54 protein-coding genes and 2 pseudogenes (1 of these 56 cut by a window edge) are annotated in these 56557 nt (G+C 67.0%); 28 read left to right on the top strand and 28 right to left on the bottom strand.

Annotated elements, in window-relative coordinates; all coding sequences use genetic code 11:
• On the top strand, positions 1-480 hold the final stretch of the coding sequence (locus AC5Y4H_RS22515; protein WP_499985282.1) for an HNH endonuclease signature motif containing protein. Its footprint begins 888 nt before the window's first position; 480 of the gene's 1368 nt are visible here — the last part of the coding sequence; the start codon falls outside the window, past its left edge; the stop codon is at positions 478-480.
• 46 nt (positions 481-526) lie between these two features.
• Here the strand turns inward: AC5Y4H_RS22515 and AC5Y4H_RS22510 are convergent, their stop codons facing one another.
• The gene (locus AC5Y4H_RS22510) at positions 527-1438 is read right to left on the bottom strand and encodes an SDR family NAD(P)-dependent oxidoreductase (RefSeq protein ID WP_499985269.1); all 912 of its coding nucleotides are present in this window, start codon (positions 1436-1438) and stop codon (positions 527-529) included.
• Entirely contained in the window at positions 1435-2037 is a 603-nt protein-coding gene (locus tag AC5Y4H_RS22505) for a TetR/AcrR family transcriptional regulator (protein ID WP_499985266.1), read from the bottom strand. Before AC5Y4H_RS22505 ends, AC5Y4H_RS22510 begins: the two co-directional genes overlap by 4 nt.
• Before the next feature lie 46 nt (positions 2038-2083).
• Here AC5Y4H_RS22505 and AC5Y4H_RS22500 point away from each other — a divergent pair, with 46 nt between their 5' ends.
• The 3 genes from AC5Y4H_RS22500 to AC5Y4H_RS22490 all read left to right on the top strand — a co-directional run bounded on the left by AC5Y4H_RS22500 (position 2084) and on the right by AC5Y4H_RS22490 (position 5777).
• Complete coding sequence (locus AC5Y4H_RS22500; protein WP_499985262.1) at positions 2084-3220, top strand: phosphotransferase family protein; 1137 nt, start codon at positions 2084-2086, stop codon at positions 3218-3220.
• Positions 3220-4335, top strand: a complete 1116-nt coding sequence (locus AC5Y4H_RS22495; RefSeq protein WP_499985259.1) for an Rv3169 family protein — start codon at positions 3220-3222, stop codon at positions 4333-4335. The genes AC5Y4H_RS22500 and AC5Y4H_RS22495 overlap by 1 nt, the downstream gene beginning before the upstream one ends.
• 95 nt (positions 4336-4430) lie before the next feature.
• Positions 4431-5777 (top strand): flavin monoamine oxidase family protein, encoded by a 1347-nt coding sequence (locus AC5Y4H_RS22490; protein ID WP_499985256.1) that lies wholly within the window; start codon positions 4431-4433, stop codon positions 5775-5777.
• Here the strand turns inward: AC5Y4H_RS22490 and AC5Y4H_RS22485 are convergent.
• From AC5Y4H_RS22485 to AC5Y4H_RS22465, 5 genes and pseudogenes are all read right to left on the bottom strand, one after another.
• Complete coding sequence (locus AC5Y4H_RS22485) at positions 5772-6737, bottom strand: alpha/beta fold hydrolase (RefSeq protein WP_499985252.1); 966 nt, start codon at positions 6735-6737, stop codon at positions 5772-5774. The two genes, AC5Y4H_RS22490 and AC5Y4H_RS22485, sit on opposite strands and share 6 nt — an antisense overlap.
• A 138-nt stretch (positions 6738-6875) precedes the next feature.
• Positions 6876-7964, bottom strand: a complete 1089-nt coding sequence (locus AC5Y4H_RS22480; RefSeq protein WP_499985251.1) for an AraC family transcriptional regulator — start codon at positions 7962-7964, stop codon at positions 6876-6878.
• A 34-nt stretch (positions 7965-7998) separates the two neighbouring features.
• The gene (locus AC5Y4H_RS22475) at positions 7999-9168 is read right to left on the bottom strand and encodes a glycosyltransferase (protein ID WP_499985249.1); all 1170 of its coding nucleotides are present in this window, start codon (positions 9166-9168) and stop codon (positions 7999-8001) included.
• Positions 9169-9496: 328 nt separating this feature from the next.
• On the bottom strand, positions 9497-10255 hold the full coding sequence (locus AC5Y4H_RS22470; RefSeq protein WP_499985248.1) for an STAS domain-containing protein: 759 nt from the start codon (positions 10253-10255) through the stop codon (positions 9497-9499).
• 52 nt (positions 10256-10307) lie between these two features.
• A pseudogene (locus AC5Y4H_RS22465) lies at positions 10308-10700 on the bottom strand (chemotaxis protein CheB); the annotation flags it as partial.
• Positions 10701-10814: 114 nt separating this feature from the next.
• Here AC5Y4H_RS22465 and AC5Y4H_RS22460 point away from each other — a divergent pair.
• The gene (locus AC5Y4H_RS22460) at positions 10815-12914 is read left to right on the top strand and encodes a catalase (protein WP_499985246.1); all 2100 of its coding nucleotides are present in this window, start codon (positions 10815-10817) and stop codon (positions 12912-12914) included.
• A gap of 74 nt (positions 12915-12988) precedes the next feature.
• Positions 12989-13246: a DUF7218 family protein gene (locus AC5Y4H_RS22455; protein ID WP_499985244.1), complete on the top strand. Its 258-nt coding sequence runs from the start codon at positions 12989-12991 to the stop codon at positions 13244-13246.
• Here AC5Y4H_RS22455 and AC5Y4H_RS22450 read toward each other — a convergent pair.
• Positions 13243-13818: a nucleotidyltransferase family protein gene (locus AC5Y4H_RS22450; protein ID WP_499985242.1), complete on the bottom strand. Its 576-nt coding sequence runs from the start codon at positions 13816-13818 to the stop codon at positions 13243-13245. The two genes, AC5Y4H_RS22455 and AC5Y4H_RS22450, sit on opposite strands and share 4 nt — an antisense overlap.
• Positions 13819-13910: 92 nt before the next feature.
• Here AC5Y4H_RS22450 and AC5Y4H_RS22445 point away from each other — a divergent pair, with 92 nt between their 5' ends.
• The 6 genes from AC5Y4H_RS22445 to AC5Y4H_RS22420 are packed head-to-tail and all read left to right on the top strand — an operon-like array spanning position 13911 to position 18017.
• Entirely contained in the window at positions 13911-14636 is a 726-nt protein-coding gene (locus tag AC5Y4H_RS22445; RefSeq protein ID WP_499985239.1) for a glycosyltransferase family 2 protein, read from the top strand.
• Positions 14633-15586 (top strand): acyl-CoA dehydrogenase family protein, encoded by a 954-nt coding sequence (locus tag AC5Y4H_RS22440; protein ID WP_499985236.1) that lies wholly within the window; start codon positions 14633-14635, stop codon positions 15584-15586. The genes AC5Y4H_RS22445 and AC5Y4H_RS22440 overlap by 4 nt, the downstream gene beginning before the upstream one ends.
• Entirely contained in the window at positions 15583-16356 is a 774-nt protein-coding gene (locus AC5Y4H_RS22435; protein ID WP_499985235.1) for a PIG-L deacetylase family protein, read from the top strand. The genes AC5Y4H_RS22440 and AC5Y4H_RS22435 overlap by 4 nt, the downstream gene beginning before the upstream one ends.
• A complete protein-coding gene (locus AC5Y4H_RS22430; protein WP_499985233.1) occupies positions 16353-16979 on the top strand; it encodes an SAM-dependent methyltransferase in 627 nt (208 codons plus the stop codon). The genes AC5Y4H_RS22435 and AC5Y4H_RS22430 overlap by 4 nt, the downstream gene beginning before the upstream one ends.
• A 57-nt stretch (positions 16980-17036) precedes the next feature.
• The gene (locus tag AC5Y4H_RS22425; protein WP_499985231.1) at positions 17037-17801 is read left to right on the top strand and encodes an endonuclease/exonuclease/phosphatase family protein; all 765 of its coding nucleotides are present in this window, start codon (positions 17037-17039) and stop codon (positions 17799-17801) included.
• Between the two features lie 15 nt (positions 17802-17816).
• Positions 17817-18017: a hypothetical protein gene (locus tag AC5Y4H_RS22420; protein ID WP_499985230.1), complete on the top strand. Its 201-nt coding sequence runs from the start codon at positions 17817-17819 to the stop codon at positions 18015-18017.
• 98 nt (positions 18018-18115) lie between these two features.
• Here AC5Y4H_RS22420 and mbp1 read toward each other — a convergent pair whose 3' ends face one another.
• A complete protein-coding gene (gene mbp1, locus AC5Y4H_RS22415; RefSeq protein ID WP_499985229.1) occupies positions 18116-18352 on the bottom strand; it encodes a microaggregate-binding protein 1 in 237 nt (78 codons plus the stop codon).
• Between the two features lie 233 nt (positions 18353-18585).
• Here mbp1 and AC5Y4H_RS22410 point away from each other — a divergent pair, with 233 nt between their 5' ends.
• The 4 genes from AC5Y4H_RS22410 (at position 18586) to AC5Y4H_RS22395 (ending at position 23282) form a co-directional block, all read left to right on the top strand.
• Positions 18586-19410, top strand: a complete 825-nt coding sequence (locus tag AC5Y4H_RS22410) for an SDR family oxidoreductase (RefSeq protein ID WP_499985227.1) — start codon at positions 18586-18588, stop codon at positions 19408-19410.
• 228 nt (positions 19411-19638) lie between these two features.
• Positions 19639-20037, top strand: coding sequence for a heme-binding protein (locus tag AC5Y4H_RS22405; RefSeq protein WP_499985225.1), 399 nt, complete (start codon positions 19639-19641; stop codon positions 20035-20037).
• A 129-nt stretch (positions 20038-20166) separates the two neighbouring features.
• On the top strand, positions 20167-21222 hold the full coding sequence (locus AC5Y4H_RS22400) for a DNA topoisomerase IB (protein ID WP_499985223.1): 1056 nt from the start codon (positions 20167-20169) through the stop codon (positions 21220-21222).
• 266 nt (positions 21223-21488) lie between these two features.
• Positions 21489-23282 (top strand): thiamine pyrophosphate-requiring protein, encoded by a 1794-nt coding sequence (locus tag AC5Y4H_RS22395; RefSeq protein ID WP_499985220.1) that lies wholly within the window; start codon positions 21489-21491, stop codon positions 23280-23282.
• A gap of 15 nt (positions 23283-23297) precedes the next feature.
• Here the strand turns inward: AC5Y4H_RS22395 and AC5Y4H_RS22390 are convergent, their stop codons facing one another.
• Positions 23298-23966, bottom strand: a complete 669-nt coding sequence (locus AC5Y4H_RS22390; protein WP_499985218.1) for a UdgX family uracil-DNA binding protein — start codon at positions 23964-23966, stop codon at positions 23298-23300.
• Between the two features lie 69 nt (positions 23967-24035).
• Positions 24036-24596 (bottom strand): hemerythrin domain-containing protein, encoded by a 561-nt coding sequence (locus AC5Y4H_RS22385; protein ID WP_499985215.1) that lies wholly within the window; start codon positions 24594-24596, stop codon positions 24036-24038.
• 147 nt (positions 24597-24743) lie between these two features.
• On the opposite strand from AC5Y4H_RS22385, the gene AC5Y4H_RS22380 reads away from it, so the two are divergent.
• The 3 genes from AC5Y4H_RS22380 to AC5Y4H_RS22370 all read left to right on the top strand — a co-directional run bounded on the left by AC5Y4H_RS22380 (position 24744) and on the right by AC5Y4H_RS22370 (position 27911).
• Entirely contained in the window at positions 24744-25817 is a 1074-nt protein-coding gene (locus tag AC5Y4H_RS22380) for a hypothetical protein (protein WP_499985211.1), read from the top strand.
• Positions 25818-25884: 67 nt separating this feature from the next.
• Positions 25885-26898 carry a sensor domain-containing protein gene (locus AC5Y4H_RS22375; protein ID WP_499985208.1) on the top strand — a complete coding sequence of 338 codons (1014 nt, stop codon included), beginning with the start codon at positions 25885-25887 and terminating at the stop codon, positions 26896-26898.
• A 41-nt stretch (positions 26899-26939) separates the two neighbouring features.
• Positions 26940-27911 carry an aldo/keto reductase gene (locus AC5Y4H_RS22370; protein WP_499985206.1) on the top strand — a complete coding sequence of 324 codons (972 nt, stop codon included), beginning with the start codon at positions 26940-26942 and terminating at the stop codon, positions 27909-27911.
• On the opposite strand, the gene AC5Y4H_RS22365 is transcribed toward AC5Y4H_RS22370, so the two are convergent.
• From AC5Y4H_RS22365 to AC5Y4H_RS22355, 3 genes are all read right to left on the bottom strand, one after another.
• Positions 27908-28675 (bottom strand): SDR family oxidoreductase, encoded by a 768-nt coding sequence (locus AC5Y4H_RS22365; protein WP_499985280.1) that lies wholly within the window; start codon positions 28673-28675, stop codon positions 27908-27910. The genes AC5Y4H_RS22370 and AC5Y4H_RS22365 overlap by 4 nt on opposite strands.
• A gap of 104 nt (positions 28676-28779) precedes the next feature.
• Entirely contained in the window at positions 28780-30930 is a 2151-nt protein-coding gene (glgX, locus tag AC5Y4H_RS22360) for a glycogen debranching protein GlgX (RefSeq protein ID WP_499985204.1), read from the bottom strand.
• A 92-nt stretch (positions 30931-31022) separates the two neighbouring features.
• Positions 31023-32204 (bottom strand): zinc-dependent alcohol dehydrogenase, encoded by a 1182-nt coding sequence (locus AC5Y4H_RS22355; RefSeq protein ID WP_499985203.1) that lies wholly within the window; start codon positions 32202-32204, stop codon positions 31023-31025.
• A gap of 75 nt (positions 32205-32279) precedes the next feature.
• Between AC5Y4H_RS22355 and AC5Y4H_RS22350 the strand changes: the two genes are divergently transcribed.
• Positions 32280-33434: an NAD(P)/FAD-dependent oxidoreductase gene (locus tag AC5Y4H_RS22350; RefSeq protein ID WP_499985200.1), complete on the top strand. Its 1155-nt coding sequence runs from the start codon at positions 32280-32282 to the stop codon at positions 33432-33434.
• Positions 33435-33465: 31 nt separating this feature from the next.
• Here AC5Y4H_RS22350 and AC5Y4H_RS22345 read toward each other — a convergent pair whose 3' ends face one another.
• Positions 33466-34173, bottom strand: a complete 708-nt coding sequence (locus tag AC5Y4H_RS22345; RefSeq protein WP_499985197.1) for a GAF and ANTAR domain-containing protein — start codon at positions 34171-34173, stop codon at positions 33466-33468.
• A gap of 276 nt (positions 34174-34449) precedes the next feature.
• On the opposite strand from AC5Y4H_RS22345, the gene AC5Y4H_RS22340 reads away from it, so the two are divergent.
• On the top strand, positions 34450-35748 hold the full coding sequence (locus tag AC5Y4H_RS22340) for an NAD(P)/FAD-dependent oxidoreductase (RefSeq protein WP_499985196.1): 1299 nt from the start codon (positions 34450-34452) through the stop codon (positions 35746-35748).
• Positions 35749-35766: 18 nt separating this feature from the next.
• Here AC5Y4H_RS22340 and AC5Y4H_RS22335 read toward each other — a convergent pair whose 3' ends face one another.
• A complete protein-coding gene (locus tag AC5Y4H_RS22335; protein ID WP_499985194.1) occupies positions 35767-36303 on the bottom strand; it encodes a DUF1360 domain-containing protein in 537 nt (178 codons plus the stop codon).
• Between the two features lie 63 nt (positions 36304-36366).
• Positions 36367-36732 (bottom strand): MerR family transcriptional regulator, encoded by a 366-nt coding sequence (locus AC5Y4H_RS22330; RefSeq protein WP_499985190.1) that lies wholly within the window; start codon positions 36730-36732, stop codon positions 36367-36369.
• A gap of 142 nt (positions 36733-36874) precedes the next feature.
• On the opposite strand from AC5Y4H_RS22330, the gene AC5Y4H_RS22325 reads away from it, so the two are divergent.
• The 3 genes from AC5Y4H_RS22325 to AC5Y4H_RS22315 all read left to right on the top strand — a co-directional run bounded on the left by AC5Y4H_RS22325 (position 36875) and on the right by AC5Y4H_RS22315 (position 38759).
• A complete protein-coding gene (locus tag AC5Y4H_RS22325; protein ID WP_499985188.1) occupies positions 36875-37324 on the top strand; it encodes an Hsp20/alpha crystallin family protein in 450 nt (149 codons plus the stop codon).
• Between the two features lie 108 nt (positions 37325-37432).
• Complete coding sequence (locus AC5Y4H_RS22320; protein WP_499985186.1) at positions 37433-38116, top strand: PAS and ANTAR domain-containing protein; 684 nt, start codon at positions 37433-37435, stop codon at positions 38114-38116.
• A gap of 226 nt (positions 38117-38342) precedes the next feature.
• The gene (locus AC5Y4H_RS22315) at positions 38343-38759 is read left to right on the top strand and encodes a pyridoxamine 5'-phosphate oxidase family protein (protein WP_499985184.1); all 417 of its coding nucleotides are present in this window, start codon (positions 38343-38345) and stop codon (positions 38757-38759) included.
• Positions 38760-38768: 9 nt separating this feature from the next.
• Here the strand turns inward: AC5Y4H_RS22315 and AC5Y4H_RS22310 are convergent, their stop codons facing one another.
• Positions 38769-39743, bottom strand: coding sequence for an Acg family FMN-binding oxidoreductase (locus AC5Y4H_RS22310; protein WP_499985182.1), 975 nt, complete (start codon positions 39741-39743; stop codon positions 38769-38771).
• A gap of 135 nt (positions 39744-39878) precedes the next feature.
• Here AC5Y4H_RS22310 and macS point away from each other — a divergent pair, with 135 nt between their 5' ends.
• Positions 39879-41039, top strand: coding sequence for a MacS family sensor histidine kinase (macS, locus tag AC5Y4H_RS22305; protein ID WP_499985180.1), 1161 nt, complete (start codon positions 39879-39881; stop codon positions 41037-41039).
• Entirely contained in the window at positions 41029-41694 is a 666-nt protein-coding gene (locus tag AC5Y4H_RS22300) for a response regulator (RefSeq protein WP_499985177.1), read from the top strand. Before macS ends, AC5Y4H_RS22300 begins: the two co-directional genes overlap by 11 nt.
• 50 nt (positions 41695-41744) lie before the next feature.
• Here the strand turns inward: AC5Y4H_RS22300 and AC5Y4H_RS22295 are convergent, their stop codons facing one another.
• The 9 genes and pseudogenes from AC5Y4H_RS22295 to AC5Y4H_RS22255 all read right to left on the bottom strand — a co-directional run bounded on the left by AC5Y4H_RS22295 (position 41745) and on the right by AC5Y4H_RS22255 (position 53721).
• Positions 41745-43073, bottom strand: a complete 1329-nt coding sequence (locus AC5Y4H_RS22295) for an acyltransferase family protein (RefSeq protein ID WP_499985175.1) — start codon at positions 43071-43073, stop codon at positions 41745-41747.
• Positions 43074-43196: 123 nt separating this feature from the next.
• On the bottom strand, positions 43197-43487 hold the full coding sequence (locus tag AC5Y4H_RS22290) for a YiaA/YiaB family inner membrane protein (RefSeq protein WP_499985172.1): 291 nt from the start codon (positions 43485-43487) through the stop codon (positions 43197-43199).
• Positions 43488-43531: 44 nt separating this feature from the next.
• Positions 43532-44815, bottom strand: a pseudogene (locus tag AC5Y4H_RS22285) (hypothetical protein).
• Between the two features lie 3 nt (positions 44816-44818).
• Positions 44819-46015 carry a cation:proton antiporter gene (locus tag AC5Y4H_RS22280; RefSeq protein WP_499985170.1) on the bottom strand — a complete coding sequence of 399 codons (1197 nt, stop codon included), beginning with the start codon at positions 46013-46015 and terminating at the stop codon, positions 44819-44821.
• 32 nt (positions 46016-46047) lie between these two features.
• Positions 46048-47130: a PDR/VanB family oxidoreductase gene (locus AC5Y4H_RS22275; protein WP_499985278.1), complete on the bottom strand. Its 1083-nt coding sequence runs from the start codon at positions 47128-47130 to the stop codon at positions 46048-46050.
• Positions 47131-47137: 7 nt separating this feature from the next.
• Positions 47138-48061 (bottom strand): alpha/beta fold hydrolase, encoded by a 924-nt coding sequence (locus AC5Y4H_RS22270; RefSeq protein WP_499985167.1) that lies wholly within the window; start codon positions 48059-48061, stop codon positions 47138-47140.
• 2 nt (positions 48062-48063) lie between these two features.
• Positions 48064-48972, bottom strand: coding sequence for a metal-dependent hydrolase (locus AC5Y4H_RS22265; RefSeq protein WP_499985166.1), 909 nt, complete (start codon positions 48970-48972; stop codon positions 48064-48066).
• Between the two features lie 47 nt (positions 48973-49019).
• On the bottom strand, positions 49020-52280 hold the full coding sequence (locus AC5Y4H_RS22260; RefSeq protein ID WP_499985164.1) for a thioester reductase domain-containing protein: 3261 nt from the start codon (positions 52278-52280) through the stop codon (positions 49020-49022).
• A gap of 448 nt (positions 52281-52728) precedes the next feature.
• Complete coding sequence (locus tag AC5Y4H_RS22255) at positions 52729-53721, bottom strand: diacylglycerol/lipid kinase family protein (protein WP_499985161.1); 993 nt, start codon at positions 53719-53721, stop codon at positions 52729-52731.
• A 182-nt stretch (positions 53722-53903) separates the two neighbouring features.
• Here AC5Y4H_RS22255 and AC5Y4H_RS22250 point away from each other — a divergent pair, with 182 nt between their 5' ends.
• Both AC5Y4H_RS22250 and AC5Y4H_RS22245 read left to right on the top strand, forming a co-directional pair.
• Positions 53904-54797, top strand: coding sequence for an oxidoreductase (locus AC5Y4H_RS22250; protein ID WP_499985157.1), 894 nt, complete (start codon positions 53904-53906; stop codon positions 54795-54797).
• A 114-nt stretch (positions 54798-54911) separates the two neighbouring features.
• The gene (locus AC5Y4H_RS22245) at positions 54912-55829 is read left to right on the top strand and encodes a DMT family transporter (RefSeq protein WP_499985154.1); all 918 of its coding nucleotides are present in this window, start codon (positions 54912-54914) and stop codon (positions 55827-55829) included.
• Positions 55830-55892: 63 nt separating this feature from the next.
• Here AC5Y4H_RS22245 and AC5Y4H_RS22240 read toward each other — a convergent pair.
• On the bottom strand, positions 55893-56557 hold a 665-nt coding region (locus AC5Y4H_RS22240), incomplete at its 5' end, for an MCE family protein (protein ID WP_499985151.1).

Raw genomic sequence — 56557 nt, 5'->3', positions numbered from 1 at the left:
GCGCGCGACTCGTCAATCCAGATGCCCGCGCCGGCGCAGACCGGCGGCGGTTCACGACTGCCGATGCCGGATCTGATTCGGATGGCCGCCAACGCAATTCACTACCTCGCCGTGTTCGACGAGCACACCGGCCGGCCTTTGTACCTGGGCCGGCAGAAACGCATCGCCACCGCGGATCAACGACTCATCTGCTACGCCCGGGACCGCGGTTGCACCCACCCTAATTGCCTGGAGCCCGGCTATCACTGCGAGGTGCACCATGCGTGCGAATGGGCAGACGACGGCCCGACCGACGCGGACAACCTGTTCTTCGCCTGCGGTTCGGATCACGGCGCGGTGGGCAGGGGCGAATGGCGCACCGTCGTCACCGGCAACGGGCGACTCGGCTGGACCGATGGCACAGGACCGCCCGTCGTCAACCACGCTCATCATCCCGACGAGCTCCTGCGCGGCGATCCTGACCCGCCCGGAGGTGAATGATGTTGAGGTGTCGGGTCATCAACGCGGTGATTGCGACCGCGCCCGCCTAGTCCACCGCGAAGGGACGAAAGCTGCCGTCGAGAACTTGGAGGTGACCGATGGTGCGCCCGGTGACCTTGGCGGGATCGACCAGAGCCAATTCGACCGCGGCGCGAGCGAATTCGTCCTCCGACGCGGTCTCATCGAAGTTGCGGGCATAGTACGAGAGCCCTGGCGTGAGAATCGCTTTGGACGGCGAAAGCGCATTGACCGCGATGTTGTGGTCGGAGAGATCGAAGGCCGCGCACTGGGTGAGGTGCTCGAGCGCGGCCTTGGACCCGCCGTAGCCGGGCAGCACCCCGCCGCTGCGGTCGGCGTACGGACCATCGCCGGGCAATCGCGACGCGACCGAGGTGATGTTGATGATCGACCCGCCACCCGCCTCGATCATGTCGGGGCACACCATCTGCATCAGCTCGTAAGCCGCGAAAACCGCGATCTCGAAATGCCTGCGGTACGCGTGCAGCGGAGTGCTGACGAACCCCGGCCATCCCGGCTTGGCCGCTCCCGGTTTGGCCGCTCCCGGTTTGGCCGCTCCCGGTTTGGCGGCGCTCGATCTGGCGGCTCTGTGACGCGGCTGCTCACCGGGCGCCGGTGGCCGGCCAGGCGCGGTGAAGGCCGCGTTGTTGATCAGAATCCCTATGGGGCCCAACGCCTCTCGTGCGGATTCCACCAGCCCGGCAATTTGATCGCGGTCGGTCAAATCGGCGCGGGCCGCAACGGCACGCCCACCGGCCGCCTCGATGTCGGCGACCGTCTCGCCGATGGTCCCCGGCAACCGGTCATCCCATACCTCTTCGGTGCGCCCGGCAACCGCCACCGCGGCACCGTCGGCCGCCAGGGCGAGCGCGATCGCCCTACCCAGGCCGCGGCTACCGCCGGTGACGATCGCGGCGCGGCCGGCCAGCCGCCCCCTCATCGCCGCACCCCGTGCACCACGATGGCCGTGGTTTGCTCCACCCACGCTTCGTCGAGTTCTTCTTCCGGACGCAGCAGCATCCGCAGCATCGTCGCTCCCCCGATCAACTCGATCAGTCGGTCCGGATCCACATCGGGATGGGCTTCGCCCCGGTCAACCGCCTCGCGCAGCCGCACCCGCACCGCGGTGAAGAGGTCCACGAATCGCGCCATCACCCGCGCATTGAGCGCGGGGTCGGCGGTCATGTCGGCGACCAGACCGGGCAGCGCGGCGCGCACCACAGGGGTGGTGAACACGTCCCGCGTGGCCTCGATCATCATCCGCATGTCGGCCGCGATATCCCCGGCCGGCGACTCGAGCGCGGTCGGGGCGGTAGGGAAGGCCGCCTCGTGTACCAGTTCGGCCTTGCTCGACCACCGGCGGTATAGCGCCGATTTCGTGGTGCCGGCGCGCTCGGCGACCGCGGCCAGACTGATGTTGGAATAGCCCGTTTGGACAAGCAATTCTGCCGTCGCCGATAGGATCGCCGAGTCGATACGCGGATCCCGCGGGCGGCCGGCGCCGGAGGCCTTGTCAAGGCCGGACGGGTCTGCTTTCATAACGCTACCTACCGTATCGTAATTGCCTCAACGAAGGAGGCACCTTATGGCAACAGAACCGGCGCTCGACAACATCGACCGGCTCCAGCGCTCCAGCCGCGACGTCACAACGTTGCCGACGGTGATGTCACGCTGGCTTTCCAACGTACTGCCGGACGGCGCGAATCCCGAGGTGATCGTGGAGAGCGGCGTGGACTCGACGGGCATGTCGTCCGAGACGATCATCCTGACGACCCGCTGGCAGCAAGACGGGCAATCGACCGAACAGAAGCTGGTGGCGCGGGTCGCGCCCACGGCCGAGGACGTGCAGGTCTTCCCCACCTATCGGCTCGACCACCAATTCGACGTCATCCGGAAAGTCGGCGAGCTCACCGACGTGCCGGTGCCCCGGGTGCGCTGGCTGGAACCCACCGGAGAAATCCTCGGCACACCGTTCTTCGTGATGGATTATGTCGAGGGCGAGGTGCCGCCCGACGTCATGCCGTATACCTTCGGCGGCAACTGGTTCGCCGATGCGCCGGCCGAGCGGCAGCGCGAACTGCAGGACGCCACCGTCGGGGTACTGGCCACGTTGCACTCGATTCCGAACGCGCAGAGCACGTTTGGCTTCCTCACCGAGGGGCAATCCGGGGACACCGCGATGCGCAAGCATTTCAACTGGGTTCGGTCCTGGTATGACTTCGCGGTACCCGACATCGGGCGATCGCCGCTGCTGGAGCGGACCTTCGACTGGCTGGAAGCCAATTGGCCGGCCGAGGCGGCCGCCGCCGAGCCCGTGCTGCTGTGGGGTGACGCGCGAGTGGGCAACGTGTTGTACAACGACTTCCGGCCGGTGGCGGTGCTGGACTGGGAGATGGTGACGTTGGGACCCCGTGAGCTGGACGTGGCGTGGATGATATTCGCGCACATGGTCTTTCAAGAGCTCGCCGGCCTGGCAACGCTGCCGGGGTTGCCGGGCGTGATGCGCGAGGAGGACGTGCGCGCCAGTTACGCGCGGCTGGCGGGCGTCGAAGTCGGGGATCTGCACTGGTTTTACGTGTACTCGGGCGTGATGTGGGCCTGTGTGTTCATGCGCACCGGCGCTCGGCGGGTGCACTTCGGCGAGACCGAGAAGCCCGACGATGTCGAATCGCTGTTCTACCACGCCGGATTGATGCGACGCTTAATCGGAGAGGACCAGTAATGCTCGGACCGCTCGACGAGTTCCCGGTACATCAGATTCCCCAGCCGATCGCGTGGCCGGGTTCCTCGGACCGCAACTTCTACGATCGCTCCTACTTCAACGGCCACGACCGCACCGGAAACATCTTTGTGATCAGCGGCATCGGCTACTACCCCAACCTCGGGGTCAAGGATGCGTTCCTACTCATCAGGCGCGGCGACACCCAGACCGCGGTGCACGTTTCGGACGCCATCGATCAGGACCGGCTCAATCAGCGCGTCAACGGTTACCGCGTCGAGGTGATCGAGCCGCTGCACCACCTTCGGATCATCCTCGACGAAACAGAGGGCATCGCAGCCGATCTCACTTGGAAGGGGCTGTTCGACGTCGTTCAGGAACAGCCGCACATTCTGCGATCGGGAAGCCGGGTCACGCTGGACGCACAACGTTTTGCGCAGCTGGGCAGCTGGAGTGGTCGCATCTTCATCGACGGCGAGGAGATCACCGTCGATCCCAAGACCTGGCTGGGCAGCCGCGACCGGTCCTGGGGCATCCGCCCGATCGGGGAAGCCGAGCCCGCCGGCCGGCCCGCGGATCCGCCCTTCGAGGGCATGTGGTGGCTGTACGTACCCATGGCTTTCGACGATTTCGCCATCGTGCTGATCATTCAGGAGGAGCCCAACGGCTTCCGCTCCCTCAACGACTGCACCCGGATCTGGCGCGACGGCCGCGTCGAGCAGCTGGGCTGGCCGCGGGTCAAGATCCACTATCGCTCCGGCACCCGCATCCCGACCGGCGCGACCATCGACGCCACCACCCCCGACGGCACCCCGGTGCACTTCGACGTCGAGTCCAAGCTGCCGGTGCCCATCCACGTCGGCGGCGGCTACGGGGGCGACTCCGACTGGACACACGGGATGTGGAAGGGCGAGAAGTTCGCCGAGCGCCTCACCTACGACATGACCGATCCGGCCATCATCGGCCGAGCGGGCTTCGGCGTGATCGACCATGTCGGCCGCGCGGTCTGCCGCGACGGCGACGGCGAGCCGGTCGAGGGCTGGGGCCTCTACGAGCACGGCGCGTTGGGCCGGCACGACCCGTCCGGATTCGCCGATTGGCTGACGGTCGCGCCGTAGCACTGCGGCGGCTGCCCCGGCACGCGTCACGGAGCCGCTCCGTCAGCTTGCACAACTTGTCGTAAAAACCGTAGAAATGCGGTTCACTAGACCGCGTGCCGGAACCCCCGCGGATTGTCGACGTTGTCGTGGTCGGTGCGGGCTTTGCCGGACTCGCCGCGGCGCGCGAGCTTTCCCAACAGGGCCACGACGTTGTGGTCTTCGAGGGCCGCGACCGAGTCGGTGGACGGTCGCTGACCGGCAGCGTCGCCGGATTGCCGGCCGATCTGGGCGGCACTTTCGTCGGGCCGACCCAGGACGCCGTCTTGGCGATGGCGGCCGAACTCGACGTCCCGACCACCCCGACGCACCACGACGGCAAGAATCTTATCCATTGGCGCGGTTGGACGCACGCGTATCACGGCACCATTCCAAAGCTTTCGCTGACCGGACTGCTCGACATCGGCCGGTTGCGGTGGCAGTTCGACAGGATCGCCCGCAGCATCCCGCTGGCGGCACCGTGGGATGCCCGCCGTGCCCGCGAACTCGACGGCCTGTCGCTCGGCGGCTGGTTGCGCTCGGTGCGCGCGACCGCTTCGTCGCGCGACCTTTTGGCGATCGTGGCGCGGGTGACGTGGGGATGCGAACCCGACGACGTGTCGATGCTGCACGCGGCCCGGTACGCGCACGCGGCCGGCGGTCTGGACCGGCTGCTCGATGTCCAAGACGGTGCCCAACAGGACCGATTCCCGGGTGGCACGCAACAGATCGCCGAGGCCGCGGCCGCCGAACTGGGCACCCGGGTGGTGCTGGGCGCCCCGGTCCGCCGAATCGAGCGCCACGGCGCGGGGGTCACCGTCACGACCGATCTCGGGGAGACCGAAGCCGGATTCGTCATCGTCGCGATCCCACCCGCCCACCGCACCTCGCTCGAGTTCACTCCCCCGTTGCCCGCCGAGTACGACCAACTCGCCCGGCATTGGCCGCAGGGCCGGCTCAGCAAGGCGTACGCGGCCTATTCCACGCCGTTCTGGCGCACCAACGGATTCTCCGGCCAGGCGCTGTCCGACGAGGGTCCCGTCTTCATCACTTTCGACGTCAGTCCGCACCCGGACGGTCCCGGCGTCTTGATGGGTTTCGTCGATGCCCGCGCGTTCGACTCGCTACCCAGCGATCAGCGACGCCGCGACGCTTTACGCTGCTTTGCAACGCTTTTCGGCGATGACGCCCTCAAACCCCTCGACTACGTCGATCATCGTTGGGGGGTCGAGGAATTCGCGCCCGGCGGCCCCACCGCCGCGGTGCCGCCGGGGTCCTGGACGCGGTTCGGGCCGTGGTTGCGCGAACCGGTCGGGCCGATTCACTGGGCCGGCACCGAGACGGCCGACGAGTGGACCGGGTTCCTCGACGGTGCGATCCGCTCCGGGCAGCGGGCCGCCGCCGAGATCACCGCCCTGCTATGAGCTGATGCGGCGAGTGGCCGCGTTGCGGACCGCCATCTCGGCGAGTCCACGCAACTGGCGATTCACCTCGCGCGGGTGTTCCAGCATCGAGCAGTGACCGCCGGGCAGCTCAACCAGCTCGATCAGGTTGGGCGCGGTACCTGCGATCTTGCGGGACTGGCTGATCGGGGTCAATCGGTCGCGTTCGCTGCCGATGACCAACGTCGGAACGGTCAGCCCGTCCAGATTGAGATACCGAGACCCCAGTGACGTCACCAGCGCCCTCGCACAGCCGGCCCGTCCCGCCGGTGCTGTCTTCTCGAAGAGTTCGCAGACCAGCCTGGCGATAGTCGGGTCGGCGTCTCGTCCGGTGGCCAGCATCGCCACCGCATACCGGCTCGGGATGCGGGCGGCGCGCGGGAGCGGGAACCCGCCGAACGCGTTGATCAGGGCGCGCCCCGCGAGAACCCGGGCCGGCGACAACCCGTAGGGCGCCGGCAGCAGTTGCACCTTCCGGATCAGATCACCGGTGGTGGTGTTGATCAGCGCGACGGCGTCGGCACGACGGGGAACCTTGTGGCGGTAGCGCTCAGACCACGCGGCGATGGTGATGCCACCCATCGAGTGACCCGCCACCACGGCCCGTTCGTGCGGCGCCAGCGTCGCATCCAGCACCGAATCCAAGTCGCAGGCAAGGTGTTTGAGGCTGTAATCCTTGCGTCGCGGCACACCACTTCGTCCGTGGCCGCGATGATCGAAGGCGATCACCCGGTAGTCGCCGGCCAGATCGGCGATCTGATATGCCCATGCCCGGATCGCGCAGGTGATGCCGTGGACCAAGACAATCGGATAGCCGTCGGGCGGCCCGAACACCTCGGCGTGCAGCCGGGTGCCGTCGGCCGCCCTAACCGTCACGGTCTCACTCGGCGGCAGCCGGTCGGGGAACGGGTCAGCTGGGCGAGCCAATCGTCGAGCACTCATTACCGCTCCCCCCTCGATCGCGGCCCCAATGCCGCAGCTAAGGATGGGACGATCTTAGGCCTAAGTTCGGTCCGCTTTTGGCAAATCCGGCAAACGATTCTTATGAAATGCTTAGACGCGGCCCGCCCGCCTCGCGAGTCAGGACGTTGCGGTCTGCTGCCTCAGCGTGGTGTGCGGGCTCTGACCGTAGGTCTGCCGGTAGAGCACCGCAAAGCGTCCGGTGTGCGCGAATCCCCACCGCAGGGCGATCTCGGTGACCGTCGAGGTAGCACTCGTCGCCGCAATCAGCTCTTGATGGGCGTGGCTGAGCCGGACACGACGCATATATTCGGTCGGCGTCGTATCGAGCTGTCGGCGGAACAGATACTGGACCGCCCTGGGCGTCAGATGGACCGCGGCGGCGACATCGTTGATGCCGATGTCCTCGGCGGTGTGGCGGTGGATGAAAGACACCGCCTCCTTGAGGGTTACGGGCAGCGCGAGATCACTGGCCGGGTCTTGCTCGGTGAGGTTGGACGGATAGCACTCGAGCAGCGCACCGACCAGCAGGCCGGCCATGCCCGCGGCGACCAGCGGCTGGTTCGCGGTGTCGGCGGAGGCCAGGGTGCCGACAACATAATCCAGCGCTCGATGCCACGCCCGCACGGCGGCACGGGAACGCGGCCGCCAATTCGCGAACTGAGTCTGCTGCCCCAAAGACACCTGCCAATCCGCGGCGACTTTGTTCAGCACGTCGGCCTCGACGGTCACCACGTCGAAACGCGCCCCGTTGCAGTGCAATACGCACGGCATGCCGTGGGCGACGAGAATCGGGAAGTCCGCGTTGGCAACGGGACCGCCCGCGACGCTCAAGGATCCCGCACGCGGCTGGATCACCACAAACGTGTCGCCCGACGGAACCTCGAGCGTCACACGCCCCTGGATCATCACCTCGTCGACCGTCACCGAGCCGGCATCACTGCGCCGGTGTGATACCGAAGCGATGCCCGCCGACCCGGGCATTCGCCAGCCCGGCTGATATGCGCCGGCGAAGAATCGCCGCGCCGCATGCGCATCCGCGGTGCGAAACTGCTTGTACTGCACGACGACCGGACGGAATCCATGCTCGGCATCGGGCGACAGATGGGCCGGGCAATAGTCGGGCCGGGTTCCATCCGGCGATTCGTCGGCGGGAGACATGACCAGCTTGGGTGCATCGTTTTCGATGCCGCTCGTGGTGGTGGTCATGGCAGGCCTTCAGAAAGGGGCAGGATCGCCCGCATCAGCGTGCCGCCGTACCTGTGGGTACCCGTCGTTGCGACCCGACGCTTTCGTAGATATTCAGCGCGTCGAGCGCGATGCGCTCCCATGCGAAGCGCGACGTAGCACGGCTGCGGCCCGCCGCACCCATGCTTTCAGATTGAAAGCTGTGGTCGAGAAGCCTTCTCATCGCCACGGCCGAGGCGATGGGGTTCTCCGGCGGCACGACGAGACCGGTGATGTCGTCGAGTACGACGTCGGCGAGTACTCCCACGGCGGCCACGACCACGACCACCCCACTGGCCATGGCCTGCAACACGGTGGTGGCGCGCGGCGGCTGCCGGGGAGTGCACACCACGACCTCGGCGGACCGAATCAACTTCGGCAGTTCGCCGTCAGCAACCGCGCCGACAAAGCGGACGCGAGCGGCCACGCCCAGCTCCGCGGCAAGGTGTTGCAGCCGAGCTCGTGCGTCAGTCTGGTCGCCATCCGTGGGGTCATTCTCCGCGATCACGAGCTCCGCGGCGGGCAACTTGGCCATGGCGCGGATTGCGATGTCGATACCGTTGCACCACAAGGGATTCGGTGTCACCAACAGAACGCGCCGCAGGCCATTACGCGAGACTTTTGGACCCGCCGGCGTGTAGCGCAACGCGTCCACGCCGCACGTCAGGTTCGACACTGCGGTCCGGAGCCGACGTAGCCGGGCCAGTGCCTCAACGTCTTCACTGCTCTCGCCGGTCACCCAGGCCGCGCTGCGCGCCAGGAGCGGCTCGATGCGCGCTCGTTCGCTGTTGTGTTTCGCGTCGGCTTGTCCGCGCGACGTCGCCGCGAGACCCAGAAACGTCTGCACTACGGGAATACGCCGGCGGCGAGCGGCCAACTGAGCGGCCAGGCCGCCCTGCCAACCGTAGGCGTGCACCACGTCGGGTTGCTCCCGTGACCAGGCCCGCTCGAGTTTGGCGGCCCAGTCCCCCACATAGGGCAGCACGTCGACGGTCGGTGCTGCCTTGCGCGGGCCGACGGGGACCGACAGGCAGCGGTAGTGCCCCTCCGCAGCCGCCTGCATCGAGCGTCGAGTGGCTCGTCGGAGATATACCGTCGTGTCGTGCCCCTGGACCGCTAAGGCGGCGCACAGCCGCTCGGGGTCCTCCCCGACGACGTCATCGCCGCTGACAATTGCAATCTTCACTGCAAGTCCCTCCGCGCGCCATCGTCCATTCACCAACAGTAGGTGTGAAATACCCTGGCCGATACCCGCGAAAACGGCGCGAGGGGCATCTTCGCAGGCTGGCCGGCTTTCGCCAGCCGACCTCGATGAGCAGCTGAAAAGCATCGAAGCGGCATCGTCCGACGCAGGACTCCGGCGGCAGGTCGAGATGGTGGAGGCTTAACAGGTGACGACTGTCGCGCGTGGCCGCGGCGTTGAGCTGGTGGTCCTGTTGGCGTCCGGGTGGTTTGGAACCCCTGTCGACGATATTGCGAGGTTTGCCAGTCGACTTCCCTGGCTACTCACGGCGTCAGAGCTGGTTTTCTCGCCCGACCGATCCCCACACCGTTTTGCCAGACGTGGTGGGGGTGGCGCCCCACACGCGGCACAGCGCGGACACGATGGCCAACCCCGAGACCATGTCGGCGCCGCGGTCGGCGTCCTCGTGCCGGCCCGGCAAATGCGAATTGCCGTCCTCGACAGCGACGGTGACGCTGTTCTGATAGCTCTCGACGATCAGCGCAGGAGCGCTCTCGGTGTGATCGAGGACGTTCTCGACGAAGACGGTTGCCACAGTCGCCGCGACCGCGATCGCCTCGGGGACGTCCCATCGGGTGAGCCAGTCCGCGATCACACTGCGAGCGGTATCAAGGCTGCTGATGTTTCGCGCCAGCTCGGTGCGTGCCCGCCGCCGCACCGTGAGGGACGGGAAGCTCGACGCATTCAGCGCAAGCTGGACGGTGGAATGCACTGGCACATAACGGGTGACGCCGACCGCTTTGATGTCCCGCTGCACCCGAGGCTCGGCGCATACGAGCAGGACCGGCACGTCGGGCCAGACGCTGACGTGCCAACGCGCGCTGGTGAATACGGTCCAGGCCGAGGCTGACGGCACATGCAAACCGTTGACATCAACGATGACGGCCTGGGGCTCGTCGATGGCCGCCTTGATGACGGTGTCGCGGACGATTCGGTAGGTCGAGCTGTCGAGCACGCCCTTCGCCACCAGAATCTGAACACCGTGCTGCGATTCCCGGTAAGCCCGGACGACCGGATCGACCTCAGTCACCGGGCTCACCGCCATGTGGAGCGGTAGTCGATAACCGCTCACTGAGCACGGCCACGCCGATCGCGCGGGTCCCAAATGTGAGAGCCACCGACCGAAACAGCGCGTTGATCGCCGGCCGATGCCCGTTCTCGGTGGGCCCCTGTGACAGCAGGATGTGATGGTCGGCCACCAGCAGATGGCGGTCCGGAATGCCGACGTAGATGTGTCCCGGTTCGAGGGGCGCGTCGTCCTCTGCGGCCGAAGCGGGCAGGGGGCCGCTGCGATCGACGATGCGCGCCAGGATGCTGGGCGCTCCGGCGAGCACGTGCAGCACCATCAGATAGGCGTAGGGCACGTCCGGCGACAGCCCCGCGGCGAGATTCGACAACGCCTCGACTCCGCCTGCCGACGCGCCGATCGCTACCACACCTTGAAGGGCGCCGACTTCAGCCGTCTCGATCACCACTTTCGACTACCCGTATCGATGGTAGGCAACCCTGCTCCCGGTGGATAGGGCGCAATTCGCGCCGTTTGTACGAGATGGGCCGTGGTACCCCCCACGATTGAGAGGAGACGAGCCATGGGAACCGATCAGAATCCGAAACAACGTGACCTCGACCCGGCGCGGTTCCGTCGCGACACCGGTTACCTGACCACCCAACAGGGCGTCCGCGTCGACCACACCGACGACTCGCTGACGGTCGGCGAGCGGGGGCCGACACTGCTGGAGGACTTCCACGCCCGGGAGAAGATCACCCACTTCGACCACGAGCGCATTCCGGAGCGCGTGGTGCACGCACGCGGTGCCGGCGCCTATGGCTATTTCGAGCCCTACGACGACTGGCTGGCCGATTACACCGCAGCGAAATTCCTGACCGCCCCTGGTGTTCAAACCCCGGTGTTCGTCCGGTTCTCCACCGTGGCCGGCTCGCGCGGATCGGCCGATACCGTCCGCGACGTCCGGGGCTTTGCCACCAAGTTCTATACCGAACAGGGCAATTACGACCTGGTGGGTAACAACTTTCCGGTGTTCTTCATCCAGGACGGCATAAAGTTCCCCGACTTTGTGCATGCGGTGAAACCCGAGCCGCACAACGAGATTCCGCAGGCGCAGTCGGCGCACGACACGCTGTGGGACTTCGTGTCGCTGCAGCCCGAGACCCTGCACACCATAATGTGGCTGATGTCGGACCGGGCGTTGCCGCGCAGCTACCGCATGATGCAGGGCTTCGGCGTGCACACCTTCCGGCTGGTAAACGCCAGCGGCGAAGGCACTTTCGTGAAGTTCCACTGGAAGCCGCGGCTGGGCGTGCACTCGCTGATCTGGGACGAATGCCAGAAGATCGCGGGCAAGGACCCCGACTACAACCGCCGGGATCTGTGGGAGGCCATCGAGTCGGGCCAGTACCCTGAGTGGGAGCTGGGCGTGCAGCTGGTCGCCGAGGCCGACGAGTTCAAGTTCGATTTCGATCTGCTCGACGCGACCAAAATCATTCCGGAAGAACAGGTCCCGGTTCGTCCGGTGGGCAAAATGGTACTGAACCGCAACCCGGACAACTTCTTCGCCGAGACCGAGCAGGTGGCATTCCACACGGCGAACGTGGTGCCCGGCATCGACTTCACAAACGATCCGCTGCTGCAGTTCCGCAACTTCTCCTATCTGGACACGCAGCTGATCCGCCTGGGCGGCCCCAATTTCGCTCAGCTGCCGATCAACCGGCCGGTGGCCGAGGTGCGAACCAACCAACACGACGGTTACGGACAGCACACGATTCCACAGGGGCGCTCGAGTTACTACAAGAACAGCATCGGTGGCGGGTGCCCGGCGCTGGCCGACGAAAACGTGTTCCGCCACTACACCGAGCGACTCGACGGGCAGGCAATGCGCAAGCGCGCCAAGTCGTTTGAGAATCATTACAGTCAGGCCCGAATGTTCTGGCAGAGCATGTCGACCGTCGAAGCCGAACACATCGTCGCCGCGTTCGCTTTCGAACTGGGTAAGGTCGAGGTCCCCGAGATCCGTTCGGCCGTAGTAGAACAACTCGCCCGGGTGGACGGCGGACTGGCCGCGCAGGTGGCGGCGAAGCTGGGGCTGCCCGAACCACCCGAGGAGCCGGTCGACGAGGTGACTGCATCGCCGGCGCTGTCCCAGATCAGTGTCAGCGACACCATCGCCTCGCGTAAGATCGCGGTCCTGGCCGCCGATGGTGTCGACGTGGTGGGGACGCAACGTTTCATCGAGCAGATGAGCGAACGCGGCGCCATGGTCGAGGTGTTGGCACCGGTCGCCGGCGGCACGTTGGAGGGGGGATCCGGTGGCGAGCTTCCGGTCGACCGGTCGTTCACGACGATGGCGTCGGTGCTGTATGACGCCGTCGTGGTGGCCTGCGGGCCGCGGTCCGTGTCGACCCTGTCGAACGACGGCTATGCCGTGCACTTCGTGACCGAGGCTTATAAGCATCTGAAGCCTGTCGGCGCCTACGGGGCGGGCGTTGACCTGCTGCGCAGCGCCGGCATCACGAATCGCCTCGCCGAGGACACCGACGTTCTCAACGATCAATCCGTCATCACCACCAAAGCCGCTGCCGACGAGTTGCCCGACCGCTTCGTCGAGGAATTCACCGCTGCTCTGGCCCGGCACCGTTGCTGGGAGCGGCGCACGGACCCGATTCCCGCCTAAAACGTGGTTTTTTCCGCAGCCGGGGCGGGCACTCGGACAAATAGGGCGTCACGTCATGGATAGGAGGATCGCTGATGCCGCGTTCGTCGATCAAGAATGAAAAGCTGTATCAGGATTTGCGTAAGAAGGGCGACTCCAAAGAAAAGGCCGCGCGGATTTCGAACGCGGCCGCCGGACAGGGCAAGTCCAAGGTAGCCCGCAAGGGCGGCAAGTCCGGGTCTTACCAGGACTGGACAGTTACGGAACTCAGGAAGCGCGCCAAAGAGCTTGGTATGTCCGGCTATTCGAGCCTAACCAAAGACAAACTGGTCGCCAAACTGCGTAAGCATTAGCCGGTCAGGCCGAGGCGATCGGCCAGCACCAAGAACGCGACCGCGTAGTCGTTGTCCGCGGTCAGCGTTCGGATCGCCTCCCAGTCCAGCCGTTCGCGCACCGCGCGCACGGCCGGCAGTAATTTGGCGAAGTCGCAGTGGTGCTCGTGCAGCGCTCGTAACTGCTGGACAAGCACCAAAGTGGGTGGCAACACCGGCATGCTGATGGCGAGCACTTCGTGCTGTTCGGCGCGGTCCAGCGTGCCCGCATCGACCGGCACTCCATTGATCCGGTGCAGGACGTCGACCAGCACACCGGCAACGCGGGCCTTGAACAGCCAATCCTCCGGTGGCCGTTCGATGGCGAACCCCGCGCCGGCCAGCGTGGCCACTGCGGCTTCCACATCGGACTCCGCTACCACCAGGTCCACGTCGTGACTGGGTTCCGGTGCACCGTAAGCCCATAACGCGTAGCTGCCGGCCAAGGCGAAACGTGGCCCGTTCTCCTTGAGAGCCGAGGCCGCGCCGCGCAGCGCGTCCCGCAATGGCGTGGCGCCCGCGGGTGCGTCGGGGTGGGCTCCGGTCGCTGCCATGGTGCTTAGTTCATACCCGGCTCATCGCGGGAGCAACCTGGCACGGCGGGCCAAGTCGTTTAACTTGTGGCCAATTGGGAAATCTCGGGGTTATGTCAGCCGCCGTGCCACGCGCCTATGACGCTGCTGCTGTTGTGATCCCCGCTCACAACGAGCGGGAAAAGTTGCCGGCGTGCCTGCGCACGGTGCTGACCGCCGCCCTGTGCGCGCCGATTCCTGTCACGATCGTGGTCGTATTGGACGGCTGTGACGACGGCAGCGATGAGCTGGCCGGTCAGTATGGTCCCGATGTGCATTTCATCAGCGTCGACGTGCGCAACGTCGGCACGGCCCGCGCCGTCGGCTTCGGTTACGCCCGGTCGCTCTTGCGAGACGGCGCCAGGAGCTGGTTTGCCACCACCGACGCCGACAGCCGGGTGGACCCCGGCTGGCTCGTCCGCCAGCTGGGTGTCGGTGCGGACATGGTGTTGGGCGTCGTGCGGGTAACCGATTGGCGGCAGCACAATGCCGACGTCGTCGAACGCTACATGCGCTGCTACCAAGCAGATCCCGCGTATGGAGACGACGATCATGAACACATTCACGGAGCCAACATGGGCTTCAGCGCCAAGGCGTATTGGCGCGTAGGCGGCTTCCGCACCTTGCCGACGGGCGAGGATGTCGACCTGGTGGAGCGGTTCGAGGCCGCCGGCTACCGCATTCATCGAGACACCGAATTGTCGGTGATCACCTCGGCGCGAACCCAGGCTCGGGCGCCTTTGGGATTCGCCCATCACCTCAGGCAAATGGGGAGAACGGCGGCGGGTGATTGCGTGTGACGGCGGGTTTGGTTGAGCACTGGCTGGAATCCGGTCGACTCGAGTTACCCCTGCCCGCCTCGGGCCGAACGGCCGAACGCTGGCACCGACTGGCACAGCTGGCAGAAGACAACATTGTTGCGGCCAGGATCGCCGAAGCCCACGTCGATGCCGTCGCGATACTTCACGAGCTGGGCGGTAAGCCCCCGGAACCGGGACAGCTGTGGGGTGTGTGGGCGGCCGAGGCCCCAGATGCCGCACTGACCGCGACCAACACCGACGGCGCGTTCACCCTGAACGGCACCAAGGTGTGGTGCTCAGGCGCTGGATTCTGCACTCACGCGCTGGTGACCGCGCGGCTCGAGGACCAATCGCGCGGCCTGTTCGCGGTGACCGCGACCGACCCGACCGTCAAGGCCCTGCCAAGCACCTGGTGGAACGCCGGGATGGCCGGCAGCGACACCAGGCCGGTCCAGTTCACCAACGCCCAGGCCGTCGCGGTGGGTGATCCGGGAGACTATCTGTCCAGGCCCGGGTTCTGGCATGGCGCCATCGGCGTGGCCGCCTGCTGGCTCGGCGGTGCCCGCAGGGTCGCCGATCCGCTATACCGTTGCGCCGCAAGTCAATCGGCCGATGCGTACTCGTTGGCGCATCTGGGTGCGGTTGACGCCGCGCTGGCGGCCGGTGACGCGATCCTGGCCGTTGCCGCGAGCCAGGTCGACGACGACCCGTTTGACAGGTCGGGTAGGGCACAATTGCTGGCCCGTCGCGTCCGCACGGTGGTGGAACACGCGGTCGACGAAGCCATCACCCGCACCGGACGCGCTCTGGGCCCCGGCCCGCTGTGCCAGGATGGCCGGCACGCGCAGCGGGTCGCCGATCTCAGCATCTACATCCGGCAGAGCCACGCCGAGCGCGATCTGGCCGAGCTCGGTCGGCTGGCCGGCCAGCAGACGGCGAGGTTCCCATGAAAACCCTGCCGGCAGGCAACTGCGCACGGTTTGCGGCCAAGCCGCTGACGCACGGCGGGACTCCGGCTCCGTTGTGGCTGGCCGCGTTTGAGGAGCAGCCCCTGCCAACCCTGGATCTGAGGGAGTGCTCACAGCTAGTCGTGGTGGCGCCGCACCCCGACGACGAAACCTTGGGCTTGGGTGCGACGATCGCACAACTGGCCGCGACGGGGATTCCCGTCCAGGTGGTCGCGGTCAGCGATGGCGGAGCCGCGCACCCCGGTGCGTCCGCTTCGGATCGCCTTCGCATGGAGACCACTCGTCGATACGAATTGCGGAGGGCTGCTGGGCTTTTGGGCACCCCTCCCCCGATATCGCTGGGCTTGCCGGACGGAGAGCTGGCCGATCACGAGGACAGGCTCACCGAGACGCTGACGGAAATCCTCGAGGCTGCCGGTGCTGGGACCTGGTGCGCGGCGACGTGGCGCGGCGACGGCCATCCGGACCACGAGGCGGTGGGGAGGGCGGCCTCGGCCGCATGTGTGGGCACCGGTGCCACGCTGTTGGAGTATCCAGTGTGGATGTGGCACTGGGCATTTCCCGCCGATCCAGCGGTGCCATGGGATCAGGCTTACGCGGTACCTGCTCTCGGGCCGGCCACCGAACGCAAGCGCCGAGCCGCGCACTTCTATCGAAGTCAGTTCGAGCCCAATGGAAGCCAATCGCCGCCCATCTTGCCGGGTTTTGTGCTTCAGCGACTGCTCGCGGTGGGCGAGGTCGTATTTCGGTGACCGCGCGGGTTCCGGACGGCTACTTCGACGAGATGTATGTCGGCATGGAGGATCCTTGGCAGCTGTCGACGCGGTGGTACGAACAACGCAAGTATGCGATCACCCTGGGGCTGTTGCCGCAACGCCGCTACGGGCACGGATTCGAGCCGGGCTGCTCGATCGGAACGCTCACCGCGCGGCTGGCACAGCGCTGTGACCACCTGACCGCGGTGGATGTTGCCGAGGCCGCGTTGCGCAGCGCGGATGCCCGACTGCGTGAAGCCGGCTGCCGCGAGCGGGTGACGCTGATCCGCTCGTCGCTGGACGCCGCCTGGCCGGCCGGGCCGTTCGACCTGCTGGTGCTCAGCGAAGTCGCCTACTACTTGGAGGCCGAGACCCTGGCGCAGGTGTTGCGCCGAGAGTGTCCGCGACTGCAGCCGGGCGCGAATATCGTTGCCGCGCATTGGCGTCATCCGGTGGATGACTACCCGCTCACCGGCGACGCGGCCCATGAGGTCATCGCGCGGACGCCGGGGCTTACTCCGATGGGCCGCTACTGCGACAGTGACGTCATCGTGGAGGTGTTCGACACCGGCGACGGCCGGTCGGTGGCCGCTCGCGAGGGTGTGCCCGGCGCGCACTGATCCGCGGCGGGGATACCCGGTGACTGCACGAGGGAAAAAGTGGGTAGGTGGAAGCCTATGCGTGTTGCGACGTTCAACATCCTGCATGGGCGCACCGTCGGCGACGGCGTGGTCGTCCAGCGGCTCCGCGACTGCGTGCAACGCCTTGATCCGGACGTACTGAGCCTGCAAGAGGTTGACTGCGAGCAGCCGCGCTCGGAGCGCGCCGACCTGACCGCCGCGGCGGCCGAAGCCATGGGCGCGGTGGAACACCGGTTCGTAGCGGCGATTTCCGGCACGCCGGGGGCGACCTGGATGGCCGCCACCGGCCGCGAGCAACCGGGCACGGCCGCGTACGGAATCGCACTGCTGTCCCGATACCCCGTCGCCAGTTGGCAGGTGGTGCGACTGCCGCGCATCCCGATGCGATTTCCGATGTACCTCCCGGGACCCAACCGGGTCATGGTCGTCAACGAGGAGCCGCGTGCGGCGGTCATCGCGCAATTGCGGACCCCGCTGGGCGGGCTCACGGTGGCCAACACCCACCTCTCCTTTGTTCCCGGCTGGAATCGGCGCCAGCTGCGCCGACTGATTCATGACCTGCGCGGCTTCCCCGGACCGCGGCTGTTGACCGGAGACTTGAACATGACCCCGAACACGGTGCGCCGCTGGTCGGGCATGCGGGCGTTGGCCGCCGCCCAGACGTTTCCCGCTGTCACGCCCAACCGCCAGCTCGACCACATCTTGACCGACGACCACCAGTTGCGCGGGGGCGCCGTGGAATCAGACCTGATGACCATTTCCGACCACCGCCCGCTGGTGGTGGATTTGCAACGGGTCTAAAGGGTTTCAGCCGTCGTGGTGGCGCGATTGCACCGCGACCAGAACCCGCGCGATGTCGTCGGGGAACGGCATCTCGTCGGTGACCCCGACGATTTCCACGCCGACGTCGGCGCTGTCGAGAGCGCGGCGTCGGCGGGTGAGAAGCCTCGTGACGAGGCCGACGAGTTCGTCATCCGTACACGCCGCACGGCGGCTTCAGCGCGGATTACCCGCTAGGGGGGTTTGGAATCATCGATCGGCACTCGACGTCGCGGGCATACCCTACGCGCGAACGGGGCCCGGCCCGAATCGGACCGAGCCCCGTTGCGGGTGGCCTACTGGTTCTTCTTCTGCCGCTCTTCGGCAGCATCGGCGCCGGCCCGCGCCGACTCAGCTTCGGCTTCCTTCTTGCCCGCATCGCGTTGGGCGTCGGCTTTGTCCTGCTGGGCTTGGCCCTCGCGCTGCAGGTCGTCGCGACCGAGCACGGCCCCGCCGACCTCTTTGGCCTTCCCCTTCACGCCCTCGACGGTGCCCTTAACCGCTTCCTCCGGCCCGCTCTTGTCGTCCCCCATGGGTTCGACCTCCCTCTCGGTGTTTACTGAGCTTGCGCTCGCATGACAGCTAGGGCGTTCCCAGGGCACGCGCCGCCAAACGCCGCGGTCTTCCATCACCGCTGGATAGCTCGGAATGATGTGGGCGTCATCACGTCGCCATCACGTAGCCGGGGCCGCGGCCGAACCTCACCTATCCGCTAGCCGAATCGACTGTTTGACTGACGCTTCGCCGGATAGAAGCAGGCCGAGGGGTGAGAGCACTGACTACTATCGCCGTGATTGGAGCGACCGGCACCGCCGGCTCCCGCATTGTCGCCCGGCTGAGGTCGCGCGACGTCACCGTGGTAGAGATCTCGCGCGAGCATGGCGTCGATCTCTTCGACGGGCCAAGCCTTTCGCGGGCGCTCAGGGGGGTAGACGTCGCCATCGACGTGTCCAACCCGGTGCCTGCCGACGGGACGTCGAACATCGGCCAAACCCTTGCGGCGGCCTCCCGCAACATCGTGGGAGCGTGTGCCACGCAAGAAGTTCAGCGCCTGGTGGTGTCGACGATCGCCGGAATCGAGGACCCGGTGTTCGACGGCTTCCCCTATTACGAAGCCAAGCGGAAGGCCAAGGACATCCTGCTCGACGGCCCGGTACCGACGACGATCGTCAAGTCGACGCAGTGGTACGAATTCGCCACCAACCACGACGCGGTGACCTCTAACAGCAACGAGGTGATCGTCGAGGACTGGCTGATTCAACCTATCGCCGCCGACACCGTCGCCGACGTGATGGTCGAGGCGGCCCTGGGCCAGATACACGCACCGCGGACCATCACCGGCCCGGACGCCATCCGGCTACCCGATCTGACATCCAAACTGCTTGCCCAGCAGGGCGATAGCCGACGGGTGCGAACTGTAGAGCCCGCGGTCGCCGCGCTGGGCGCCGGAGCGCTGCTGGCATCCGGTCAGGCAGTCGTCGTAGGCCCCGACGTCGACACCTGGCTGCAAACCCTGGCTGCCCCGAGTACCAACGGCCACCACTCGACGGACGGCGACGGCTCGAAGCCTCACTCTGATGCCCGCTCCTAGTAACAATTCCGTCACGATGTCGCTGACAATTCCCTAAGATTCGGGCCGTTCTCTTAAAAACTCCTCGATCGTTTGATCGTTCGCTTAGCAAACGCCCCTGGAAAGCGGGTAGCTGCCGCCGACGTTCGTCGTCAGCGAACACTGCCACTGCTGGCCTCCGCTACTTTGGATTTCGAGGATCGGGAGCCTCTCTTCAGAGTCAATTCGTTTCGAAGGACATCAAAGATCATGAAAATCAGCAGTATTGTCGCGCGCCGGAAAGTGGCCGGGATCAGTGCCGGCTGTCTACTCGGGGGAATGGCGATGGGCATCGTCGGTGCGCCATCCGCGGCCGCAGCACCCGACTGCAGCCCGGCCGGCGTGAACAACACCGTCTCCTCGGTGGAGGGCTCCGCCCAGCAGTACCTGGCGGCCCATCCTGGTGCCAACCAGGTGGTGACGGCCGCCTACGGGCAGCCCCGGCCAGAGGCTGAATCGAGCCTGCGCGGCTACTTCACCGGCCACCCGCAGGAGTACCACGACCTGCGCGGCATCCTGGCACCGATCGGCGACACCGAACGGCAGTGCAACGTTTCCGCCCTGCCGCCGAACCTGGAGTCGGCTTACCAGGAGTTCATGGCCGGCTGATTGGAGCCCGAGACGACCCGCCACAGCGCTGTGGCGGGTCGTTGCCACGTCGGGGGCGCCCTTCCGCGGTGTGAACAACTTCTCCGGCGGGTAATTGTGCAGTCAGCTACCAGAACTGGAGGGCCGACAATGCGGCTGCGCCGGAGCGTATTGAGCAAGCCGGGTATCGCGCGCAAGCGACGCGGTAAGGGCTTCGCCTATTACCGGCCCGATGGCAAGCCGCTGTCCGACCCGGAAACGTTGCAGCGCATCAAGGATCTGGTTATTCCACCTGCCTGGAAGAACGTATGGATCGCGCCGTACAGCAACGGTCACATTCAGGCAGTGGGCATCGACGCCGCCGGCCGGCGGCAGTATCTGTACCACTCCGCCTGGCAGCAGGAACGCGCCGAGGAGAAGTTCGACCGCGTGCTGGAACTGTCCACGCGGCTGCCGGTGTGGCGCGCCGAGATCGCCAAAGACCTGACGCGCACGGGCTTGACCCGCAAGCGGGTGTTGGCGCTCGCGCTGCGGCTGCTCGATCGGGGGTACTTTCGCGCCGGGGGCGAGCAATACGCCGAGGAAAACGAGTCCTACGGCCTGTCCACGCTGTTGTGTGAGCATGTGGTGGTCCGGCGTGACGCGGTCGAGTTCGATTTTCCGGCCAAGAGCGGGGTCCGGCGCACCGTCGAAATCGAGGACCCCGAAGTGGTTCGGGCGGTGCGTGCGCTGATGCGCCGCCCCGACCGCACCGAGCGATTGCTGGTGTGCCGCACCTCGTCCGGCTGGCTCGATGTTCGTGCCGCCGATCTCAACGACCGGTTCAAGGAGCTGGTCGGCGACGAATACACCGTCAAGGACCTGCGGACGTGGCATGGGACGGTGCTCGCGGCCGCGGCCTTCGCCGACGCCGACCCGGCTGTCTCACGCCGGGTGGCCAAAAGCGTCGAATCCGCGGTGATGAAGGAGGTGGCCGAGGAGCTGGGCAACACCCCTGCCGTCGCGCGCGGTTCCTACGTCGACCCCCGCGTGGTCACCGGTTACGAGCAGGGGCTGACGATCGCCGCGGCGGTGCGCCGCGCCGGGCGCGTCCGCAAACCCGACGCGGCTCAGGAGACCCTGGACAAGGCCACCCGCATGCTGATCCGGCGAGTAGCCAAGGGCGGCAACGCTTCCAGGCTGTCCGACCTGCCGGAAACGGCCTAATTCAATGCACAATCGCCAGCTGAAAGCTGGCTGAGAGTCACCTGACCCGCCGCGTTTCAGCGAATAACACCGACGAATCCGGGTAATCGGGCTCGTGTGGGAAGTGCCCAGGCCGCCCTCGCGGCGGCAGCCTGCATGGGTCACGTCCGTCAGCGGCGGCCGCTATCGGCTGGTCCGCGGCGGGACGGTGTCCAGCGGGTGGTTCAAACAATAGCCACACACGCCCATCCGCCAGCACATAGAACCGTCTGCCGAGGAGGGAAAGCATGTCCAAAAAAGAGGTTTCCGACTATTTGCTAGAGCGCTTGCGGGCGTGGGGCGTTGAACACGTATTCGGGTACCCCGGCGACGGCATCAATGGCCTGCTCGCGGCGTGGGGCCGCGCGGACAACAAGCCCAAGTTCATCCAGTCCCGCCACGAGGAAATGAGCGCCTTCGAAGCGGTGGGCTACGCGAAATTCACCGGCCGGGTCGGCGTCTGTGCCGCGACCTCCGGCCCCGGCGCGATCCACCTCCTCAACGGCCTCTACGACGCCAAGCTCGATCACGTTCCGGTGGTGGCCATCGTCGGCCAGACCAACCGCAGCGCGATGGGCGGGAACTATCAGCAGGAGGTCGACCTGCTGACCCTCTTCAAGGACGTCGCCAGCGACTACGTCCAAATGGTCACCGTCCCCGAACAATTGCCCAACGTGCTGGACCGCGCGATCCGGATCGCGATGACACAGCGGGCGCCGACGGCGTTGATCATCCCCAGTGACGTCCAGGAGCTGCCGTACTCGCCGCCCGAACACGCGTTCAAGATGGTGCCCTCCAGCCTCGGCATCGAGTACCCGGACATCGCCCCCGACGACAGCGCCGTCGCGCGCGCCGCCGATGTGCTCAACGCCGGCAAGAAGGTCGCCATGTTGGTCGGCACCGGCGCCCGCGGCGCCCGAGAAGAACTCGCCGAAGTCGCAGACCTGCTCGGTGCCGGCGCGGCGAAGGCGTTGTTGGGCAAGGACGTGCTGTCGGACGAATTGCCTTGGGTCACCGGCTCGATCGGCTTGCTGGGGACGCGACCGAGCTACGAATTGATGCGAGACTGCGACACGCTGCTGACCGTCGGCTCCAGCTTCCCGTATACGCAGTTCCTGCCGGAATTCGGTCAGGCCCGCGCCGTGCAGATCGACGTTGACGGCCGGATGATCGGCATGCGCTACCCCTACGAGGTCAATCTGGTCGCCGACGCGAAGACCGCGCTGCGGGCGCTGATCCCGCACCTGCGCCGCAAGGAGGACCGCTCGTGGCGCGAGGGCATCGAGAAGACCGTGGCCCGCTGGTGGGAGACCATGGACAAGGAAGCCATGGTCACCGCACACCCGGTCAATCCGCTGCGGCTGTTCTCCGAGCTGTCGCCGCAGTTGCCCGACAATGCCATCGTCGCAGCCGATTCCGGTTCGTCGGCCAACTGGTATGCGCGCAACCTGCGCTTCCGCGGCAATATGCGGGGCTCGCTGTCGGGCAACCTCGCCACGATGGGCCCGGGAGTTCCGTACGGCATCGGCGCCAAGTTCGGTCACCCCGACCGGCCCGTCATCGTGTTCAGCGGTGACGGCGCCATGCAGATGAACGGCATGGCCGAACTGATCACAATCAAGCGGTACTGGAACGAGTGGAAAGACCCCCGCCTGATCATTGCGATCCTGCACAACAACGACCTGAACCAGGTCACCTGGGAAATGCGGGCCATGGCCGGCGCACCGAAATTCGCGGAGTCCCAGAACCTTCCCGACATCGACTTCGCAGCGTTCGCGGCAAGCCTCGGCCTGAACGCCATGGCTATCAAGGATCCCGAGGAGTTGTCGGACGCGTGGCGCAACGCGTTGTCCGCGGACCGTCCCACCGTGCTCGACGTCCACACCGACCCCGACATGCCGCCCATCCCGCCGCATGCCACCTGGGAGCAGTTCAAGTCTGCGACCACGGCGGTGCTCTCCGGAGACGAAGACCGTGTGGGCTTCGTCAAGGTCGGCCTGAAGACCAAGGCCCAGGAGTTCTTGCCGCACAAGAAGAGTTGACTCGCAGGGGTCAACTCAGCTGGGCCCGGCGAGGCCTGCGCCCGCGCTGCGCAGGTCGTCGACGAACGACTTGTACACCTCGTCGTGTCGGTCGCTCCGGTCGCGCAACACCGACGAAGGGTGCACCGTCGCGACGACGATCGGCTCGGGTGCGAGGTGCACGTCGACCGACGGTGGCAGCCGCAGTTGTTGGCCGCGCTGAGTGGACACCCGAAAAGCGTTTCCCAGCAACGACTGTGCGGCAGTCGCGCCCAGACACACAATGACGTGGGGCCGCACCGCCTCGATCTCGGCTATCAGCCATGGCCGGCACGCAACCACCTCGGTGCGGCCGGGCTTCTGGTGGATGCGTCGCTTGCCGCCCTTGCGGGTGAATTTGAAGTGTTTGACCGCGTTCGTCTCATAGACCAGAGCCGGGTCGACGCCGGCGTCCTCGAGGGCGCGGGCGAGTAACCGTCCGGCGGGCCCGACGAACGGCTCGCCGGCACGGTCCTCCTGGTCGCCGGGCTGCTCTCCCACCAGCATGATCGGCGCCCCCGGATGCCCATTGCCGAACACCGTCTGGGTCGCGTCTTCGAAAAGTGAGCAGCCGCGGCATGTTTCGGCCGCATCGCGCAACGCATCGAGGTCCCGCTCCTCCGGAAGGTAGCGGGCGGCACCGGGTGCGTTGGACGTTGCGGCCATGGTGCGATGGGAGGCGTGGGTACCCCCGCTCCCCCACCGAGCGGGGGTACCACGCCAGGGGTGGCTGCGTCAGCCCTTGCCGGTGATGGTGTCGCGAGCCCGGTCGAGCATCGCGGCGAAGGGTCCGGCGGCCAGGTTGGCCACCTGGGATTCCACTCCGGCGTGCGGGCGGGTGGGGGCGATCGCCTCGGCGAGCTTGGCGGCACGGCCCATGCGTTCGAGTTCCTCGCCGCTCAATTCCTCACCCAGCTTGGAGAATTCGTCCTGCTCCTCGTGCTCGGCGTGTTCGATCACCGCGTCGCGCAGCTTCGTCAGATCGCGGGTGAACTCCTCGCTGTCGACGTCGAGCTTTTCGAGCTTCTGCAGAACGGTCTTGGCTTCGTGCTCCTCGTGCAGACGCTGACCCACCACGGCGGCGCCGTCGGAGATCTTGCGCTTCGCGCGGGGGTGAACGATCTCTTCCTCCGCAGTTTCGTGCACGGCGAGCAACCGCCGAAGCTCGACGAAGGCCTTCTCGCGGGCCTTTCCGGACGCCGCGAGGGTATCGGCGAACATCGCTTTGATCTGCTCATGCTGACTGACGAGGAAGTCGACCACGTCGGTGGGCGACTTGATGGCGGTCGGTGCCACAGTGTCCCTCCCATCTACTTTGGTTCGACGCGCAGGGCTGCGCGCGCTCCGTGGACGGCTACCCGACGAATCCGAGCGCCAAACGGGGGTGTGGCCGTCGCTGGGCGGGGTATCTCCTGGACAAGCGGCGAAAGGAGCTGACCGTCGATGGGCGCCGGAATGGATTCCCGCACTGGCCAGCGCATCCGGGCTCTGCTGCGCGGCGGAGTCGCCGGCCTGGCCGCGACGGTCGTGCTGACCTCGGGCTGTTCACGGCCGGGAGCGTCGCTGGAATCAGCACCCGACGTCGAACTCTGGCAGGCCGGTGCCGCGTTGCATGAGCCGGTGTGGTCGTACCGCATGCACGCGTTGGTGGGCATCACCGACGATCGCCGGTTGGCCGAGGTCGGCGCCGGCGATCACGGCGGCGACGCCAGGACGCGGTTCTCCGCGCCCATGGGGTCCGGACGCAACCTGCAGATCAGCCGCAAAGACGAGCGCGTCGTGTTCGTGCCGCAGCCCGAGCGGGGCAAGGTGGCGGAGGTCGACCTGGAAAGTCTGCGCCAGGTCAGCGATTTCGACGCGGGGCCCGCGCCGGCCTACCTCACCGAGGATGCGGGATTGCGGATGCTGCTGGCGCTGTCGGCGGATGGCAAGGCGGTGACGCCGGTGGACCAGTACGGCTATCGCACGCTCCCCACCGCCATCACCAGCATGAAGGCGGACACCATCGACGGCGCGAATCGCGGCCGCGAGATCGACTACCACCTGTTCGGCCCGTCAGGCATCCGCCACTTTCAGGGGACGTCGTCGCCCGCGGCGGAACGCGGCTCACTGGACCTCGACGTCGCGGTTTCGGCGGGTGACGGCACCGCGGTGACACGCAGCTACGTGGCCGGCCGCGACGACGCGACGCTGCGCGCCGTCGACTCGCGCCGCGGCGGAAAGGGATTGGAGGTGCTGGCCAGCACGCGGTTACCGTCGCCGATTCGCGAACTCGGCACCGACGACACCAGGATCTATGCCGCCACCGACCGCGAACTGGTGACGCTGGAGACGGCAAGCTTCACCGGCTTCCCGGACGGTCACATCCACGTGCTCCGCACCATCGATTACCGTTCGGGGCTGCCTCCCGCCGCCGGAGCGGCCCAGCTTTCGGGCATGGCCGTCGGGCCGCGTCGGGTCTACCTGACCTTTGCGCACGTCCCCTATGTGGTCAGCGTCGCCAAACCCCGCCTGTGACGGGTTTTGCCAGACGCCCTCGTCGGCTACATTTCGGGCAGGTTCTCCCCGCTAAGGAGGCACCGGGGTGACCAACCCACAGAACCCGTATTGGCAAAACCCGCTGAGCTACGACCCGCTTGGCCGCGTCCCGCCGGCCGACGAGGAGCTACCCGACGAGCTACCCGCGGCCGCGCCCCCGCCTTTCGCACCGCCACCCGCGCCGTACCGCCCGCCGGTGAACACGGCGGCGACGCTGTCACTGGTTTTCGCATTCCTGTTCGCGCCCGCCGGAGCGATTCTGGGACATCTCGGCCTGGCGCAGATCCGCCGCACCGGCGAACTCGGCCGCGACCGCGCGCTGGTGGGCGTGACGCTGTCGTACATCTTCATCCTGCTGGCGGTCGTCGCTCTGGCGGGATGGGCGACGCTGGCCGGTTCGACCTCCGCGCATCGGACGCCCTCCGCATCCAGCACGGCGGTGGGACCGCCGCCGCCCACGGTCCCTCCGGAGACCGTAGCGACGCTGCTACCCGGGCTCGATGCCCTGCGGAACATCACCGGGGATGCGAACCTCGACGTCGGGCCGACCTGGAACAGCCCGGGCCGCGCCGCGGATGACGGCAGCATCGACCGCCCCGAGTGCTGGGGAAGCATCGCCGCAGGCAGCCCGGACGCCTACACGCCGGGAGCGCTGGCCGGATATCACGCCGGGCAATTCACCGACACGCGCAGCATGCTCAAGTCGATGCAGGTCATCCAGGGCGTGGCGGCTTTCCGCGATGCGGCCGCCGCCCAGGCGCAGTTGGCCACCTTGTTGTCGGGGTGGCACCAGTGCGGCGGCTATACCGTCACCGTGACCGCTCCCGGTGGGCGGCCGATCCCGATGTCGTTGAGCGCGCCCGCCGATGCCGGCAACGGCATCACCACCCTCGATCTGACGCCCAAGGCCATCCAGGTGCGTTCGGCCCGGGCGATCGCCGCGAAGGCGAACGTCGTCATCGACCTGAACGTGTCCGCGAACGGCACCACCGACAGCGGGCCGCCCCGCGCGGCCGCGGTCAGCATCGCCAACTACATCCTCGGCAAGATTCCCGGCTGAGCAGCCCACGGCGGATCGGCGATCGCCACTAGGCTGAGCGCATGAAATTTGTCGACGTCGACGGGGTCGGCCGGGTCAGCCGGATCGGCCTGGGCACCTGGCAATTCGGCTCACGGGAGTGGGGTTACGGGGACAGCTACGCCGCCGGAGCGGCGGGCGACATCGTGCGCCGCGCCCGTGCGCTGGGGGTCACGCTATTCGACACCGCGGAGGTGTACGGCCTGGGCAAAAGTGAGCGGATCCTGGGCGAGGCCCTCGGCGACGAGCGCGCGGACGTCGCGGTGGCCAGCAAGATCATGCCGGTCGTGCCGTTCCCGGCCGTGGTCAAGCAGCGTGCCCACGCGAGCGCCCAGCGGCTGGGGCTGGACCGCATTCCGCTCTACCAGATCCACCAGCCCAACCCGGTGTTCCCCGACTCGGTGATCATGCCCGGCATGCGCGACCTGCTCGACAGCGGCAAGATCGGCGCCGCCGGCGTCTCGAACTATTCGCTGCAGCGGTGGCAGAAGGCCGACGCCGCGCTCGGCCGGCCGGTGATCAGCAATCAGGTGCATTTCTCGCTCGCGTACCCGAAGGCGCTGAAGGATCTGGTGCCCTTCGCCGAGCGGGAGAACCGCATAGTGATCGCCTACAGTCCGCTGGAACAGGGCCTGTTGGGCGGCAAATACGGCGTGGACAACCGTCCCGGTGGCGTGCGCGCGGTGAATTCGCTGTTCGGCACCGAAAACCTGCGCCGCGTCGAGCCGCTGCTGCAACTGTTGCGCGACGTCGCCAAGGACGTCGACGCCAAGCCGGCACAGGTGGCGCTGGCCTGGTTGATCAGCTATCCGGGCGTCGTCGCCATTCCCGGCGCCTCCAGCGTCGAGCAGCTCGAATTCAACGTCGCCGCCGCCGACATCGAACTGCCCACCGCATCACGTGATGCGCTCACCGACGCGGCCCTGGCCTTCCGCCCCACGTCGACGGCGCGGTTCCTCACCGACCTGGCCAAGGAGAAGCTCGGCCGCCCTTAAGACTGGTTTGCCTCGGCGAACGCGGCGGGGCTCGCCGGCGCCCCGCGGGCGACCACGAGCGGCATCGATGTCGAGGCGTTGGTGCGCAGGATGGTGTGGACGACGTCGACGAGGTCCTCGACGGGCATCAGCTTGCCTGGCATGCAGCCGCGCGCGGACCACAGCGGCACCGCTTTCATCGCCAGGTCCATGTCCCAGCCTTCGTTCATCCCGGTTTGGCCGTCGCCCTCGCCGCCCGCGCACTCCCCGACGATCAGGTTGGTGAACCCGATGTCGGAATGTTCGGCCCGCCACGCTTCCACGAGCCGTTCCAGGGCGGCCTTGCTGACGCCGTACGCGCCGAGGCCAGGCCAGGGCGGCCCGAAAGTGCCGGCGTCGGAGGACAGGTACACCGCCTTGCCGGCCGACGCGGTCAGGTGCGGCACCGCCGCGGCCGTCACCAACGAAGCGCCGATCACGTTGGTATCGAAGATGCGCCGCCAGGTGTCGGCGTCGGTGTCCACCATGCGGACCAGCGGCCCGACGGCGGGTGTGTAGACGATGTTGTCGATGCCGCCGAGGGCGTCGGCGGCGCGGTCGATGGCCGAGCGGCAGGATGCCTGGTCGGTGACATCGCACTCGACAGCGATCGCGTTCGGGCCGGCGTCCCTGGCCGCGGCCTCGATGCGCTCACGGCGTCGCGCGAGCAGCGCGACCTGATCGCCACGCTGCGCAAGGCCCACGCCTATGCAGCGCCCCAGCCCACTGGAGGCGCCGATCACCACTGTCCTTGACATATTCGCCCTCTCCTGTAACGACCTCGCTGCAGCCACAGCGTATCGGCAGGCGGCGCGTTACGTAACGTTCGGGCGGGTTTGTGTCAAGGTGTTCAACCGCCGTCGGGTGCCTGCAGCACTACGGCGGTGTGCGCGTCGACGGTGAACACGCCTCCCCCGGGCACTTCGTCGGCCGGCGTGGCCTCTTCGGGTCCGGTGAAGATCACCACCTGCCAGGAAGCGCCGAATTCCTTTGGCGGCAAGGTGAATTCGATCGGCTCATAGTGCGCGTTGAAGCACAGCAGAAAGGAGTCGTCGAGCACCCGCTGCCCGCGCGGGTCGCGGTCGGGGATGCCATGACCGTTGAGGAAGACGGTGAGGGATTTGGCGAATCCGGCGCCCCAGTCCTCGTCGGTCATCTCGGCGCCCTCGGGGGTGAACCAGGCGATGTCCGGCAGTCCGTCCTGACCGCGGCGGCCCACCGGCTTGCCGGAGAAGAACCGGCGCCTGCGGAACACCGGGTGCTCGGCCCGCAGCGCCGACACCGTCCGGGTGAATTCCAGCAGCCCGGCGTCCGCGTTCTCCCAGTCGATCCAGGTGAGTTCGTTGTCCTGGCAGTAGCCGTTGTTGTTGCCGTTCTGGGTGCGACCGAGCTCGTCCCCATGGCAGACCATCGGCACGCCCTGGGACAACAACAGCGTGGTCAAAAAGTTGCGTTGCTGACGGGCGCGCAGGTCGTTGACCTGTTCGTCGTCGGTGGGCCCCTCCGCTCCGCAGTTCCAGGAGCGGTTGTGGCTCTCGCCGTCGTTGTTGTCTTCACCGTTGGCCTCGTTGTGCTTCTCGTTGTAGGAGACCAGGTCGCGCAGTGTGAAGCCGTCGTGAGCGATGACGAAGTTGATCGACGCCACCGGCCGCCGCGCGGTGTGTTCGTAGAGATCGGCGGATCCGGAGAGCCGATAGGCGAACTCGTCCAGGGTGGAGGGCTCGCCGCGCCAGAAGTCGCGAACGGCGTCGCGGTACTTCCCGTTCCATTCGGTCCACTGTGGCGGGAAGTTGCCGACCTGGTATCCGCCCGGGCCGACGTCCCACGGCTCGGCGATGAGCTTGACCTGGCTGACGGTCGGGTCCTGTTGCACGAGTTCGAAAAACGTTGCCAGGCGGTCGACGTCGTAGAATTCGCGGGCCAGCGTGGCCGCCAGGTCGAACCGGAAGCCGTCGACGTGCATCTCGGTCACCCAGTAGCGCAGGGAGTCCATGATCAGCTGCAGCGCGTGCGGATGCCCGACGTTGAGGCTGTTGCCGGTGCCGGTGTAGTCCATGTAGTACTGCTTGTCGTCTTCGACCAGCCGGTAGTAGGCGGCGTTGTCGATGCCGCGCATCGACAGGGTCGGGCCCAGGTGGTTGCCCTCCGCCGTGTGGTTGTAGACCACGTCGAGGATGACCTCGATGCCGGCTTCGTGCAACGAGCGCACCATGGCCTTGAACTCCTGGACCTGCCCGCCCGGCGTGGTGGCGCTGGAGTACTTGAAGTCGGGTGCGAAGAATCCGATCGTGTTGTAACCCCAGTAATTCGACAGCCCCTTGTCCACCAGGGTGGAATCGTTGGCGAAGTGGTGCACCGGCATCAGCTCGATGGCGGTGATGCCGAGGCCCTTGAGGTGCTCGATGATCACCGGGTGCGCTACCGCGGCGTAGGTGCCGCGCAGCGGCTCGGGGATGTCGGGGTGGGTCTGGGTCAGGCCCTTGACGTGCGCCTCGTAGATGACCGAGTCGGCGTATTGGTGGTCGGGCGGCCGGTCGTTTCCCCAGTCGAAGTAGGGATTGATCACCACCGACTTGGGCATGCTGGCCGCCGAGTCGTCGTCATTGCGGCTGTCGGGGTCGCCGAAGTTGTAGCTGAACAGCGACTGGTTCCACTCGAACGAGCCGTCGATCGCTTTCGAATACGGGTCCACCAGCAGCTTGTTCGGGTTGCACCGCTGCCCCGCAGCCGGGTCGTACGGACCGTGCACGCGGTAGCCGTAGCGCTGGCCCGGTTCGATGTTGGGGATGTACGCGTGCCAGATGAAGCCGTCGATCTCCGGCAGGGTGACGCGGCTCTCGACGCCGTCGGCGTCGAACAGGCACAGCTCCACCCGCTCGGCCACCTCGCTGAACACGGCGAAGTTGGTGCCCGCGCCGTCGTATGTCGCCCCCAGGGGGTAGGCCCGGCCCGGCCACACCTCTCCGGTGGGCGTGGGAGCGAGAGCGTCTGCGGTGGTCATGGCGCAATCAATACCCTGCTTACACAGCCGTCAAACTGCATACGGGTCGCCGCGCCGCAGGCGCTAACCGGAAAGCCTTGGGGCATAGACGATCACGGCTTGAGTATGACCTTCACCGCACCGTCCTGTTTCTTCTGGAAGATGTCGTACGCGTGCGGAGCCTCGTCGAGGGGCAGCACGTGCGTGGCGAAGCTGTCGACGCCGAGCGGGTCCTCGTCGGTCAGCAGCGGCATGATGTCGTCGACCCAGCGCTTGACGTTGGCCTGTCCCATCCGCAAGGTCACCTGCTTGTCGAACAGGGTCAGCATCGGCAACGGGTCGGCCATGCCGCCGTACACGCCGATCAGCGAGATCGTGCCGCCGCGCCGCACGATGTCGATGGCGGAGTACAGGGCGGACAACCGGTCCACGCCGGCGGTCTGCATGACCCTCTTGCCGAGCGCATCGGGCAGCAGTCCGGCAACCTGTTGCGCCAGTTTGGCCGTCGGAGAGCCGTGCGCCTCCATGCCCACGGCCTCGATGACCGAGTCGGTTCCCCGCCCGTCCGTCAGGTCGCGGATCGCGTCGCCGAGCGAGCCGTCCAGCCGCCCCAAGTCGATGGTGTGGATACCGCGGTTCGCCGCGCGTCCCAGTCGTTCAGGCACCAGGTCGACGGCGATCACGCGGTAGCCCAGGTGATCGGCGATGCGCGCGGCCATGTCGCCGATGGGGCCCAGCCCGAGCACGGTGACCGAGCCGCCGTCCGGGATGTTGGCGTATTCGACCGCCTGCCACGCGGTGGGCAAGACGTCCGACAAGTAGACGAACCGCGAATCCGGTGGTCCCACAGGGACTTTGATGTGAGTGAACTGTGCCTGCGGGACGCGCAGCAGCTCGGCCTGACCGCCGGGGACCTCGCCGTAGAGCTCGGAATAGCCGAACAGCGCCGCGCCCATGCCCTGTTCACGCACCTGGGTCGTCTCGCATTGGGTGTACAGCTTCTCGCTGCACATGTGGCAACTGCCGCAAGAGATTTGGAAGGGGATGACGACCCGGTCCCCCACCCGCAGGTCGCCGGTTTGGGTGCCGACCTCACGGACGATGCCCATGGGTTCGTGACCGAGGATGTCTCCGGACTTCATGAATGCCCCAAGAATCTCGTACAGGTGCAGGTCGGACCCGCAGATGTTGGTCGATGTGACCTCGACGATGGCATCGGTGGGCTGCTCGATTTTCGGATCGGGCACCGACTCCACCCGTACATCGCGCTTGCCGTGCCAGGTAACAGCCTTCATGTGAGGGGCGATACCCGTCTCGCTCCTATCGAAACTGCGGGTGTCAGCGCCCTGCGGCGTGGGTATCACCCGCTGGTGACCCAACTCGGAGTGATCATCGTGGGCAGCGGGCCTGCAGGGGTGGCCGCGGCAGAGACCTTCCGCGAGCACGATGCCGATACACCGGTGCGGATCATCAGCGCCGACATCGACCCGCCATACCAACGGCCACCGCTGAGCAAGGAATTCCTGCGCGGGGAGACCGACGACGTCGAGCTGCACCCGCCGCGGTGGTTCGGCGACCGGTCGATCGCACTCACCTTTGGAGCTCCGGTCGATCGCTTGGACCTCGCCGAGCGCGCCGTGTACGTCGGCAAGCAGCGCTACTGCTATGACACTTTGGTCCTGGCCTGCGGCTCCGCGCCCGCGCCACCGCCATTTCCCGGCGGGGAACGGGCTCTGCTGCTGCGCTCACTGGCCGATGCCGGCAGGCTGCGCGAGGCCGCCCAGCATGCCTCCTCCGCGGTAATAATCGGGTCGGGATTCATCGGCTGCGAGGCTGCGGCGTCGTTGGCGATGCGTGGAGTTTCGGCGACTGTCGTTGCGCCGTCACACCTCCCGCAGGAAAAACGGCTCGGCAGCGAAGCAGGCGCGCGGCTGCGCGATCTGGTCAGCGAGGCGGGTGCCCGTCATGTTGGCGGGGTGACCGTGGAGGAAATCAGCGAGTCGGGCGTGCGCCTGGACAACGGCGTCACCATCGACTGTGACCTGGTGCTCGCGGCAACCGGAGTGGCACCGCAGAGTCGCATCGCCGCCGACGCGGGCCTTGAGATCCGTGAGTCCCGCGTGGTGGTGGGCTCCGATATGGCAACCTCCACGGCCGGTGTGTACGCCGCCGGCGACGTCGCGCTGGCACACCACGACGTAGCGAGACGGCACGTGGCCACCGAGCATTGGCAGGATGCGGCCGACCAGGGATCGATCGCCGGAGCGTGCGCGGCGGGCCAACAATCGAAATGGGATGGGGTTCCGGGGTTTTGGACCACAATCGGTGATGCGACGCTCAAGTATCACGCCTGGGGTGACGGGTACGAGCGCAGCCGAATGCTCGACCACGGCAACAGCTTCACCGTGTGGTACGAATCGGGAGACGCGGTCGTAGGCGTCCTGACCTACAACGCCGACGACGACTACGATCTCGGCGAGCGGCTTATCGCCGAGGGGCGACCCGCGCCGGTCCCGATGGACTGACTTCGGTCAAAACCGCTGTCAGCGGCCGTGTTCAGTGCCGGCGGTGTTTGAGCGGATGTTCGCTGTCGATCAGTGCGGCCGCGATGTCGACCAGCCTGGTGTTGGACTGCTGCGAAAGCCGAGTGAGCAGCTCGAACGCTTCTACGGCGTCGAGATTAAAGCGCTCCATGACCATGCCCTTGGCCTGCCCGATGATGTCTCGAGAGGCCAGGGCACTGCGGAATTGGTCTTGTCGGCGCATCATCGACCAGGCCAAGGCGATATGGGTCGCGTACACCGTGCCCAACTCCACCGACTCCTGGTCGAATGCGTGTGGACGGTCGGCATAGAAATTGAGCGCGGACATGCTGCTGCCGTCGGCGAACAACTCGAACGACAGGATGGACCGGACCGGCGTCTGCTCGAGCGCGTGCCGCCGGTAGTGCGGCCAGCGCTGTTCGCTGTGTAGGTCAGCGATGTGCATGACGTGGTGCTCCCAGGCGGCGGTCAGGCACGGCCCTTCACCGGACCTGTTCTGGATCGCGTCGAGGATCATCGGGAAACGATGCGTAGCGACCACGCTCCTGACCAGCTTGCGCTTCTCGGCCAAGGTGATTCCGGCGTACTGGGAGCCGGTCACGTGGTCGACACCGTTATCGATCAGCTCCTGCAGCCCGGCCGCAGTATCACCGTTCCCCCGCTCCAGGTTCGCTACGAGCTCCACGAGCTGATTGACGATTGTGGCGCGTCCATCTCGCATCTACTTCACCCCCGTGAGCCTTTCGAGCCGCGGAGCCCCTTTTTGGCAACGTCGGAGTGGCATTGACTAGTTTAGAAGCCATTCAACGAAGCGCAAGGCCAGATAGCGAACGCGTCCCCGGATGCCCTAGGCCCCCCCGGGGATAGCGCCCCAGCTGTCGGAGCGGATCATAAAACGTTCGCGCTCAATGATTTTCATGGCAGCAGGTGCATGAACCCGCGGGCGGGCCGCAGCCCACTCCCGCGGGCCGCCTACACTCGCGTCGGTGACCTCCATGTGATCGTGGGAAGCGGCTTCACCGGGTTCACCTGCGCCCGCCGGCTGGCCAAGATTCTGCGCCGACGGCGTGCCCCCGTCGACATCACGATAATCTCGCCGGTCGACTACATGCTGTACACACCGCTGTTGCCCGACGTCGCCGGCGGCGTGGTCGATGCCCGCTTTGTCGCTGTGCCACTGGCCAATTCGCTCAAGAACGTCCGCGCCGTGCGCGGCCGCGTGGACGGCGTGGACTTCGACCAACGCACGCTGACCTATTGCGATCCCGAAGAGCGCAGCCATTCCATGTCCTGGGATCGCCTGGTGCTGACGCCGGGCTCGGTGACCCGGTTGTTCGATGTCCCGGGGCTCGCCAGGCACGCGCGCGGACTGAAGACCACTGCCGAGGCCCTCTACCTGCGCGACCATTTTGTCGAACAACTGGAGCTGGCCAACATCGAAGACGATCCCCGGATCGCGGCGGCCCGGCGCACCGTCGTGGTTGTCGGCGCGTCGTATTCGGGCACCGAGCTGGTGGCGCAGCTGCGGGCGCTGGCGGACGCGGCGGCCAAACAGATGAGCTTCAACCCGGCCGAAGTGCGGTTTTTGCTGCTGGATTTGGCCGACCAGGTGATGCCCGAGGTGGGAAAGAAGCTGGGTGACGCCGCGCTCAAGGTGCTGCGCAAGCGCGGCATCGATGTCCGGCTCGGCATCACCCTCAAGGAGGCGCACGCCGATCACGTTGTGCTCAGCGATGATTCGCGAATCGAGACGCGCACGATCGCCTGGGTGACGGGGGTCACCGGCGCACCATTGATCCACAGCCTCGGGCTGCCGACCGAAAAGGGCCGGCTCACCGTCCGGCCCGACCTGCAGGTGCCGGATCACCCGGAGGTGTTCGCGGCTGGTGACGCGGCGGCGGTGCCAGACCTGACCCAGCCGGGAAAGGTCACGCCGCCGACCGCCCAACACGCGACGCGCCAGGGCAAGGCGTTGGCCCGCAACGTCGCGGCCAGCCTCGGTCACGGCAGCAGCAAGGCATACAAGCACCGCAACCTCGGGCTGGTGGTCGACCTTGGACCGCGCTACGCGGTGGCCAACCCGCTCAACATCCACCTGTCGGGGTTGCCCGCCAAGGCCGTCACCCGGTCGTACCACCTGTACGCGATTCCACGGGGCGTCAACCGGTGGGCGGTCTCGCTCGCGTATCTGACTGACGCGTTGTTCACCCGCTCCGTCGTTTCGATCGGGTTGTCCTCCGAGAACGACGCGCAATTCGCGGCCAGCGAGGGCATTCCGATGCCGAAGACGAGCTGAACGCGACAGCGACCGTCGTCAGCCTTCGGCCGACTGTTGCGCCATAGCGTAGGCGAGTTGAAGGAAGTCCGCGCCGGTCAGTGCGGTGAACACGCCGGCGACCAGCCGGGTGAAACGCGGCGCGAACACCAGGCCGATGGCGAATCCCGTGGCGACCCACATGTCCAGGCAGAAGGGGCACGTCAGCAGTTCCCCCAAGCTGTGCCGGAGCTGGCTTTGTTCGCGAACCTCTTCCTGTACTTCCGCGGGTCCGCTCGTGCCGGCGTAATGCGTGAAGGGTGCCCGCAGCGGGCTCGTCACCGCGTCCTTGGTCAAGGTGCGCGACAGTTTGTGGGTGCCCAGGGTGAGCAAGATCAGGTCTTGGACCCGCCAGCGGGTCGGCAGGGTGCGCCCGCTGACCAGCGCGGTCACCGCCGCGACGATCACCACGACGCCGTAGACCACCATCACCGCCAGGTAGCCGCCCAGCGGCCGGTCGTTGTCACCGCGGTAAGAGTCGGCTTCCTGCCGTGCGCTATCGGCGACCTGAGCACCGGTCTCCGTCAACTCACCCATCGCTTCTCCTTGAAGGCATAGGGGGACGAATACCCGGGGTGGGCCGACGCAATCCGGGATGGTTCAGACCGTGCCCGGCTCAACGGGCTTGGTCGTCTTCGCGGCTGCCCGCAAGGTGCGGTTGGTGGACCGCAGGTCGGTGTTGGCCGCCGACAACGTGGCGTTGTGGTCCTCCAGGTCGAGGATGCGCGCGACGCCGGCCAGGTTGACCCCGGAGTCGACCAGCTCGCTGATACGCCTGAGCCGCAACAGGTCGTCCGCGCTGTACCGCCGGGTACCGCCGGCGCTGCGGGCCGGTGTGATCAAGCCGTAGCGTTCGTAGAGGCGCAGCGACTGCACCGCGATCCCGGACAATTCTGCCGCCACAGAGATGCCGTAGACGCCGTGGTCGGACGACGGGGCACCCGCGTCTCCGCGGTAGTCGGACATCACCCATCTCCTTCAGCTACCCGCTCAAAAAATCTATCTAGCACACTTGCGTCATTCTGTCGAGGATGATATATCAAACCTATGTCATTAGACATAGGAAATTGCCGACCCACCGCCTAGATTGGAGTGAGAGGTGACCACCATGCTGATGCGTTCAGATCCCTTCCGTGAGCTCGACCGCTTCGCTCACCAGGTCCTCGGCACGGCCGCCAGGCCGGCGGTGATGCCGATGGACGCCTGGCGCGAAGGCGAGAAGTTCGTCGTCGAGTTCGACCTGCCCGGCATCGATGTCGACTCCCTGGACATCGACATCGAGCGCAATGTGGTGACCGTGCGTGCCGAACGACCGGCCGTCGATCCCAACCGCGAGATGCTGGCCACCGAGCGGCCGCGCGGCGTGTTCAGCCGCCAGCTGGTGCTCGGCGAAAACCTCGACACCGAAAAGATCGAGGCCTCCTACGCCGAAGGCGTTCTGCGCCTGCATGTTCCGGTGGCCGAAAAGGCAAAGCCGCGCAAGATCAGCGTGGGCCGCGGCGAAACTCAACGGGCCGTGCGAGACAGCGCCGGCGAGCGCGAGGTCATCAACGCCTGACCGACCGGCGGGCCGGGCGGCGGTCAAACTCCCCCGACCACCGCCCGCCGCCGGCCCCAGGCCACCGCAGCGGCGTCTCGCCCCGGTGCCAGGCAGACCGGACTCACCATGAAATGGGAACTCGACGGCCAGACGGCCAGCGTCGAAGAGGCGTTGGCCGGCGGCGCTGCACAACCGGCGGGCTGGTTTCGGTTCTACTTCACCGACCAGCGCTGGGAATGGTCGGAACAAGTGCAACGCATGCACGGGTATGAGCCCGGCAGCGTCACTCCGACCACCGAACTGGTGCTGTCACACAAGCATCCCGACGACCGCGGGCATGTCGCGGCCACCATCGGTCAGATAGTCGAGACGCGCCAGGCGTTCAGCACGCGCCACCGGATCGTGGACACGCGGGGAGAAGTGCACCACGTCGTCGTCGTCGGTGACCGGATCTTTGACGACGACGGTGACGTCATCGGAACCCATGGCTTCTACATCGACGTCTCCGGACCCCGCGAACGAATGCGTGAGGAGGAGATGAGCGCGAAACTCGCTGAGATCAGCGAGAACCGGGCGGGCATCGAACAAGCAAAGGGCATGCTGATGTTGGTCTACGGCATCAGCGAAGGCGCCGCCTTCGATTTGCTCAAGTGGCTCTCCCAGGAAGCGAACATCAAGTTGCGGCCACTGGCCGAGCAGATCGCCGAGGACTTCCGCAACGCCGGCCTGCCGCTGAACACGCAGTCGGAATTCGACCATCTCATGCTGACCGCGCACCAACGCGTCCGCCGCTGCGACGATCGCGTGTGACTTCTGGCCCCGTGGCGGGCCCTTTCCCGCCGGTCTGGCAGTACATTGCGGCAGACCAACCCGATATCTCATATTCTCGACGGAAGCCATCGAGAAGCCACTGGTTCAACGACTTTGGTCCCCGCGGGTGAGGACCTTCGGCCGGCGCTTCGGCCAATGGCCTTCAATAGCCTTGCGGCAGCGCCCTATTGCGGACGCCGTCGCACACGCGGGAAGGGAAAATCCGATGACCGACGAGGGAGTCGACATCCTGCCGGTGCACGAATGCTGGGAGCTTCTCGGCAGCCTGACGCTCGGGCGGCTGGTCACCTACGCCGACGGTCAACCCGACATCTTCCCGGTCAACTACGTCGTGCAGCGCCGGACCGTGCTGTTCCGCACCGCGGCGGGGACAAAGCTGGTCAGCGCCGCGATCAACAGTCGGGTGCTCTTCGAAGTCGACGACCACAACGTCGCCGAGGCATGGAGCGTGATCGTCCGCGGCACGGCGCGCTCCTTGCGCACCCCCGAGGAACTCGAGGAGGCCGCACGCGCACAGGTGTTGCCGTGGACGAGGCCGGAGAAAACGCACTACGTGCGCATCGTCCCGGAGAGCATCACCGGCCGGCGGTTTCGCTTGGGGTCACCGCCGGGAGATGTTTAGCGGACGCGATCAATCGGCCCACTCGACGAAGTCGCCGAGGTCACGTCGCGGCGTGGCCGGCAACGGGTCGGCGTTGATCGGCGCCCAGCCCACCCGGAGCAGCATCTGCGCGTAATTGGTGTCGCCGAAGACGTCGGAGCGGACCGCTTCGCGGGTCTCGGCCGTCTCCAGCGGCTCGGTGACCGGGCAACTGGCCAGTCCCGTCGACGTCGCGGTGAGTAGCACGACGCTGGTGGCTTCGCCGGCGCGCAACTGCGCCAGCCGATCGTCGTGACGGGTTCCCAGCGCGAGAACCACGGCGTTGTCGGTGGCCGCGGACGAATGCGGCGCCATCGGCAGCGCCGCGCCGGCGAACAGCCGGCTCGGGATCTTGGCGTCCGGATCCGACATCGGCGCATTGCGGGCGGGAACGCCCGCGACCGAGAAGTAGCGCCCACTCCACGTCGTGAGCTCGGCGAGATAGTCCTTGGTCAGGTGATCGCGAACGGATTCGGCGACGATGTCGTGCAGCTTGTCGATGTCCTCCACCTGGCACAGCGTGACCCCGTTGCGGGCGGCCCGCGCCGCCATGAGCGCGATATCGCCCATGGGCACCGGCCAGGAGCTGTAGTGACGCCGATCGGTTCGCCGCCGCGGGATGGCCGCGGCCAGTGCGATGTCGACGTAATCGGCGGACTGGGGGGACAGCTCGATGGTGGCAAGGTGGTTGGGCTCGTCGGCGTCCGGCAGCCGGCTCACCCGGGATCGCCAACCCACCGCCGCGAAAGCCGCGACGCAGTGATGCAGCGCCGTGCCGCAGCTCAGGATCAAGTCGCGGCCCTCGGGATCGGTGCTGGGCAGTTGGCGGGTGGGGTCGGCGTACAGCTGCAGGCTCGCCGCCTCGACGCGCCACCGCCACGGCTGGGTGTTGTGCACCGACGGGGCGCGCGACGCCAAAGTCAGGGCCGTCCGGATCGTTCCGGCGTCCGGAAAGCGGGTGTCCATATCGGTCCCCTCCTAGCGCGTTACTGGTATCCACCGTCATGCATCCTCGGCGGCGCCGCGAGGGCACGACGGCTCTAACTCAAGGGACTTTCGGCCAATCTCCGTGGCCGGTCCGCCGGGGCGCCGTCCGCCCTTATGCTGACCACGATGGCAAATCACGGCCCCGATCCCACCACGCCGCTGTGGCGCGCGGCGCAAGTGTTCCGGTTGCTGAGCTGCGTCTATGCCACCGGCTTTCAGATCGCGGTCAACCCGGAATTCGTTCGGCCGGTGCTGGGTTGGGTGTTGTTCGCCGGGCTGATCTGCTGGAGCGCGGTGTGCGCGCTGGCCTACCTGCGGGGGTTCGGCCGCAGGCCGGCGTGGGTGGTCGCCGAGCTGGTGGTCGTCGTCTTGCTGATGTGGTCGAACAACCTGGTCGCCAGCCAGCAGTGGGCGGCCGACAATCAGACCTGGCCCACCACCCTGTGGGCCAGCAATCCCACGATCTCGGCCGCCATCCAGTTCGGCCCCGCGGGCGGAATGCTGACTGGACTTGCGGTGATGGCCACCAACTTCGCGGTCAAGAACTACCTCGCGCTCAACCTCGGGCACAACGCCACCGTCATCATCGAACTGGCGATCGGCATGGCGATCGGGATGGCCGCGCAAACCGCGCGCCGCGCCCACGACGAGCTGCAACGAGCGGCCCGGTTGACGGCCGCGGTGCAGGAGCGCGACCGGCTGTCCCGGCAGGTACACGACGGCGCCATCCAGGTGCTGGCGCTGGTCGCCAAGAAGGGGCATGAGATCGGCGGCGCCACAGCCGAACTCGCCGATCTGGCGAGCGAGCAAGAACGCGCGCTGCGGCGCTGGCTGGCGTGCACCGACATGGACCCCGAAACCGACGGCGCCACGCTCGACCTGCGCACGCTGCTGCGGTGCCGGGAATCCGATCGGGTGTCCTTCAGCCTGCCCGGCACCCCGGTGCCGTTGGGGCGTTGGGCGGCAACCGAACTCGACGCCGCGGTGGGCAATGCGCTGGACAACGTCGCCGCCCACGCCGGCCCGGATGCGCAGGCGTTCGTGCTCGTGGAGGACCTCGGCGATTCCGTTCTGGTAAGTGTCCGCGACGATGGAGTGGGAATCACGGCCGGCCGGCTCGAGGAGGCGACGAGCCAGGGACGCCTTGGCATCTCCCAGTCGATCGTGGGGCGGTTGACGTCGTTGGGCGGCAGCGCCGAATTGCGCAGCGACCCCGGGGAAGGCACCGAGTGGGAGTTGTGCGTGCCGCGGGGGGAGGGACGCCATGGCGGATGATGGGACGCCGACGACGGTGATGGTGGTCGACGACCATCCGATCTGGCGTGACGCTGTCGCTCGTGACCTGGCCGAGGACGGCTTCACCGTGGTGGCGACGGCCGACGGCGTGGGTTCCGCGCAGCGGCGGGCGGCGGCCGTCAAGCCCGACGTGGTGGTGATGGACATGCAGCTGACCGACGGTGACGGCGCGCAGGCGACCGCCGCGGTGCTCGCGGCCTCGCCCGCGTCGCGGGTCCTGGTGCTGTCGGCCTCGGACGAACGCGAGGACGTCCTGGAGGCGGTCAAGGCCGGAGCGACGGGATACCTGGTCAAGAGCGCCTCGAAAGGCGAACTGGCGCAGGCGGTGACGGCAACGGCGGCAGGCCGGGCGGTGTTCACCCCGAGCCTGGCCGGGCTCGTCTTGGGTGAATACCGGCGCATCGCACAGAGCAAGGACGACGGCCCCGCCCGCCCCAGCCTCACCGACCGCGAAACGGAGGTGCTGCGTTATGTCGCAAAAGGGCTGTCCGCCAAGCAGATCGCCGAGAAGCTTACGCTGAGCCATCGGACGGTGGAAAACCATGTGCAGGCGACATTTCGCAAGCTTCAAGTCGCCAATCGGGTGGAATTGGCTCGCTACGCCATCGAGCACGGCCTGGACGAAGGGCCGTGACCCGCGGGTAGAGTGAACAACCCTCGCCCCGCGGGTCAACGACTCCGCGGCTACCGTGCCACCCCGTGCGGGCGCCGCAGCGCTATGTCGCCGCCGCGCTGGGCCACGACCCGCGCGGCGACCAGCGCGCCTACCACCACGGCCATGCACACCAGCCCGTCGTCCTTGAGTCCCCACCTGATCGCGGCGAGCAGCGCCGCGCCTGCCACGCACAGCAGGCCACCGACGGCGCAACCGTGCCCGCGTGACGTCACCGCGGGCGCGCCGTCCCAACCGGACAACGGATTGTTCTCCAGCGGCCGCAGCGCCACGAACAGCACCGCCACCGCGACGACCACGATGAACAGTTGCGCGAGGCTGATGGCGAGAAAATCCTGCGCGCCCGGAAAGCGCGGGCAGCCAAGGTAATCGAACACCAGGTGCACGCCCAGCAGCACCGGCATGTGCCACAGGTACAGGGTCATCGCGCCGGAATTGCCGATGGCGGTCCACCACCACACCCGGGGACGCTGCGCCCACCGCGCGATCGCCGGTGCGGCCGCGATTGCCAACGCGCTCAGGATGATTGCGTGCCCCGCCAGCAGCAGTGACGGCGGGCTGGTATTGGACAGATGATGGTCACCGGTGCCGACCATGCTGATCTGATAAGGCCCCCAGTGCACCAGGGCGACGTCCACGGCGAAGAAGGCGGCGGCGACGGCCAGCGCGGCGCGGCCGCCGAGCAGCCGGCGACGGTAGGCCACGCCGAACATGGCGGGAATGAGCCAGACGGCCAGGTTGAGGTAGCCCAGCGGCATCATCGCCGGCCAGTGCAGCCGGACCACGTCGATCAGCGCGATCGCTCCGTAAACCGTGGCCACACCGGCGGCCAGGCGCCCGGCCGTGGTGATGTGGTACAGCACGGGCATGGCCGCCAGCACCAGGACGTAGGCTCCCAGGAACCACAGCAGCTGCGTGCTGACGCCGGCGATCGGCTCGTAGATGTGTTGCGGCAGAGCTTGATACAGCACCGTCAGCGTAACGGCCCAGAATGCCAGATAATAGAACACCGGGCGGAACAGCCTGGTGCACCGTTTCATCAGCCAGCCGCCCCAGTTGGTGCCCGGCGCCCAGGAGGACACGCAGGCCGCAGCCCCCGCGAAGAAGAACAGCGGCATGATCTGCAGCAACCACGTCATCGCCTGAAAAAGAGCGGAGGTCGTGAGCAGGTTGTCCCAGATCAGCACGTGATTCTCGATGATGCTGGCCGCCATCACGGTATGGCCGAGCACCACGCCGACCAGCGATGTGATGCGGATGACGTCCAGCACACGATCGCGATCGGCCGGCGTATTCGCGGCAATTTCGGCGACGTCGGGAAATCTCACAAGGGTTGTCATGGGAGCGGAACTGCCCTTCTGTTGATGCGGATGCGTTGTGGTGGAGATGTGATGAGAGAAGCCTCGCCGATCGCGCGCACAGGAGCCTGCGCGCTTCTACGCGTTGAGGCTGAGTAGTACTACTCAGTTCGCGGCGTTGAGCGGGTCGTAGTCGGCCAGCAGCTTTTCGATGCGGGCCTCGTCGAGTCGTACCCGCACGGTCGCGGCCTCCTGCTGGTCGCGGATCACCTTGGCCAGGGTGAACGCGCTCGACACCAGGAATAGGAAAGTGACGCCGAGAAACAATCGCGGCCAGGGATCAAGCGGAAGGAAATAGATCCCGCCGAGCGCGGCCACGAAGCTGATCGCGAACGCGACGGCGGCCTGAACGAAGAAAGCGGCGGTGGTTTTCGAAGTGCTGCTGGGAACGGTCATGCCAATAAGCCTGCGGCAGCGCCGCGTTCGCCGGATCAGTAAGACTACTCAGATTTGACGGTGGAACTACCGGGCGGCGCCAGCAGTGCCGCAGCGGCGAGCGCGCTACCCACTCCGACCGCCGCGGCCACCACCGTTGCCACCGCCACCGAAGCGAACCCGGAGTCCGCGAGCGGTTTGACCACGGCCACCGCGCCCAGCGCTGGCATCAGCAGCCGGACCCACCAGGCCACCACACTATCGCCCGGAATCCGCGAATTCGCCTCGGTGACAAACACATACTACGCCATCAGCAGCAGGGGCGCCGCGCCCAGGACCACCAGCCCGATCCAGCGCGCGCCGTGCACGGAGACCAAGGCCGAAACCAGCGCGACGAGCCCCAGCACCGCAAGTCGCACACCGGTGTTCGGTGGCGCCCCGCGCATGACCGCCAGACCCGTGGCGGCGCGCACCGCGGCCCATCCGGACACCAGCGCGGCGGCCACGGCCAACAGGATCCCGGCCACCGTCAGCCACCGCCGGCCGTCGTCGGCGTAGAACTCGGGCACCGCCTCCGACAGCATCTTGGCGCTCCATCGCCAGGGCCCCGCCACACCCTGGTGATCGCCCACCCACAACACCACGGCGGCCGCGGCAACCACCACGGCGGCCAGCGACATGGATCGTCCCGGCCGGGCGATGCGCGGGGTGCGCACCGTGAGCAGTTCTATGCCCACCATCCCCAGGCCGAATCCGACGAGCTGGCCGGACAACTGGTGTGCTGTGGCGGCCGTACCGATGACGACGGCGTCGGTGCTCACCGCGACCAGGGTGGTCACCGCCACCGCGAGGTAGACGTAGATGAGCAGGCCCGCGAGCACGAGCGGCAGCGACAGGGACGCCACGGCCCGAGTCGACGCCCAGCAGGCAACGGCGCCGGCGACGAGCGCCGCGGCCGCGGCGACGACCGGCAGCCAAGAGACAATCCCGACAGGGTCGTCGCCGCGCGAAACCAGCTGCAGCACATGTAATCCGAGCGTCGCCGCGAATCTCGCCGCCAGCACCAGATAGGCGAGCAGCTGAACGATGCCCGCGGCCATCCCCGCTCTGGGGCCAAGGGCGGCGCCGATCAACTCGGCGGTGCTGCGCGCGTCCGGCGCATGGGCGCGCAACCGCGCCAAGGCGTAGATCACCGGAATGATGACCGCCGCCCCGAGCAGCGCACCCAGCCCGTACCACGCCGCGGAGGCGATCACCGCCATGCTCAGCGCGGCGGCGCGCCACGTCCCCAGCGTTGGCTCCAATGAACCGGCTTCCGGCTGCGGCGACAGCAGCGATTTCTTCGGCATCGCCTAAGCATGACCCAACGGAGTCTGGACGGCTTCCTCCGGTTCGGCAGCGCCCTGCCCGCGCGCCGCGAGCGCGCCCGCGATCGACGTGCACGCGATGGTCAGCAGAGAGCCGAACATCAACGCCGCGGCTTCGCCCGCGCTGAGCAGGTGCTGCTGGGTGCCGATGGTGGCCGCGGCCACCGCGACGCCGAGTTGCGTAGAAGACATCACCGCATAGGTCAGAGGCTGGCCGAGCAGCCGTCCCGCGCAATGCGCCAGCACACCGCCGAGCCCGAGCCCGACACCGAGCAGGATGTATTTCGGCTGCGAGCCCAGCTCGCGCACCTGCAGCGAGGCGCCGAGCCAGACGAAGAACACCGGGCTGAAGAAGCCCTCGGTGATGCCGAACAGCTGACGAGCCAACCGCCTCGGTTCGCCGATCATGGCGATCACCAAACCCAAGGCGAAGCCCGCCAGCATGATCGATACGTCGGTGCTGACCGCCAGCATCGCCAGCCCGAACAGCACCAGCAGATTGATCCGCAGTTCCAGCGCCAACTGATTCTTGTGCGAATAGTCGTGCATGCGCTGACGCCAGCCCCTGCGGTCGAACCAGCGCAGCAGCAGGAAGAGCAACACGGCGCAGCCGGTGACCGCCAACCCGCCCACCGCTGCCGTCGGCGCGTGACGAAAATCAATGACCAACGGCAGCAACACGATACAGGCCGCGTTCGCGATGGCGATCTGTGCCGTCACGGGGAGCACCTGCGGGCCGCGTAATCGCAGCGAGTCGATCATCGGCAACGCCATGGCCGCCGAGGACGAGGCCATCAGCACCGCATAGAGCGCCCCATGTCCGGTGCCGAACTGCGCGGCCAGCCCGAACCCCAGGGCCGCGGACGCGGCGCCGGCCAGGACCGCTCGCGCCAACGCCTTGGGCACGGCCGAACGCATCGCGGGGTCGCGGACCGGGACATGGCTGCCCACCACGAACATCACCAGCGCGAAGCCGATGTTCGCGAACAACTGGAAGGTCGGCTCGGACGCGTCGACCACATCGAAACCGGTCTTGCCGATGACCAGACCCGCGGCCAGTTCGCCCACGATGACCGGTATCCGCAGGCGCGGCACCGAGGCCAGTACGGGGCCGGCAAAACCGACGGCGGTCAGCAATGCCAAGGTGTGAAAGCCGAATCCCTGCACGTGGCCATTGTGCACGGTGCGGGGTCAAACCTTGCGCATCCGAGCGCTCAGGCGTCGATCACCACGCGCCCGGATCTCGCGCGCGACACGCAGACCAACATCTCGTCATCGCCCTCGACGGTGCGTCCGCGGCGATCAACCTGTCCGCCAAGCACTTTCACTTTGCAGGTTCCGCAGAACCCCTGCTGGCAGGAGTAAGCGGTGGTCGAATCGCGGTCGAGCATCACGTCCAGCGCCGACCGGTTCGCCGGCACGCTGAGCACCCGCTGCGAGCGGGCCAGTTCCAACTCGAAGGGAACCCCGTCGACCACCGGCGGAGGACCGAAACGTTCGTAATGCAGCGGCGCGTCCGCGTGCGCGTTGCGCGCGGCGCGCACCGATTCCAGCATGGGGGTGGGGCCACAGACGTAGACGGCGGTTGCCGGCCCGGCGTCGGCAAGCAGGTCGGACGGTGTGGGAAATCGGCCGCGCTCGTCGTCGGCCCACACGGTGACCCGGTCCGGACCTACCGCCACCACCTCGTCGAGCAACGGCATGTATTCCCGGCTGCGACCGGCATAGACGGCACGCCAATTGATTCCACGTTGCTGGGCGGTCTGGATCATCGGCAGAATCGGAGTCACCCCGATTCCGCCGATCACGAACAACACCTCACGCTCGTCGGTGACGAGGTAGAACGCGTTGCGGGGTCCTTCGAACTCGAGTTTGTCACCCACCTTGAAGGTGTCGTGCATTTCGATCGAACCACCGCCGCCCTCGGCGATGCGGCGCACCGCGATGCGGTAGTCGGTGCGCCTGGCCGGCGATCCACACAGCGAGTACTGCCGGCGGCGCCCCGATGGCAGCCGGACGTCGATGTGGGCCCCGGGTGTCCACGACGGCAGCAACCCTCCGTCGGGGTCGGCCAGCGTCAACGCGACCACATCGGAAGTCAGGAGTTCGCGGTTGGCGACCACTGCGGTGGTGGTGCGCCGCACGGACTCCACCCGCGCGGACGTCCACCACGATGCCGACGCCAGGCCGCCGAACAGCGAACCGACCCCGTACAGCGCGGTGTACATGCGGTCACGCTTGCGGCGGCCGTACAGGTCGGCCGGAATGCTGTCCCAAATAGTCTGTGCCACAACAATCCTCACACTAACCGATGCCGCGACGGTCGCCGGACCGTGCGATCAGGTCCACCCACTCAGCGGTGAGCCGGGCGATGACGTCGGGGTATGCGCTGACCACCCAATGGCCGCCCTCGATCGGGACGACCCTGCCATCCTCGGGGATGGAGCCGGTAAACCGTTGCAGGGCGGGCGATACGAAATAGTCCTGGTGTGCGACCAGCACCTGCACCGGAACGGTTGTCCGCGGCAACTGCGCCGGGGGCGACAGCATCGGCGCGGGCATGTTCGCGCGATACAGGTTGAGCCCGTTCAGGTAGTCATCGACCGAGCGGTACTGCGCACCGCGTCCGCCCTGCGTGCTCGATCCGCCGATACGCTCAACGGCCTCAAAGACTTTCACCGTCGCGCGGGACCGGATCGCCAGCTCCGGTACGGCCGGGCAGAGGAAAAACCAGATGTAGGACGAGGCCAGGACCTGTTTGACCACGTCGAGAAGCCCGCGCGGCGTGCGGGCGGACCGCAGGAACTTGCCCGCGTAGTTCAGGTGGGGCCCGGAGACGGAGGTGAACGAGGCGATCTTGCCCACCACGGCGTCGTCGGTGACCGCCGCCCAGGCCTGGATCGATCCCCAGTCGTGGGCCAGCAGGTGCACCTCGTCCACGCCGAGGCGCTCGATAACCGCCCCGACGTCGGCGACCAGCTGCGGCAGCCGATAGCCCGAACGGTCTGCCGGCGTTGAGGATTGGCCGGCACCCCGCACGTCGTACGCCACGACATTGAATCGGCGACCCAAAGTCGTCGCCACCGAATCCCACACGTGGTGGTTGTCGGGATAGCCGTGGATGGCCAGGATCGTCGGTCGCGCGGGGTCGATGTCGGTATAGGCATGCACCGCCAGCCGCACGCCGTCGGAGGCGGCGACCGTCGTCGAGACCAGCTCGGTCGTCATCGTCAGTGCGAGGCGCGGGCGGCGGGCGAGCGGGCCAGGTAGTCGACCGCGCGGCCCACCCCGCCCAGCTGGGAGGGATGGAAACTCGGCGTGTAATAGGCGCCGATGACCCGGAGGAACTGGAACGGGCCGGGCACCAGACCCCGGCGCGCGGCGCGGAAGTAGTCCCGCCAGCGCGGCTTCGTGCCGGGCGGCAGGTAGGGGTCGACCGAGTACATGAAACGCACGCCGCGGACGAACAACCACAGCAGCGCCGGGGTGATCAGCAGCTGAGTGCGCACCTGCCGCCAATACCCGGCACGCAGATGCTTCATGGTGTCGAAGGCGACGGCTTTGTGCTCGACTTCCTCGGCGCCGTGCCAGCGCAACAAATCCAGCATCACCGGGTCGGTGCCCATGGCGTCATGCTGCGGGGTGTCGAGAATCCATTCACCCAGGATGGCGGTGTAGTGCTCGAGTGCGGCCACCATCGACACCCGCTCGAGCAGCCAGCTCTGCCGCCGGCGCTGGCTCCACCGCGGCCGGTCGCCGATGAGTTGGGTGAATAGCCAACGCATTTGGTCGGTGAACGGGGTCACGTCGATGTCTTTGACCGCGAAGTGCCCGAGCACCCCGGCGTGCGCCTGGGAATGCATCGCCTCCTGGCTGATGAATCCCTGCACATCGCGCCGCAGCTGGTCGTCTTTGATCAGCGGCAAGGTGTCCTTGAAGGCGGCGACGATGAACTCCTCACCGGCCGGCAGCAGCAGGTGCAGCACGTTGCAGAAATGCGTGGTGAAGGGCTCGTTGGGCACGTAGTAGAACGGCAGCGTCGACCAGTCGAAGTCGACGTCCCGCGCCTGCAGGACGATCCGCTCGTGGTCGAGCGAGGCGTCATGCGGGCCCGTTGCCTTGTCATCGACGGTGAACATCGTGCCATCCCCTTTCCGCGTCCAGGTCGATCCGCCAGCTCGATCCGTCAGGCGCTGCGCTGTCTTTCGTCCTCCACCTCAGTGATCAAACGCTCGCTGCGCAAGAACCGGACAAGATGTTCGACGGTTTCGGTCAGGGCCGGCTCGTGCAGGCGGACCTTGGCCAATTCGCGCCGGTGGCGGTACTGGGTGTTGTCGTAGCGCTTATCCCGCATCGCCGCGATCTTGCCCGCCGACCGGGTGAGGAAGTCGACCAGCGGATACATCTGATCGTTCGGGGTGCAGCGGCGGTTCAGCTGCTCGGTGAACGACGGGATGTCGTGGTAGTCGAAGCGATACCCGTACCGCTCGGACAGGATCCTGGTGACGTCGATGAGGTTGTAGTAGTCGTCCGCGGTCATGTTGAAGACGCTGCCCGACTCGTCCGGCAGGCCCATCAACGTCACGATGTGATCCGCGATCAGGTCCGCCGGCAACAGGCTGATCTGGTTGAGCGCGTTGACGGCGACCCCGTGCTCGATCATGAACGCCGTCAGGCGCACCAGGATGTCGTCCTGGCTGCCGAAGCCCGCGCGGGTCGGCGAGATCAGCGAGGGCCGGTAGATGCGGACATCGAGCCCCTTGCGCTGCGCGGCCAGAGCCAGCTGCTCGCCGACCCACTTGGTCTGCGAGTAACCGAAGTCCAGGCCGGCCATCTTCTCGTTGGCGTCCCACTCCCCGACCACCGGCTCGGTGCTCCAGCCGTAGATGAAGGTGCTGGAGACGAGGTGGAAAGCCTTGCGGTGATTGGTCATCGCCAGCCGCAGCAGCTCGCGGGTGCCCTCCACGTTGGCCGGCCGCAGGGCGTCATAGGTGCGGACGTAGTTGACCAACGCGCCGTTGTGCACGACGGCGTCGACGTCCTGCGCCAACTGTTGGAAAGCCGCCTCCCCGATGCCCAGCGCGGGCTCGGCGAGATCGCCGCAGACGACCCGGACCCGTGCGCGGACGTCGGCTTCCAGCGCCGGCGTCCAGAGCTGGGCGCGGCGCAGCGACGCCACGATGCGGTCCAGGCCGTGCGCCGAGTCGGTGGCACGCACCAGCGCATGCACGGTGAAGGAGGTTTGCGCCAGCAGGCTGCTCACCAGGAACGGCCCGAGGAATCCGGTCGCGCCGGTAAGCAGCAGATCGGTGGGCTCACCCGGTCGCGCAGGGGCCAGTTCCGGTAGCGGCAGCGCCGCGTCGGCCCGCATCTGGGCGGCCTCGTAGGCCTCGTACTCGGCGGAGATCTGGCCCAGCGCCCGGCGCAGGGCGTCGAGCGGCTGCCCGGATCCCTCGCCGAATTGCCGTATCAGCCCGAAGAATTCGGACACCGTCAGCCGCTGAAGCAGGCGGGTGTTGACCTCCTCGGCGAGCTCCCCCGCGCCGTGCTCCTCCAGCAGGGCCTGCAGGTCCGTGCGCAGTTCGGCCAAAGCCAGCGAGTCGATGCCCAGATCGGCGAACGAGCAGTCCTCGTCGCCGTTGAGGTCGTAGCTCTCGATGAGATTGCGGAAGCGCTCCAGCGGACCCGAGCCTTCAGCCAAGCCGTCGTGAGTCCGGTTGGTCGACTGGTTGATCCAGCTCGCGAAGGTGGGCAGCTTGCCGTCCTGCCACAGCTGGCGGGTCGACGAACGCCGGATCTTGCCCGAGGTGGTCTTGGGAATGCTGCGCGGCGGTGCGAAGACGATCGCGTGCGGGTCGATGTGGCAGTGCCGCCGGATCGCGCGGGCCAGGGCCTTGGCGTCCGGAAGGTTGTGCTCGTCGCGCACCTCGGCGACGACGACTAGCGCTTCGGAGTCATCGTGCTCGACCGAGAAGGCGGCGACGCAGCCCTTGCGGACCTGCGCGGCCGTGCGCTCGACGACGGCTTCGACGTCGGAGGGGTAGCAGTTGACGCCGCGCACGATGATCAGGTCCTTGCTGCGGCCGCAGGCGAACAGCTCGCCCTCGTAGAGGAAGCCCAGGTCGCCGGTCCGCAGGTAGGTGTGCTCGTCATCGCCGGCAACGCGCGCGCCGAAGGTCTCCGCGGTGAGCTCCGGGCGGTTCCAGTAGCCGGCCCCCTTGGAGGGCCCGGCCAGCCAGACCTCGCCGACCCGCCCGTCGGGCAACGCCTGGCGCGATTCGGGATCGACGATCCGAACCAGGGCTCCCTCGATGGGCTTGCCGCAGCTGACCAGCGTGACCTGGTTGCTGTTTTCGGGCAGCGCCTTTTCGACACGAGCGATGTTGCGCTCCAGCCCACGCTTGTTCACCGCAATGGTCTGGCGGCCCTTGATCGACACGGCCAGGGTGAATTCGGCCATGCCGTAGGCGCCGGTGAGCGCCTCGGGCCGCAGGCCGTATTCGGCGAACCGCTGCCGGAAGCGAGCGAAGGTGTTGGCGCGCAGGGGCTCTGCCCCCACCATGATGGATTCGAGACCGCTCAGGTCGACGCCGGCCAATTCGGCGGCGGGCAGCTTGTCCTCACGCAGGCAGTATTCGAGCGCGAAGTTCGGTCCCGGCGTGTGCGTGGCGCGCACGTCGCTGATCAGCCGAAGCCAGGACGACGGCCGGGCGAGGAAGTCCAGGGGCGACATCGCATGCGTGGTCCCGCCCAGCAGCACGAGGAACATGTAGGCCGAGATCAGGCCCATATCGTGGTGTTGCGGCAGCCAGGAGGCCACCACCACGTCGCCGCTGGCGGAGGCGAAACCGTTGGCGATGATGTTGGCGTGGGTGACGATCACGCCCTTGGGATCGCTCGTCGAGCCCGACGTGTATTGCAGGAAGAGCACCTCGCCGGGGGTGTCTGCCACGGGCGCGCCACCGAAGTCCTGGGCAGCGTCGGTGGCGAACCAGGGCAGGTCCGGCAGGACGGCGCCCGACTCGTTCGCCCAGGCCTGCGCGCCTTGGCGCTGACCCAGCAGCAGGCGGAAATCGTATTCGAACTGTTTCGTCGACAGCACGGCCTTTGCCCCGCAATCGCGCGCGACGAAGCTGAGCTTGGCCAGCCCGGAATCGAAGGACATCGGCAAGGGCGGGCTGACCGGAACCGCGATCACCCCGATGCGCGCGCACGCGTAGAGCGCCGCGATCATTTCCAGGCCTGGCGGGTAGACCAGGAGCGCACGATCGCCTGACTTAAGACCGGCGTCCTTGGACAGGTAGGCGGCCAGTTCGCGGGTGCGCTCGGCGAAGCCCTGGTAGGTGTAGTGCTCGAGTTCGCGGCCATCGCCATCGACGAACCGGAAGAGGGTCTGGTCCGGCCTCAGCGCTTCCCATTTGTGTAGGTAATCGATCAGCGTCTCCATCGCGGAGTGATCCCCCTTCCAGGTGGCGTGGCCCGACAACGACTTCGTTGAAAATATGAATCCAATGTAGCGCTGTCTGCCCAGTCCGAGCAAAGGGTCGAACAGCACAAATGGCGATTGCACACTACATTCACAGGATAAACTTGTCCGGCAATATTAAATGCACGAATGCTGAGCTACGCTTCTACGGATTTCAGTATTTCAGGCGCGCACAACCAGCGTTTATCGCTGCTTGATGACCTGAGATACTGAAGTACGTATCTACGAATCCACGCATTTCCTATTTGTGGCCATGCGCCCCGCCTGGCCAAAAAACGAGGCTTTAACGTCGTCGCACTCATTGTCAAATCGCAAATCGAAAACGCAATTATCCACAGGACGACACGGCCCGAAAAGCTCCGGTGCGGGGGCGCCTCGCCAAGGCCACCTGCGTTCCGGCTGCAGCCGGCTACGCCGGCCTGGCGATGCGGATCCGCGGGCCCGCGCGGGCCACCAGTTTCACGATGCCGAGGAAGCGCTCGCCGTCGATGATGGGCGACAGGGGCTCGTCCTCGGCTTCGATCGTCATCTCGTGACCGTTGACGTCGCGCAGCCCTTTGCCGCGGAGCATGCCGTTGGTCAGGGCGGTCGGAAGTTGCGCCACGATGCGGGACGGCCGCAGGTTGCCGGCCTGGAAGTGCAGCGCACCGGGCTCGGACGCCTTCGGGAACAACCGAAGCGGACCACCGATTCGCAGATCGATCGCGCCGGCGTGCAACAAGCTGTGCGTGCGCGACGGGACCTCATCGCCGTCGATCACCACGCGCGCCCGCGTCGGGGTGAAGAGGATCGACGCGTAGTTCGGCGTCTTCACCCGGCTCGGGACGACCTTCGACGTGATGTAGTCGGCGAAGCTGCGGGCGATCACTCGGGCAACGGCCAGCCGACCGTGATCGGGTGAGTCGTAATACCGGTCGTAGAAGCGGTTCCCGACGCCCCCGGCCGCCAGCCCGAAGCAGAGCCGGTGAAAGGCCGCCCCGTCGACGGTCTCGCCATCGAGCACCAACGTGTCCAGGATTTCTTCGGGCGGAGGTTTGTCGGTCTCGGCGGCGGACGCCAGCGCACGGATGATCGTTTCCGGACGCCCGCGCACCCGGGCCTTGCGCGCAACGGCGTTGACGCTGCCGCCATTGGTCGGGACGAACGCGGGCCAGCGCTGCGGATCGCTGACGCAGCGCTCGATCTCGTTGATCAACCAGTGCAGCGCGCCGTCGCCGCCGTCGCCGACGAGGTGGGTGACGCGCGGCGCAAGCTGCTGGATGGCGCCGCGCAGTTCCTCGATCGAGTTGGTTTCGTGCACCTCGCCGTGTGGGCCGACGATACGGCGCAGTTCGGCGATGCGGTCGCGGGAAGCGGCGCGATTCCTCCGCGCTTTCGGATTGACGATGACGCCTAGATACATCCGGCGATCCCCGATGCGCGCCTGACAAAATGTCGTCCGGGCAATCGCTCAGGCGGGATCTCGCTGGTCATCCCAGGCACGATACCCGCGCGTCAGAGTGGAGCCGCAACGCTCCCGCACGCCGCCGCGAGTGCCGGCGGCCCGACGGCCACCGTCGCAAGTGCGAAGTTAGGGTGACTGCCATGGCAGATTGGACCGCAGCGAAGCTGCCTTCGTTCGCCGGGCGCACCGTCATCATCACCGGCGCCAACGCCGGGCTGGGCGAGGTCACCGCCCGCGAGTTGGTTCGGGTCGGCGGCCGGGTAATCCTGGCCGTCCGAAACACCGACAAGGGCCACGACGCCGCCGCGCGCATGACCGCCTCGGCACCCGCTCGCGCGACCGGGACGGTGGAGGTGCGCCAGCTCGACCTGCAAGACCTGTCGTCGGTGCGGCGCTTCGCCGAGGGCATCGACACGGTCGACGTCCTGATCAACAACGCGGGCATCATGGCGACCAAACACGCGGTCACCGTCGACGGTTTCGAGGGCCAGATCGGCACCAACCACCTCGGCCACTTCGCGTTGACCAACCTCCTGTTGCCCAAGCTGACCGACCGCGTGGTGACGGTGTCCTCGCTGATGCACCACTTCGGCTACATCAGCCTCAAAGACCTGAACTTTCAGTCCCGGCCTTACTCGGCCTGGCTGGCCTACAGCCAGTCGAAGCTGGCCAACCTCTTGTTCACCAAGGAACTGCAGCGCCGGTTGGACGGCGTCCCCACATCGCTGCGCGCGCTGGCCGCACACCCCGGCTGGTCGCACACGAACCTGCAGGGCAATTCCGGCCGCAAGCTGGGCGACGCGGCGGTCCTGGCGGTCGACCGGGTCGTGTCCACCGATGCCGACTTCGGCGCCCGCCAGACGTTGTACGCCGCCTCGCAGGATTTGCCGGGCGACACATTCGTCGGCCCGCGATTCGGACTGTACGGCCGTACCCAGCCGACTTGGCGCAATTGGCCGGCAAAGCGCGGCGGCACCGCCGCCGCGCTCTGGGAACTGTCCGAGCGCCTCACCGGAACGAACTTCCCACTCTGAGAAGGGCCCGCAGCGAACACCGCTCGGCCCGGCGACACATTCCGCGCGCCGGTCACGCGGGGCGCGACTAGATTAGTTGGGTAGCCCAACCATACCCAGCGAGGAGGTAATGCCGTGTCGGACGCGAAGCTGGCGGCGATTATCGCCCTGTGTGCCGCGCTGGCGTCCGCGGTCGGCAACGTGGTCCGGCAACGTTCCGCGCAGGAGGTCACCGACAAACGGGTGGGCCATCTGACGTTGTTCGGCATGTTGCTGCGCGACAAGCGGTGGTGGTTGGGGGGTTTGGGAGACATCGGCAGTTACGTGCTGCTGGCCGCCGCCCTGGACAAGGGCTCCGTGCTGCTGGTCATGTCGTTGCAAGTGACGGCGCTGCTGTTCGCCCTACCGATCTACTCGCGGATGACCGGCAACCGGATCACCCGCCCGGAATGGAGCTGGGCACTGGTGCTGGCGGTGGCGCTGGCCGTGCTCATCGCGGTCGGAGACCCGGCCGGCGGCCAGCAGCGGGCGCCGCTGCACACGTGGATCGTGGTTGCCGTGGTCATCGGCCCGCTGTTGCTGCTGGGTTTGCTTGGGGCGCGCGTCTGGGCGGATCGCCCGGTCGCGGCGCTGCTGCTGGCGGCGGTGGCCGGCACCCTGCTGGCGGTGTTCGCGGTCCTGATGAAGGGCGTCGTCGACATCCTGGAACGCCACCCCGGCCAGGTGTGGCGATCGTTCGAGCTGTACGCGCTGGTGTTCTGCGGGGTGGCCGGAATGATCTACCACCAATCGGCGTACCGGGCCGGCGCCCTGACGGCTTCGCTGCCGACGATCATCGTGGCGAAGCCCGTGGTGGGTGGGGTGCTCGGCATCGTCGTGCTCGGCGAAACGCTGGAAGCCGGCGGCTGGGAGTGGTTCGTCATCGCGGTGACTACGGTCGTGGTGATCATCGCGACCGTCGGCCTGGCTCGGGGCGAGGCTGCCTCCATGTCGGCGGGCGCCGGGCGTGACCTGAAATCCAGCGCGCGGGCGAGGGCAGCTTCTCAAGCCTGACCGCCTGACGCATTACCTTGCCCGGTAAGCCTTTTCACCACTTGGCGCCGACAGCGCGGCCCGCTACGGGTTGATGGTGTTGTCGCCGACCTGGCGGCCCCAGACGTATTCGATCGCGTACGGCGATCCGGTGTCCAGGTGGTTGTAGGGCGCGATGCTGTTGCCGGTGTCCATGATCAGCTCCGGTGCGGGCCACAGATCGCGGGTGACCTTCTGCCAGCACCCCGGGGCGCCGCCGGGCCCGCCGCGCGCGTTCACCCGCGGCAGGTTCTCGGGATAGATGTAGGGGTTGGGCGCACCGCCCACCACGCCGACGATCCCGCCCACCATCGACGCCAGAACGGGCAGCGCGGAGACCGGATTCGCGATAAGCCCCAGCCCGGAGAGCGCCTCGGTGTTCATGTTCAACGAGTAACCGTTAAACCCACCCTCGGCCGCGCCGGTGGCGGGCAGCGCATCGTGTTCGCTGCGCATCAAGCAATAGATTTCGGGGCTGTAGGTGTCCAGCAGTTGCGCCGTCGGCACCAAATCGGCCGCGCCGCGCGCCAGATACGGCCCGCCCTTGTTGAACAGATCCGCACCCGTGTTACCGAACCCGGCCGCCGACAACAACGCCTGATCCAGATCCTTCTGCTGGGCATTGATCGTGCGCGAGGTGATCACCGCATTGTTCAAGAAATCGAGCAGATCCGGCGACGCGTTCGCATACGTATCACCCAGCGCCGCCA

This window comes from Mycobacterium sp. NGS58 (genome assembly GCF_059812385.1).
The sequence above is the reverse complement of the archived record's forward strand: the minus strand, read 5'-3'. Positions and strand labels throughout refer to the sequence as shown.

Excerpts from the sequence above, each read along its gene's own strand:
- AC5Y4H_RS22265 (WP_499985166.1), bottom strand. The coding sequence starts at position 48,972 with ATGTTCACCGTCGATGACAAGGCAACGGGCCCGCATGACGCCTCGCTC.
- mbp1 (WP_499985229.1), bottom strand. The coding sequence starts at position 18,352 with ATGGGGGACGACAAGAGCGGGCCGGAGGAAGCGGTTAAGGGCACCGTC.
- glgX (WP_499985204.1), bottom strand. The coding sequence starts at position 30,930 with ATGACCACCGCAGACGCTCTCGCTCCCACGCCCACCGGAGAGGTGTGG.
- AC5Y4H_RS22315 (WP_499985184.1), top strand. The coding sequence starts at position 38,343 with ATGACCGACGAGGGAGTCGACATCCTGCCGGTGCACGAATGCTGGGAG.
- AC5Y4H_RS22250 (WP_499985157.1), top strand. The coding sequence starts at position 53,904 with ATGGCAGATTGGACCGCAGCGAAGCTGCCTTCGTTCGCCGGGCGCACC.
- AC5Y4H_RS22450 (WP_499985242.1), bottom strand. The coding sequence starts at position 13,818 with ATGGCAGCGACCGGAGCCCACCCCGACGCACCCGCGGGCGCCACGCCA.
- AC5Y4H_RS22460 (WP_499985246.1), top strand. The coding sequence starts at position 10,815 with ATGGGAACCGATCAGAATCCGAAACAACGTGACCTCGACCCGGCGCGG.
- AC5Y4H_RS22485 (WP_499985252.1), bottom strand. The coding sequence starts at position 6,737 with ATGAGTGCTCGACGATTGGCTCGCCCAGCTGACCCGTTCCCCGACCGG.
- AC5Y4H_RS22380 (WP_499985211.1), top strand. The coding sequence starts at position 24,744 with ATGGGCGCCGGAATGGATTCCCGCACTGGCCAGCGCATCCGGGCTCTG.
- AC5Y4H_RS22445 (WP_499985239.1), top strand. The coding sequence starts at position 13,911 with ATGTCAGCCGCCGTGCCACGCGCCTATGACGCTGCTGCTGTTGTGATC.
- AC5Y4H_RS22330 (WP_499985190.1), bottom strand. The coding sequence starts at position 36,732 with ATGTCCGACTACCGCGGAGACGCGGGTGCCCCGTCGTCCGACCACGGC.
- AC5Y4H_RS22405 (WP_499985225.1), top strand. The coding sequence starts at position 19,639 with ATGAAAATCAGCAGTATTGTCGCGCGCCGGAAAGTGGCCGGGATCAGT.
- AC5Y4H_RS22370 (WP_499985206.1), top strand. The coding sequence starts at position 26,940 with ATGAAATTTGTCGACGTCGACGGGGTCGGCCGGGTCAGCCGGATCGGC.
- AC5Y4H_RS22355 (WP_499985203.1), bottom strand. The coding sequence starts at position 32,204 with ATGAAGGCTGTTACCTGGCACGGCAAGCGCGATGTACGGGTGGAGTCG.
- AC5Y4H_RS22335 (WP_499985194.1), bottom strand. The coding sequence starts at position 36,303 with ATGGGTGAGTTGACGGAGACCGGTGCTCAGGTCGCCGATAGCGCACGG.
- AC5Y4H_RS22320 (WP_499985186.1), top strand. The coding sequence starts at position 37,433 with ATGAAATGGGAACTCGACGGCCAGACGGCCAGCGTCGAAGAGGCGTTG.
- AC5Y4H_RS22255 (WP_499985161.1), bottom strand. The coding sequence starts at position 53,721 with ATGTATCTAGGCGTCATCGTCAATCCGAAAGCGCGGAGGAATCGCGCC.
- AC5Y4H_RS22310 (WP_499985182.1), bottom strand. The coding sequence starts at position 39,743 with ATGGACACCCGCTTTCCGGACGCCGGAACGATCCGGACGGCCCTGACT.
- AC5Y4H_RS22290 (WP_499985172.1), bottom strand. The coding sequence starts at position 43,487 with ATGACCGTTCCCAGCAGCACTTCGAAAACCACCGCCGCTTTCTTCGTT.
- AC5Y4H_RS22395 (WP_499985220.1), top strand. The coding sequence starts at position 21,489 with ATGTCCAAAAAAGAGGTTTCCGACTATTTGCTAGAGCGCTTGCGGGCG.
- AC5Y4H_RS22455 (WP_499985244.1), top strand. The coding sequence starts at position 12,989 with ATGCCGCGTTCGTCGATCAAGAATGAAAAGCTGTATCAGGATTTGCGT.
- AC5Y4H_RS22345 (WP_499985197.1), bottom strand. The coding sequence starts at position 34,173 with ATGCGAGATGGACGCGCCACAATCGTCAATCAGCTCGTGGAGCTCGTA.
- AC5Y4H_RS22400 (WP_499985223.1), top strand. The coding sequence starts at position 20,167 with ATGCGGCTGCGCCGGAGCGTATTGAGCAAGCCGGGTATCGCGCGCAAG.
- AC5Y4H_RS22500 (WP_499985262.1), top strand. The coding sequence starts at position 2,084 with ATGGCAACAGAACCGGCGCTCGACAACATCGACCGGCTCCAGCGCTCC.
- AC5Y4H_RS22325 (WP_499985188.1), top strand. The coding sequence starts at position 36,875 with ATGCTGATGCGTTCAGATCCCTTCCGTGAGCTCGACCGCTTCGCTCAC.
- AC5Y4H_RS22270 (WP_499985167.1), bottom strand. The coding sequence starts at position 48,061 with ATGACGACCGAGCTGGTCTCGACGACGGTCGCCGCCTCCGACGGCGTG.
- AC5Y4H_RS22510 (WP_499985269.1), bottom strand. The coding sequence starts at position 1,438 with ATGAGGGGGCGGCTGGCCGGCCGCGCCGCGATCGTCACCGGCGGTAGC.
- macS (WP_499985180.1), top strand. The coding sequence starts at position 39,879 with ATGCTGACCACGATGGCAAATCACGGCCCCGATCCCACCACGCCGCTG.
- AC5Y4H_RS22390 (WP_499985218.1), bottom strand. The coding sequence starts at position 23,966 with ATGGCCGCAACGTCCAACGCACCCGGTGCCGCCCGCTACCTTCCGGAG.
- AC5Y4H_RS22260 (WP_499985164.1), bottom strand. The coding sequence starts at position 52,280 with ATGGAGACGCTGATCGATTACCTACACAAATGGGAAGCGCTGAGGCCG.
- AC5Y4H_RS22300 (WP_499985177.1), top strand. The coding sequence starts at position 41,029 with ATGGCGGATGATGGGACGCCGACGACGGTGATGGTGGTCGACGACCAT.
- AC5Y4H_RS22425 (WP_499985231.1), top strand. The coding sequence starts at position 17,037 with ATGCGTGTTGCGACGTTCAACATCCTGCATGGGCGCACCGTCGGCGAC.
- AC5Y4H_RS22505 (WP_499985266.1), bottom strand. The coding sequence starts at position 2,037 with ATGAAAGCAGACCCGTCCGGCCTTGACAAGGCCTCCGGCGCCGGCCGC.
- AC5Y4H_RS22295 (WP_499985175.1), bottom strand. The coding sequence starts at position 43,073 with ATGACAACCCTTGTGAGATTTCCCGACGTCGCCGAAATTGCCGCGAAT.
- AC5Y4H_RS22495 (WP_499985259.1), top strand. The coding sequence starts at position 3,220 with ATGCTCGGACCGCTCGACGAGTTCCCGGTACATCAGATTCCCCAGCCG.
- AC5Y4H_RS22435 (WP_499985235.1), top strand. The coding sequence starts at position 15,583 with ATGAAAACCCTGCCGGCAGGCAACTGCGCACGGTTTGCGGCCAAGCCG.
- AC5Y4H_RS22480 (WP_499985251.1), bottom strand. The coding sequence starts at position 7,964 with ATGACCACCACCACGAGCGGCATCGAAAACGATGCACCCAAGCTGGTC.